The 55,952-nt window shown below is 69.7% G+C and carries 54 protein-coding genes (2 of these 54 running past the window's edge); 28 read left to right on the top strand and 26 right to left on the bottom strand.

Features of this window, described 5'->3' with window-relative positions; genetic code table 11:
- The 7 genes from EDM04_RS03720 to EDM04_RS03750 all read left to right on the top strand — a co-directional run.
- Positions 1 to 2,033: the 3' portion of a V-type ATP synthase subunit I gene (locus EDM04_RS03720; protein WP_123620170.1), read on the top strand. Its footprint begins 154 nt before the window's first position; the window shows 2,033 of its 2,187 coding nt (coding positions 155-2,187); the start codon falls outside the window, past its left edge; the stop codon is at positions 2,031 to 2,033.
- Between the two features lie 180 nt (positions 2,034 to 2,213).
- Positions 2,214 to 2,465, top strand: a complete 252-nt coding sequence (locus tag EDM04_RS03725; RefSeq protein WP_004049078.1) for a hypothetical protein — start codon at positions 2,214 to 2,216, stop codon at positions 2,463 to 2,465.
- A gap of 22 nt (positions 2,466 to 2,487) precedes the next feature.
- Positions 2,488 to 3,066, top strand: a complete 579-nt coding sequence (locus tag EDM04_RS03730; protein WP_123619815.1) for a V-type ATP synthase subunit E — start codon at positions 2,488 to 2,490, stop codon at positions 3,064 to 3,066.
- Positions 3,063 to 4,109, top strand: coding sequence for a V-type ATP synthase subunit C (locus tag EDM04_RS03735; protein ID WP_123619816.1), 1,047 nt, complete (start codon positions 3,063 to 3,065; stop codon positions 4,107 to 4,109). The genes EDM04_RS03730 and EDM04_RS03735 overlap by 4 nt, the downstream gene beginning before the upstream one ends.
- A complete protein-coding gene (locus tag EDM04_RS03740; protein WP_008848854.1) occupies positions 4,106 to 4,435 on the top strand; it encodes a V-type ATP synthase subunit F in 330 nt (109 codons plus the stop codon). Before EDM04_RS03735 ends, EDM04_RS03740 begins: the two co-directional genes overlap by 4 nt.
- A gap of 1 nt (position 4,436) precedes the next feature.
- On the top strand, positions 4,437 to 6,215 hold the full coding sequence (locus EDM04_RS03745; RefSeq protein WP_123619817.1) for an ATP synthase subunit A: 1,779 nt from the start codon (positions 4,437 to 4,439) through the stop codon (positions 6,213 to 6,215).
- Between the two features lies 1 nt (position 6,216).
- A complete protein-coding gene (locus EDM04_RS03750) occupies positions 6,217 to 7,638 on the top strand; it encodes a V-type ATP synthase subunit B (protein WP_123619818.1) in 1,422 nt (473 codons plus the stop codon).
- Positions 7,639 to 7,733: 95 nt separating this feature from the next.
- Here the strand turns inward: EDM04_RS03750 and EDM04_RS03755 are convergent, their stop codons facing one another.
- Positions 7,734 to 8,969 (bottom strand): hypothetical protein, encoded by a 1,236-nt coding sequence (locus EDM04_RS03755; RefSeq protein ID WP_123619819.1) that lies wholly within the window; start codon positions 8,967 to 8,969, stop codon positions 7,734 to 7,736.
- A 178-nt stretch (positions 8,970 to 9,147) separates the two neighbouring features.
- Between EDM04_RS03755 and EDM04_RS03760 the strand changes: the two genes are divergently transcribed.
- From EDM04_RS03760 to EDM04_RS03780, 5 genes are all read left to right on the top strand, one after another.
- Positions 9,148 to 11,178 (top strand): hypothetical protein, encoded by a 2,031-nt coding sequence (locus EDM04_RS03760; RefSeq protein WP_123619820.1) that lies wholly within the window; start codon positions 9,148 to 9,150, stop codon positions 11,176 to 11,178.
- Entirely contained in the window at positions 11,175 to 11,906 is a 732-nt protein-coding gene (locus EDM04_RS03765; protein WP_123619821.1) for a hypothetical protein, read from the top strand. The genes EDM04_RS03760 and EDM04_RS03765 overlap by 4 nt, the downstream gene beginning before the upstream one ends.
- A 221-nt stretch (positions 11,907 to 12,127) precedes the next feature.
- Positions 12,128 to 13,804, top strand: a complete 1,677-nt coding sequence (locus EDM04_RS03770) for a helix-turn-helix domain-containing protein (RefSeq protein WP_123619822.1) — start codon at positions 12,128 to 12,130, stop codon at positions 13,802 to 13,804.
- Between the two features lie 125 nt (positions 13,805 to 13,929).
- Complete coding sequence (locus EDM04_RS03775) at positions 13,930 to 14,619, top strand: V-type ATP synthase subunit D (RefSeq protein WP_123619823.1); 690 nt, start codon at positions 13,930 to 13,932, stop codon at positions 14,617 to 14,619.
- 49 nt (positions 14,620 to 14,668) lie between these two features.
- Positions 14,669 to 15,076, top strand: a complete 408-nt coding sequence (locus EDM04_RS03780) for a DUF6276 family protein (protein WP_123619824.1) — start codon at positions 14,669 to 14,671, stop codon at positions 15,074 to 15,076.
- Between the two features lie 595 nt (positions 15,077 to 15,671).
- On the opposite strand, the gene EDM04_RS03785 is transcribed toward EDM04_RS03780, so the two are convergent.
- A complete protein-coding gene (locus EDM04_RS03785) occupies positions 15,672 to 16,058 on the bottom strand; it encodes a PLD nuclease N-terminal domain-containing protein (protein WP_123619825.1) in 387 nt (128 codons plus the stop codon).
- 138 nt (positions 16,059 to 16,196) lie between these two features.
- Here EDM04_RS03785 and ilvA point away from each other — a divergent pair, with 138 nt between their 5' ends.
- From ilvA to cysS, 3 genes are all read left to right on the top strand, one after another.
- Positions 16,197 to 17,459: a threonine ammonia-lyase gene (gene ilvA / locus EDM04_RS03790; protein WP_123619826.1), complete on the top strand. Its 1,263-nt coding sequence runs from the start codon at positions 16,197 to 16,199 to the stop codon at positions 17,457 to 17,459.
- Between the two features lie 399 nt (positions 17,460 to 17,858).
- Entirely contained in the window at positions 17,859 to 18,239 is a 381-nt protein-coding gene (locus EDM04_RS03800; RefSeq protein ID WP_123619828.1) for a MarR family transcriptional regulator, read from the top strand.
- 86 nt (positions 18,240 to 18,325) lie between these two features.
- Positions 18,326 to 19,822 (top strand): cysteine--tRNA ligase, encoded by a 1,497-nt coding sequence (gene cysS / locus EDM04_RS03805; RefSeq protein ID WP_123619829.1) that lies wholly within the window; start codon positions 18,326 to 18,328, stop codon positions 19,820 to 19,822.
- A 31-nt stretch (positions 19,823 to 19,853) separates the two neighbouring features.
- Here the strand turns inward: cysS and EDM04_RS03810 are convergent, their stop codons facing one another.
- The 4 genes from EDM04_RS03810 to EDM04_RS03825 all read right to left on the bottom strand — a co-directional run bounded on the left by EDM04_RS03810 (position 19,854) and on the right by EDM04_RS03825 (position 21,901).
- A complete protein-coding gene (locus EDM04_RS03810; RefSeq protein ID WP_123619830.1) occupies positions 19,854 to 20,180 on the bottom strand; it encodes a DUF5615 family PIN-like protein in 327 nt (108 codons plus the stop codon).
- A complete protein-coding gene (locus EDM04_RS03815) occupies positions 20,177 to 20,407 on the bottom strand; it encodes a DUF433 domain-containing protein (RefSeq protein WP_123619831.1) in 231 nt (76 codons plus the stop codon). The genes EDM04_RS03810 and EDM04_RS03815 overlap by 4 nt, the downstream gene beginning before the upstream one ends.
- Positions 20,408 to 20,463: 56 nt before the next feature.
- Positions 20,464 to 21,270, bottom strand: coding sequence for a prephenate dehydratase (gene pheA, locus EDM04_RS03820; RefSeq protein ID WP_123619832.1), 807 nt, complete (start codon positions 21,268 to 21,270; stop codon positions 20,464 to 20,466).
- 91 nt (positions 21,271 to 21,361) lie between these two features.
- Entirely contained in the window at positions 21,362 to 21,901 is a 540-nt protein-coding gene (locus tag EDM04_RS03825; protein ID WP_123619833.1) for a hypothetical protein, read from the bottom strand.
- A gap of 150 nt (positions 21,902 to 22,051) precedes the next feature.
- On the opposite strand from EDM04_RS03825, the gene EDM04_RS03830 reads away from it, so the two are divergent.
- Together EDM04_RS03830 and EDM04_RS03835 are read left to right on the top strand one after the other, a co-directional pair.
- Positions 22,052 to 22,921 carry a CbiX/SirB N-terminal domain-containing protein gene (locus EDM04_RS03830; RefSeq protein WP_123619834.1) on the top strand — a complete coding sequence of 290 codons (870 nt, stop codon included), beginning with the start codon at positions 22,052 to 22,054 and terminating at the stop codon, positions 22,919 to 22,921.
- Positions 22,922 to 22,923: 2 nt separating this feature from the next.
- Positions 22,924 to 24,168 (top strand): DR2241 family protein, encoded by a 1,245-nt coding sequence (locus EDM04_RS03835; RefSeq protein WP_123619835.1) that lies wholly within the window; start codon positions 22,924 to 22,926, stop codon positions 24,166 to 24,168.
- A gap of 25 nt (positions 24,169 to 24,193) precedes the next feature.
- On the opposite strand, the gene EDM04_RS03840 is transcribed toward EDM04_RS03835, so the two are convergent.
- Positions 24,194 to 25,684 carry an aldehyde dehydrogenase family protein gene (locus tag EDM04_RS03840; RefSeq protein WP_123619836.1) on the bottom strand — a complete coding sequence of 497 codons (1,491 nt, stop codon included), beginning with the start codon at positions 25,682 to 25,684 and terminating at the stop codon, positions 24,194 to 24,196.
- Positions 25,685 to 25,858: 174 nt separating this feature from the next.
- On the opposite strand from EDM04_RS03840, the gene EDM04_RS03845 reads away from it, so the two are divergent.
- Positions 25,859 to 28,453: a DNA topoisomerase gene (locus EDM04_RS03845; protein ID WP_123619837.1), complete on the top strand. Its 2,595-nt coding sequence runs from the start codon at positions 25,859 to 25,861 to the stop codon at positions 28,451 to 28,453.
- Between the two features lie 83 nt (positions 28,454 to 28,536).
- Positions 28,537 to 29,955 carry a PAS domain-containing sensor histidine kinase gene (locus EDM04_RS03850; RefSeq protein WP_123619838.1) on the top strand — a complete coding sequence of 473 codons (1,419 nt, stop codon included), beginning with the start codon at positions 28,537 to 28,539 and terminating at the stop codon, positions 29,953 to 29,955.
- Between the two features lie 36 nt (positions 29,956 to 29,991).
- Here the strand turns inward: EDM04_RS03850 and EDM04_RS03855 are convergent, their stop codons facing one another.
- The 5 genes from EDM04_RS03855 to EDM04_RS03875 all read right to left on the bottom strand — a co-directional run bounded on the left by EDM04_RS03855 (position 29,992) and on the right by EDM04_RS03875 (position 33,682).
- Positions 29,992 to 30,360 carry a DUF192 domain-containing protein gene (locus EDM04_RS03855; RefSeq protein WP_123619839.1) on the bottom strand — a complete coding sequence of 123 codons (369 nt, stop codon included), beginning with the start codon at positions 30,358 to 30,360 and terminating at the stop codon, positions 29,992 to 29,994.
- A 68-nt stretch (positions 30,361 to 30,428) separates the two neighbouring features.
- Positions 30,429 to 30,683, bottom strand: a complete 255-nt coding sequence (locus EDM04_RS03860) for a glutathione S-transferase N-terminal domain-containing protein (RefSeq protein WP_123619840.1) — start codon at positions 30,681 to 30,683, stop codon at positions 30,429 to 30,431.
- Between the two features lie 143 nt (positions 30,684 to 30,826).
- Entirely contained in the window at positions 30,827 to 32,206 is a 1,380-nt protein-coding gene (locus EDM04_RS03865; protein ID WP_123619841.1) for an NCS2 family permease, read from the bottom strand.
- 189 nt (positions 32,207 to 32,395) lie between these two features.
- Entirely contained in the window at positions 32,396 to 33,109 is a 714-nt protein-coding gene (locus EDM04_RS03870) for a phosphoribosyltransferase family protein (RefSeq protein WP_123619842.1), read from the bottom strand.
- 117 nt (positions 33,110 to 33,226) lie between these two features.
- A complete protein-coding gene (locus EDM04_RS03875) occupies positions 33,227 to 33,682 on the bottom strand; it encodes a hypothetical protein (protein WP_123619843.1) in 456 nt (151 codons plus the stop codon).
- Positions 33,683 to 33,835: 153 nt separating this feature from the next.
- Here EDM04_RS03875 and EDM04_RS03880 point away from each other — a divergent pair, with 153 nt between their 5' ends.
- From EDM04_RS03880 to EDM04_RS03900, 5 genes are all read left to right on the top strand, one after another.
- On the top strand, positions 33,836 to 35,494 hold the full coding sequence (locus EDM04_RS03880) for an ABC transporter substrate-binding protein (RefSeq protein ID WP_123619844.1): 1,659 nt from the start codon (positions 33,836 to 33,838) through the stop codon (positions 35,492 to 35,494).
- 6 nt (positions 35,495 to 35,500) lie between these two features.
- On the top strand, positions 35,501 to 36,520 hold the full coding sequence (locus EDM04_RS03885) for an ABC transporter permease (RefSeq protein WP_123619845.1): 1,020 nt from the start codon (positions 35,501 to 35,503) through the stop codon (positions 36,518 to 36,520).
- 118 nt (positions 36,521 to 36,638) lie between these two features.
- Positions 36,639 to 37,658: an ABC transporter permease gene (locus EDM04_RS03890; RefSeq protein WP_123619846.1), complete on the top strand. Its 1,020-nt coding sequence runs from the start codon at positions 36,639 to 36,641 to the stop codon at positions 37,656 to 37,658.
- Complete coding sequence (locus EDM04_RS03895) at positions 37,655 to 38,899, top strand: ABC transporter ATP-binding protein (RefSeq protein WP_123619847.1); 1,245 nt, start codon at positions 37,655 to 37,657, stop codon at positions 38,897 to 38,899. Before EDM04_RS03890 ends, EDM04_RS03895 begins: the two co-directional genes overlap by 4 nt.
- Positions 38,892 to 40,223 carry an ABC transporter ATP-binding protein gene (locus tag EDM04_RS03900; RefSeq protein WP_123619848.1) on the top strand — a complete coding sequence of 444 codons (1,332 nt, stop codon included), beginning with the start codon at positions 38,892 to 38,894 and terminating at the stop codon, positions 40,221 to 40,223. Before EDM04_RS03895 ends, EDM04_RS03900 begins: the two co-directional genes overlap by 8 nt.
- A 64-nt stretch (positions 40,224 to 40,287) precedes the next feature.
- On the opposite strand, the gene EDM04_RS03905 is transcribed toward EDM04_RS03900, so the two are convergent.
- Both EDM04_RS03905 and npdG read right to left on the bottom strand, forming a co-directional pair.
- Positions 40,288 to 41,130, bottom strand: a complete 843-nt coding sequence (locus EDM04_RS03905; protein WP_123619849.1) for a polyprenyl synthetase family protein — start codon at positions 41,128 to 41,130, stop codon at positions 40,288 to 40,290.
- Between the two features lie 58 nt (positions 41,131 to 41,188).
- Positions 41,189 to 41,857, bottom strand: coding sequence for an NADPH-dependent F420 reductase (npdG, locus tag EDM04_RS03910; protein WP_123619850.1), 669 nt, complete (start codon positions 41,855 to 41,857; stop codon positions 41,189 to 41,191).
- Positions 41,858 to 41,978: 121 nt separating this feature from the next.
- Between npdG and EDM04_RS03915 the strand changes: the two genes are divergently transcribed.
- Complete coding sequence (locus EDM04_RS03915) at positions 41,979 to 42,284, top strand: MazG nucleotide pyrophosphohydrolase domain-containing protein (protein ID WP_123619851.1); 306 nt, start codon at positions 41,979 to 41,981, stop codon at positions 42,282 to 42,284.
- Between the two features lie 46 nt (positions 42,285 to 42,330).
- Here the strand turns inward: EDM04_RS03915 and EDM04_RS03920 are convergent, their stop codons facing one another.
- From EDM04_RS03920 to EDM04_RS03965, 10 genes are read right to left on the bottom strand one after another with little or no spacing between them, the layout of a single operon-like run.
- The gene (locus tag EDM04_RS03920; RefSeq protein ID WP_123619852.1) at positions 42,331 to 42,519 is read right to left on the bottom strand and encodes a hypothetical protein; all 189 of its coding nucleotides are present in this window, start codon (positions 42,517 to 42,519) and stop codon (positions 42,331 to 42,333) included.
- 51 nt (positions 42,520 to 42,570) lie between these two features.
- A complete protein-coding gene (locus tag EDM04_RS03925; protein ID WP_123620171.1) occupies positions 42,571 to 44,151 on the bottom strand; it encodes a cobyric acid synthase in 1,581 nt (526 codons plus the stop codon).
- Between the two features lie 16 nt (positions 44,152 to 44,167).
- Positions 44,168 to 44,923: a cob(I)yrinic acid a,c-diamide adenosyltransferase gene (locus EDM04_RS03930; RefSeq protein ID WP_123619853.1), complete on the bottom strand. Its 756-nt coding sequence runs from the start codon at positions 44,921 to 44,923 to the stop codon at positions 44,168 to 44,170.
- Positions 44,920 to 45,657: an adenosylcobinamide amidohydrolase gene (locus tag EDM04_RS03935; protein WP_123619854.1), complete on the bottom strand. Its 738-nt coding sequence runs from the start codon at positions 45,655 to 45,657 to the stop codon at positions 44,920 to 44,922. Before EDM04_RS03935 ends, EDM04_RS03930 begins: the two co-directional genes overlap by 4 nt.
- Entirely contained in the window at positions 45,650 to 46,723 is a 1,074-nt protein-coding gene (locus EDM04_RS03940; RefSeq protein ID WP_123619855.1) for an aminotransferase class I/II-fold pyridoxal phosphate-dependent enzyme, read from the bottom strand. Before EDM04_RS03940 ends, EDM04_RS03935 begins: the two co-directional genes overlap by 8 nt.
- Positions 46,720 to 47,418, bottom strand: a complete 699-nt coding sequence (locus tag EDM04_RS03945) for an NTP transferase domain-containing protein (RefSeq protein WP_123620172.1) — start codon at positions 47,416 to 47,418, stop codon at positions 46,720 to 46,722. The genes EDM04_RS03940 and EDM04_RS03945 overlap by 4 nt, the downstream gene beginning before the upstream one ends.
- Positions 47,418 to 48,212: an adenosylcobinamide-GDP ribazoletransferase gene (gene cobS / locus EDM04_RS03950; RefSeq protein WP_123619856.1), complete on the bottom strand. Its 795-nt coding sequence runs from the start codon at positions 48,210 to 48,212 to the stop codon at positions 47,418 to 47,420. Before cobS ends, EDM04_RS03945 begins: the two co-directional genes overlap by 1 nt.
- Positions 48,203 to 49,261, bottom strand: a complete 1,059-nt coding sequence (locus EDM04_RS03955) for a CobD/CbiB family cobalamin biosynthesis protein (RefSeq protein WP_123619857.1) — start codon at positions 49,259 to 49,261, stop codon at positions 48,203 to 48,205. Before EDM04_RS03955 ends, cobS begins: the two co-directional genes overlap by 10 nt.
- 5 nt (positions 49,262 to 49,266) lie before the next feature.
- Entirely contained in the window at positions 49,267 to 50,589 is a 1,323-nt protein-coding gene (locus EDM04_RS03960) for a cobyrinic acid a,c-diamide synthase (RefSeq protein ID WP_123619858.1), read from the bottom strand.
- Positions 50,586 to 51,650, bottom strand: coding sequence for a nicotinate-nucleotide--dimethylbenzimidazole phosphoribosyltransferase (locus EDM04_RS03965; RefSeq protein ID WP_123619859.1), 1,065 nt, complete (start codon positions 51,648 to 51,650; stop codon positions 50,586 to 50,588). Before EDM04_RS03965 ends, EDM04_RS03960 begins: the two co-directional genes overlap by 4 nt.
- A 388-nt stretch (positions 51,651 to 52,038) precedes the next feature.
- Here EDM04_RS03965 and EDM04_RS03970 point away from each other — a divergent pair, with 388 nt between their 5' ends.
- From EDM04_RS03970 to EDM04_RS03980, 3 genes are all read left to right on the top strand, one after another.
- The gene (locus tag EDM04_RS03970; RefSeq protein ID WP_123619860.1) at positions 52,039 to 52,830 is read left to right on the top strand and encodes an SDR family NAD(P)-dependent oxidoreductase; all 792 of its coding nucleotides are present in this window, start codon (positions 52,039 to 52,041) and stop codon (positions 52,828 to 52,830) included.
- A 366-nt stretch (positions 52,831 to 53,196) separates the two neighbouring features.
- A complete protein-coding gene (locus EDM04_RS19100; protein WP_394338975.1) occupies positions 53,197 to 53,523 on the top strand; it encodes an HNH endonuclease in 327 nt (108 codons plus the stop codon).
- Positions 53,524 to 53,629: 106 nt separating this feature from the next.
- Entirely contained in the window at positions 53,630 to 54,979 is a 1,350-nt protein-coding gene (locus EDM04_RS03980) for a PD-(D/E)XK nuclease family protein (protein WP_123619862.1), read from the top strand.
- A 158-nt stretch (positions 54,980 to 55,137) separates the two neighbouring features.
- On the opposite strand, the gene EDM04_RS03985 is transcribed toward EDM04_RS03980, so the two are convergent.
- On the bottom strand, positions 55,138 to 55,368 hold the full coding sequence (locus EDM04_RS03985) for a hypothetical protein (protein ID WP_123619863.1): 231 nt from the start codon (positions 55,366 to 55,368) through the stop codon (positions 55,138 to 55,140).
- Between the two features lie 71 nt (positions 55,369 to 55,439).
- A protein-coding gene (locus EDM04_RS03990; protein WP_123619864.1) for a type II secretion system F family protein crosses the window boundary here: on the bottom strand, positions 55,440 to 55,952 show its 3' end. Its footprint extends 1,449 nt past the window's final position; only the last 513 of its 1,962 coding nucleotides appear in the window; its start codon lies beyond the right edge, outside the window — the gene reads right to left on this strand; it ends in the stop codon at positions 55,440 to 55,442.

Consider the following 55,952-nt stretch of genomic DNA (forward strand, 5'->3'; position numbering starts at 1 on the left):
AGAAGCTCGTCACCGTGCGCTCGCTGGAGAGCATCCTCGACGTCGAGGGCGACGAGGTCGACGGGGCCCGCCCGCTCGGCGACGAGGAGCTCGAAGCGGAGCTCGCCGAGGTGCGCGAGCGCGTCAACGATCTCAACGACCGGCGCGACGACCTGCAGGCGAAGATCCGAGACCGGGAGGAGGAGATCGATCGGATGGAGCCGTTCGCGGACCTGGGCATCGAGCTCGACCTGCTCGGCGGCTACGACTCGCTCGAAGTCGTCGTCGGCGAGGCGAAGCCGGAGGCGGTCGAGGCGACGCTCGCCGACGCGGACGGAATCTCCGCGTACGAGGTGTTCGCCGGGAGCGACGTCGTGGCGATCTTCGCTCGCCCCGCCGACGGGGCCGACGAGGGCGTCCTGCAGGACTCGCTCGTGGGCGTCGACATCGCGCTGCTCGAGGTTCCGGACGCGGACGCCAGCCCGAGCGAGTACGTCGCGGACCTGGAGCGCGAGCGCGACGTGCTCCGGAGCGACCTCGACGAGGTCGAGGAGGAGCTCGCGGCGGTGAAGGAGGAGGCGGCCGGCTTCCTCTTGCGCGCCGAAGAGCAGCTCACCATCGAGGCCGAGAAGAAGCAGGCGCCGCTCTCCTTTGCGACCACCGAGAACGCCTTCATCGCCGAGGGCTGGGTCCCGACCGAGACGTTCCCCGACCTGCAGGCGGCCGTCGCCGACGCGGTCGGTGACCACGCCGAAGTCGAGGAGCTGGAGCGCGCGTCGTTCACCCCCGACGGCGACCACCACACGGAGCCGGTCGCGGGCGACGGCGCCGCGGGCGACGCCGAGCGCGAGGCGGCGACCGACGGCGGTCACGCGGCGCACGGCGGCGACGACCCGCCAGTCGTCCAGAACAACGGGGGCGCGGCCGGTCCCTTCGAGGTGCTCGTGCGGGGCTTCGGGCGGCCGAAGTACTCGGAGTTCGACCCGACCCTCCTCGTCTTCCTCACGTTCCCGCTCATGTTCGGCTTCATGATCGGCGACGTGGGGTACGGCGTGTTGTACGCCGCGATCGGCGCCTTCCTGTACCGCAACTACGAGGGGACGTTCCGCGAGCTCGGCGCCGTCGCGCTGTGGGCCGGCGGCTTCACGATCCTGTTCGGCATCTACTTCGGGATCGACGTGTTCGGCTACCACGCCTACCAGCTGCTGCCGGGCGATATCCACTGGCCCGTCTCCGGGAAGGGCCTCTCGCCCGCCGACATCGACTGGGCGCTGTCGTTCCTCGTCGCCAGTGTGCTGTTCGGACTCGTTCACCTGAACGCGGGGCACATCCTCTCGTTCGTGAGCAACTACCAGCAGCACGACCTGAAACACGCGCTGTACGAGGGCGGCTCGTGGCTGCTGATCCTCAACGGCGCGTGGATCTGGATCTTCAGCCAGCACCTCCCCGGTCCGAAGCCCGACTTCCTGTTCGAGTCGTTCTCGATCCTCACCTTCGGGGCGGTGTCGTTCGCCGGCTTCCCGGTCGCCGTCGGGTACGCGGCCATCGCGGCCATCGTGCTCGGGGTCGTCCTGCTCGCGATCGGCGAGCCGCCGGAGCTCGCCGAGGTGCTCGCACCGATCGTCAACGTCATCTCGTACGCCCGGATCATGGCGGTGCTGCTCGCGAAGGGCGGGATGGCGCTGGCGGTGAACCTGCTGGCGTTCGGGGCGTACATCGACGAGGGCGGCGAGGGGAGCTTCCACTTCATCTTCACCTCGGATTACCTCGAGTACGTCCAGAACCACCCCGGCGACTACGAGCTGGTCTTCGCCGGGATCACGACCGCGTTCGACCCGGCCTCGATCGGCCTCGTCGGGGTCGTCGCGCTCGTGGGCGGTATCGTCGTCGCGGTCGTCGGACACGTCGTCGTCCTCGCGCTCGGGGTCACCTCCGCCGGCATTCAGGCGGTGCGTCTCGAGTACGTGGAGTTCTTCGGGAACTTCTACGAGGGCGGCGGGAACGCGTACCTGCCGTTCGGGTACGACCGGCAGTACACCGCCGACGAGGAGTAACGGTCGCGGTCCGCTCCGCGACCCGCCTCGCGGACGCAGCACGGTATCCGGATTTCGCCGCCGTTAGTCGCACTTCTCTCCCGCGTCAGGGGCGCTCTATTCGGTCGTTTTGGGAAGCTTTATGACCACTGTGGCGGCAACTAGCAACTGTTCGGAGACGAGCAACCGCAACTACTACCAATGCTTGAAGCTACCAACGAACTCGGGAACGTCGCACTGCAGGCCGGTGGAACGCTGACTGACGCCAACGCCGCGGCAGCACTCGCCGTCGGACTGGCGGCGCTCGGCGCGGGGTACGCCGAGCGGGGAATCGGTTCCGCGGCCGTCGGCGCGATGGCCGAAGACGACGATCTGTTCGTCAACGGGCTCATTCTGACGGTCCTCCCCGAGACGATTGTCATTCTCGCACTCGTCGTCGTCTTCATCGTCTGAGCGGCATCCCCTTTCCACACCAATGAGTTTGGACACTGTCGTTGAGGACGTTCGAGACGAAGCCCGCGCGCGTGCAGAGGAAATCCGTGAGGCGGCGGAGTCCGAGGCGGACGAGATCGTCGCCGAGGCGGAGGCCGATGCCGAGCGCATCCGCGAGGAGCGGCTCGCAGCGGTCGATCGACAGATCGATCAGGAGCGCGAGCAGACGCTCTCCTCGGCCAAACTCGAGGCCAAACAGGAGCGGCTCGGCGCCCGTCGCGACGTCTTGGAAGACGTCTACGACGACGTCGAGGCCGCCATCGAAGGGCTCGACGGCGACCGGCGCCGCGAGCTGACCGAGACGCTGCTCGACGCGACGCTCGCGGAGTTCGACGACGACGAGGACGTCGCCGTCTACGCCCGTGCCGAGGACGTCGAGCTCGTCGAGGAGCTCGTCGACGGCCGCAACGCCGCGGTCGACGGCGAAGTCGACTGCCTCGGCGGCGTCGTCGCGGAGAGCGACACCTCTCGCGTTCGCGTGAACAACACGTTCGACTCGATCCTGGAGTCCGTCTGGGACGACGAGTTGAAGAACATCTCGGAGCGACTGTTCGACCAATGAGCGCCGTCGGGAGCTCGAACCCAGAGTACGTCGTCGCGCGGGTTCGTGCCCGCCGCGGCAGCCTCTACGGGGACGAGGAGTACCGAAAGCTGACCCGGATGGGGCCGGCGGAGATCGCCCGGTTCATGGAGGAGTCGAGCTACGGGGAGGAGATCAACGCGCTCGGGAGCCGCCACGGCGGCGTGGACCTGATCGAGTACGCGTTGAACCGAAATCTCGCCGAGCAGTTCGACGACATCCTCGACTGGAGCGAGGGCGAGCTGTACGACCTGATCGCCCGATACCTCCGGAAGTTCGACGCCTGGAACGTGAAGACGGTTATCCGCGGCGTCTACACGGGCGCGGACCAGTCGGCCATCGAGGTCGACCTGATCCGCGCCGGCGAGTTCGACGACCGGCGGATCCGGCGGCTGCTGGAGGCCGACTCGATCGACGCCGTGATCGAGGTCCTCGAAGACACCATCTACGGGGAGCCGCTGCGAGAGGCGTACGCCGAGTACGAGGAGACGGGCGTCCTGGTGCCCCTCGAGAACGCCGTCGACCGCGCGTTCTACGAGCGGCTCCTGTCGGGGCTCGGCAACGACGAGCCGACCCGCCAGTACGAGGCGTTCCTCAGGGCGGAGGTCGACTTCCGGAACGCGATCAACGCCCTCCGGCTCGCCCGGTCGGGCGCGGACATCGACCCCGCGGCGTACTTCATCGAGGGCGGCGAGCTGTTCACCCGCGGGTCGCTCGCGCGGCTGGCGCGGAACCTCGACGAGCTCGTGGAGTACATCGCCGACAGCCAGTACGGCGAGGAGCTCGGCCCCGCGCTGCGCGAGCTCGAGGAGGCGGACAGCCTCATCGCGTTCGAGCACGCGACCGACGCCGCCCTGCTGGCGTACGGCGACCGGCTCGGCACGATCCACCCGGTGTCGGTGACGCCGATCATCTCCTACATCCTCGCGAAGGAGCGGGAAGTGGAGAACATCCGGGCGATCGCCCGCGGGAAGGAGGCCGGGCTGTCGGCCGAGGAGATCGAATCGGAGCTGGTGATAACATGAGCCAGGAGATCGCCGTCGTCGGGAGCCCCGAGTTCACGACCGGATTCAGGCTCGCCGGCGTGCGGAAGTTCGAGAACGTACCGGACGACGAGAAGGACGAGCGGCTCGACGACGCCGTCGAACGGACCCTCGGCGACGAGGACACCGGCATCATCGTGATGCACGACGACGACCTCGACCACCTCTCGCGGGGGACCCGCGAGTCGGTGGAGGGGAGCATCGAGCCCGTGCTCGTGACGCTCGGCGGGTCCGGCGCCGGCAGCGGCGGGCTGCGCGACCAGATCAAACGAGCCATCGGGATCGACCTGATGGAGGAGGACGACTAATATGAGCAAAGCAGAATCCACGGAGACCACCCCGAGCGAAGACGGTGTTATCCAAAGCGTGAGCGGTCCGGTCGTGAGCGCCCGCGATCTCGACGCCCGCATGAACGACGTCGTCTACGTCGGCGACGAAGGCCTCATGGGGGAAGTGATCGAGATCGAAGGCGACATCACGACCATTCAGGTGTACGAGGAGACCTCCGGGGTCGCCCCCGGTGAACCCGTCGAGAACACGGGCGAGCCGCTGTCGGTCGACCTTGGTCCGGGCATGCTGGACGCCATCTACGACGGCGTACAGCGCCCCCTGGACGTGCTGGAGGGCAAGATGGGCAGTCCGTACCTCGACCGCGGGGTCGACGCGCCCGGTATCGACCTCGAGAAGGAGTGGGAGTTCGAGCCCGCCGTCGAGGTCGGCGACGAGGTCGGCCGCGGCGACGTGGTCGGCGTCGTCGAGGAGACGGTCACCATCGACCACAAGGTGATGGTGCCGCCGGACGCCCTCGAAGAGGACGAGACCACCGAGGTCACCGCGATCGAGGCGGGCTCGTTCGACGTCACCGAGACGGTGGCCGAGCTCGCCAACGGGACTGAGGTCTCGATGCACCAGGAGTGGCCCGTCCGCGAGGCGCGCCCCTCCGCGAACAAGAAGACGCCCCGGACGCCGCTGGTGTCCGGCCAGCGCATCCTCGACGGCCTGTTCCCCATCGCGAAGGGCGGGACGGCCGCGATTCCCGGGCCGTTCGGCTCCGGGAAGACGGTCACCCAGCACCAGCTCGCGAAGTACGCCGACGCGGACATCATCGTCTACGTCGGCTGCGGCGAGCGCGGCAACGAGATGACCGAGGTCATCGAGGACTTCCCCGAGCTGGAGGACCCGGCCAACGGCAACCCGCTGATGGCCCGGACCTCGCTCATCGCGAACACCTCGAACATGCCCGTCGCGGCGCGTGAGTCCTGCATTTACACGGGGATCACGATCGCCGAGTACTACCGCGACATGGGGTACGACGTGGCGCTGATGGCCGACTCCACCTCGCGGTGGGCGGAGGCCATGCGCGAGATCTCCTCCCGGCTGGAGGAGATGCCCGGCGAGGAGGGGTACCCCGCGTACCTCGCCGCCCGGCTCGCGCAGTTCTACGAGCGCGCCGGCTACTTCGAGAACGTCAACGGGACGGAGGGATCCGTCTCGGCGATCGGCGCGGTGTCGCCGCCCGGCGGCGACTTCTCCGAGCCGGTCACCCAGAACACGCTGCGAATCGTGAAGACGTTCTGGGCGCTCGACGCGGACCTGGCGGAGCGCCGCCACTTCCCGTCGATCAACTGGAACGAGTCGTACTCGCTGTACAAGGATCAGCTCGACCCGTGGTTCGAAGACGAGGTCGCCGACGACTGGTCCGAGAAGCGCCAGTGGGCGGTCGACGTGCTCGACGAGGAGACCGAGCTACAGGAGATCGTCCAGCTCGTCGGGAAGGACGCCCTCCCCGACGACCAGCAGCTCACCCTCGAGGTCGCCCGCTACCTGCGCGAGGCGTACCTCCAGCAGAACGCGTTCCACCCGGTGGACACGTACTGTCCGCCGGAGAAGACGTACCTCATGCTGACGACGATCGAGACGTTCAACGACGAGGCGTTCGACGCGCTCGAAGCGGGCGTGCCCGTCGAGGAGATCGTCGACACGGAGGCCGCCCCCCGGATCAACCGGATCGGCGTCCAGGAGGACTACGAGGAGTACGTCGAGGAGCTCAAAGCGGACATCGCCGAGGAACTCCGGAGCCTCTACTAACATGAAAGAGTATCAGACCATCACCGAGATCAGCGGTCCCCTCGTGTACGCCGAGGTCGACGAGGCCATCGGCTACGACGAGATCGTCGAGATCGAGACGGCACAGGGGGAGACGCTGCGCGGACAGGTGCTCGAATCCTCGGAGGGCGTCGTCGCCATCCAGGTGTTCGAGGGCACCTCCGGTATCGACCAGAACGCGTCCGTCCGCTTCCTGGGCGAGACGATGAAGATGCCCGTCACCGAGGACCTCCTCGGGCGGGTGCTCGACGGCTCCGGCCGCCCGATCGACGACGGCCCGGAGATCGTCCCCGAGGAGCGACAGGACATCGTCGGCGCGGCGATCAACCCGTACTCCCGGGAGTACCCCGAGGAGTTCATCGAGACGGGCGTCTCCGCCATCGACGGGATGAACACGCTCGTCCGCGGCCAGAAGCTGCCGATCTTCTCCAGCTCCGGCCAGCCGCACAGCGAACTGGCGATGCAGATCGCCCGGCAGGCCAGCGTGCCTGAGGAAGAGGAGGGCGACGACGAGGAGGGCTCCGAGTTCGCCGTCATCTTCGGCGCGATGGGGATCACCCAGGAGGAGGCAAACGAGTTCATGGAGGACTTCGAGCGCACCGGCGCGCTGGAGCGCTCCGTCGTCTTCATGAACCTCGCGGACGACCCCGCCGTCGAGCGGACGGTCACCCCGCGGATGGTGCTCACTACGGCCGAGTACCTCGCCTTCGAGAAGGACTACCACGTCCTCGTCATCCTGACGGACATGACCAACTACTGCGAGGCGCTCCGTGAGATCGGGGCGGCCCGCGAGGAGGTCCCGGGGCGACGCGGCTACCCCGGATACATGTACACCGACCTGGCGCAGCTGTACGAGCGCGCCGGGCGGATCCAGGGTCGTGAGGGGTCGGTCACCCAGATCCCGATCCTCACGATGCCGGGCGACGACGACACCCACCCGATCCCGGACCTGACCGGGTACATCACGGAGGGACAGATCTACGTCGACCCCGACCTGAACAGTCAGGGCCTGCAGCCGCCGATCAACGTCCTCCCCAGCCTGTCGCGGCTGATGGACGACGGGATCGGCGAGGGCCTCACCCGAGAGGACCACGCCGACGTGAAAGACCAGATGTTCGCGGCGTACGCGGAGGGCGAGGACCTGCGCGACCTCGTGAACATCGTCGGTCGCGAGGCGCTGTCGGAGCTCGACAACAAGTACCTCGACTTCGCGGACGCCTTCGAGTCGGAGTTCGTCGACCAGGGCTTCGACCAGAACCGCGACATCGAGGAGACGCTCGAGATCGGCTGGGACCTGCTCTCGATGCTCCCGAAGGACGCCCTCAACCGGATCGACGAGGAGTTCATCGAGGAGTACTACCGCGAGGACGACTCCGAGCGCGAAGTTGTCGAAGCGGCCGACTGATCCGGCTTCTCCCTCTACTACTCTTCGCACACCACCACCGCGAGCGGTCGCGCCGAGCGACTGCGTCGCTCACGGCTCGCTTCCCGCCTCGCCGCTCACACCTCGTCGACCGAGTCGTCGCCGTCGGCGAGATCGATCACGTTCTCGCGACCGATCCGGAGCTTCTCGACCTCGTCGGCGTCGGCCATCCGCGAGAGCACGCGCGAGGTCTTCGACTTCGACCAGCCGAGTTCGTCGACGATCGCAGACTGTTTCATCCGGCCGTCGCGTTCGCGGAGGGCGCGCCTGACTCGGTCTTCGTCGGTGAGGAGGCCGGGGTCGATCGCGTCGGGCTCGTCGGGAGAGCCGGGTTCGGCGGCGGCTTCGTGGCCGGCTCGGGTGACGGGAGCGGCTCGCGAGTCCTTCCCGTTCGCCGCCGCCACGCCGGCGTCCGACCCGGCTCCGCCGCCGTTCTCAGTGTCGCCGTTGCGGCCTGCGGCGTCGGGGCTCCTCCCGTGATCGGCCTCCGCGTCGTCGGCCCCGAGCCGACCGGTCCGCACGCCGTACGCGACGAGCGCGGCCGCCGTGACGAGGGCGAGCGCGAGAGCGGCGAGGAGGACCGCGTTTCCGGCGCCGCCCGAGTCAGAACCCGTGTCCGCGCCGTCGGTGCCGGCGTCGCTGCCACCTCCCGTCGCCGTCGGCGCGGCGCGGACGCTCGGCTGGTCCTCGGCGAAGTCCTCGCGACCGCGCCACTCGACCGTGCCGTCGCCGGCGTCGTCGGGTTCCGGAGCGACCGACTCGATCGCGTACCCGTCCGGCGCCGAGAGGGCCAGCGCGTCGTCGTCGTCGATGAAGAATCCGCCGGCGAAAACGTCGCCGGCGACCACCGCGTCGCCGTCGACCGCGGCGAAGCCGGTCCACGTGAACCGGAACGTGACGACGCCCCAGCGGCGGGGGACCTCTTGGATCCCGGTCTCCGCCTGGAAGTCGATCGCGCGCATCTCGCGGTCCGACGAGTCGTTCGCGGACGAAACGACGCCGGACATCCGCTCGGAGAAGGGGTCGAGGTAGCGACTGGTGTTCGATCGGAACCGATCTTGGAACCGCTCGTACTCCGCGACGTCGGAGTCGTTTTCGAGGCGGGTCCGGAGGGTGATCTCCCACGTCGCCGATCCGTCGGCAGCCAGATCGATCCGCGTGATCGTGTTGTCCGGGGCGGGCTGGTCGTCCGTCTGCGGGACCGCGGCGGACTGCGCGCCCGCGGGAGCGGCGAACCCGACGGCCGCCAGACAGCAGGCGACGGCGAGGAGGAGGGCGGCGATCGAGCCGGTCGTCCGACCGCGTCGTCTCATTGGTGTACGGTTCTCGGCCGTCCGCTTAAACCCACAGATCGTCTCGCAGCGGCGCCGAGAAACGCGATGCAAATCGGTGCAACGATCGGTCATCGAGGCGGAACACGGCGAAACCGCGCGCAACCGATCGCCACGGTCGGCCCGGTATATGGGGGTGGCGCTCGTCGGCGTATCCGTCATGTACGGCACACGAATCCTGACGGTCCTCCTGGCGCTGGGGCTCATCGCGGGCTCCGTGCCGGGCGGCGCGCTCGGCGCGACCGGCGCCGCCGACGCGGCGGATATCGGCTCGCCCGACGGTGCGGCCGAGCGCCTCGACGCGTCGACCGTCTCGGCACAGGCGGACGACGGAAACGCGAACGAGAGCGAAGACGACGGGAACACCTCACGAGCGACTGTCGGACAGCAGCTCGCGACGATCATCTCCGTCACCGACGACGAGGTGTCGAGCGACGTGGAGGCCTCGTCGCTCGACGCGGCGCTTGAGAACGCGAACGAGTCCGAGCGCGCGGAGGTCCTCGCGGAGCGGTCCGCGGCGCTCCGCGAGCGCGCCGACGAGGTCGTCACCGATCAGCGCGAGGCCCGCGTCGCCTACGAGGACGGCGAGATGGCCCGCGGCGAGTTCGCACAGCGGCTCGCCGTCCTCGCCGGGCAGGCCCGGACGGTCGATCGGGGCTTCGAGCGGGTCGCGGACGGCGCCGACGACACCTCCGGGATCGAGCTCCGGGCGGCCGGCTACGATCGGAGCGCGAACGCGGACGCCAGAGAGCGACTCACTCGCGTGACGGGAACCGGCGCGAGCGCACTGCTCGCGCAGTACACCGGCGAGCGCGCCGGCGAGTTCTCGCTGGACGTCGACGGGGGCGTCTCCATCGAGGTCGAGAGCGACGACGGCGAACGATCTCGCGAGATCGAGCGCGAACAGCCCGGAAACGGCACCTTCGAGGTGAGCCAGAGCGAGGCGCTCACGGCCGCCACGGAGCAGCTGTCGGCCGACGGCGACGGCGAGTGGACGCTTCGGTCCGCCGACCGCGACGGGGACGACGGCTACTACGAGTTCGAGTTCGCCTTCTTCGGCCCGGAGACGACCGGCGAGGCAGAGGTGAGCGTCGACGGCCAGACCGGCGAGGTGTTCGAGTTCGAGGAGGAGCTCGAACCGCGTGAGCGGGACGACGAGGGCGACGACGGCGACGAGACTCCCCTCTCGATCTCGATCGTCGACGGCACGGCCGAGCCGGGTGCGACGGTGACGCTCCGCGTGACCGCCGCCGGCGAGCCCGTCGAGAATGCGACGGTCGAACTGGACGACCAGGACGCCGGGACGACCGACGCGGACGGGCAGATCGCGGTGACGCTGCCCGACGACGACGAGGTCGACATCGAGGTCGAAGACGGCGACCGCGAGGGCGAACTGGAGATCGCGCTCGGCGCGGACGACGACCGTGACGAGGACGACGATCTCGACGAGCGGCTCTCCGCGGACGGCTCGATCGACAACGGGACCGTCACGGTCTCGGTGACCTACGACGGCGAGGGCGTCTCCGACGCGACCGTCTACGCCGAAGGCGAGCGCGTGGGGACGACCGACGCGGACGGTTCGATGTCCTTCGCCGCGCCCGACATCGACGACGAGCTGGAGGTCACCGTGGTGAAGGGGGCGTTCGAGGTCGAACTCGAGTTCGAGGTCGGATCGGACGGAGCCCTCACGCTCACCGACGCGGACGCCGACGAGCGTGATGCGGACGACCGCGACGCCGAGGACGACGCTGACGATGTCGACGACGGGGAACTCTCCGTCGCCGTCGTCTCCGGCGACCCCGCTCCCGGTGCGACGGTGACGGTCGAAGTGACCGACGCCGACGCTGAGCCCGTCGAGGGCGCGAGCGTCGAGGTCGAAGGCGAGTCCGTCGGAACGACCGACGCGGACGGGCGGATCGCGGTGACGCTGCCCGGCGACAACGACGAGGCCGAGATCGAGGTCGAAGACGGCGACCGCGACGGCGAACTCGAGATCGAGTTCGATGCGGGCGACGACGCCGACGACGCCGATGACGCTGACGATGCCGACGACGCTGACGACGCTGACGACGATGTTGACGATGACGGCGATGATGACGATGACGCCGACGACGCCGACGACGACGATGCTGACGATGACGACGACGATGACGACGACGATGACGACGATGACGAGGAGGACGACGAGTGATCCGTTCCCGCGGTCGGATAGTCACCGTCGCCGCCGCTGTCGCGTCGGTCGCAGTGATCGGTGCGTTCCTCGCACCGGGGGTCGCGGCGCTCGACGGTCCGGAGACGGAGCCGGCGGTCGAGGAGGGGTCGTCGTTCGTCGTCGCGCTCGACGCGGACGGCGACGCGACGGTCGCGCTCGTGTTAACGTACGACCTCGCTGACGCCGACGACGAGGCGGCGTTCGAGGAGTTGCGGGAGCGCCCCGAGAACGTCACGGCCCGGTTCGACGACCGCATGACGCGGATCGCCGAGCGGACCGCGACCCAGACGGGACGAGAGATGAGCGTCTCCGACGTGCGGACCGAGGTCGAGTCGACGGACGGGACCGGCGTCGTTCGCCTCTCGGCCTCGTGGTCGAACCTCGCCGCGGTCGACGGCGACCGGCTGGTCGTGAGCGAGCCGTTCGAGAGCGCGTTCCGGCCGGACCGCCCGTTCGTACTCGTCGCACCCGACGGGTACGCGCTGGCCGACGCGACGGTCGAGGCGGACGCAACGGCCTCGCCGGACGAGACTGGCGCCGCGAGCGCCGAGTGGAGTCCCGGCACGGATCTGTCCGGGTTCTCTGCCACGCTCGCGCCCGCGGAGTCCGGAGGCGTCACCGACGGCTCGCTGCCGACTCCGCTGGCTCCAACGCTGGCCCTCCTAGCGGTCGGCCTCCTCGGATATGCCGGCTGGCGACGGACGTAGCTGGAGTCGGCTGTACGAATCGCGCGGATCTGTCCCCACGGATCGCAACGGGTCCCACCGGGTCACGACCCCGCCGCCCCCACCGGACCCGAACGGGGGACCGCCATCTCGACGCCGACCGTCGGGAGCGATCGCCCGCCGCTGTCAGAGGCACTCGATCCCTCGCCTTTTTTCGTTCGTTCGACCCCGCACGTTTTGGTCGTCCGACACTGTGTGTGACTATGACACGGCCGGAGTTCCCGACAGCCACGGGGTCCGAGGGGTCGGCGCGCGCGTCCGGAGCGGTGACGTCGGCGAGCACCGAGGCCGTCGACGAGGCGCTGAAGACCCGCACGATGGACGAGGCGCCCGTCGGGATCACGGTCGCGGACGCGACGCAGCCGGACATGCCGCTGGTGTACGTCAACGCCGCGTTCGAGCGGGTAACCGGGTACTCGACCTCGTACGCGGTCGGTCGCAACTGTCGGTTCCTGCAGGGCGAGGCGACCCGGGAGAAGCCGGTGACCCGAATGCGCGCCGCCATCGAGGCCGGTGAGTCAACGACAGTCGAGCTGCGTAACTACCGGCGGAGCGGCGAGCTGTTCTGGAACGAGGTGACCCTCGCGCCGCTTCGGAACGACGCGGGCGAGGTCACGTACTACGTCGGCTTTCAACAGGACGTCACGCGTCGCAAGCGGGCCGAACAGGCCGTCGCGGACCGGGCGGCGCGGATCGAACGCGAGCGGATCGCGCAGGAGCGTCTGCTGGAGCGGCTGGACGGCGTCGTCGCCGACGTCACCGAGGCCGTGGCGCTGGCGTCGTCGCGGGAGGAGCTCCGACGGGAAGTCGTGCGGAGCGTCGCTGACACGTACACCGGCGCGTGGATCGGGACGTACGACCCGGCGACCGAAACGGTCGACCCGAAGGCGACGGCGGGTGAGGTCGGACCGGACATCGAAGCGGTCACCGTGGAAACCGCGGACGACACAGGTCGGTCGGCGGCCCCTGTCGTCGCGGCGGCGGTCGACGACCGGCGCGTGCGGCTCGAACCGATCGTGCCGGACGAGCCGACCGAAGCGGCGGCGGTCGCCGGCGTGCCGCTCTACTTCGGCGAGGCGACCTACGGCGTTATCGCCGTCTACGCGCAGACCGAGGAGTTCCGGCGACACGAACGCGACGTGTTGACGGCGCTCGGACGGACCGTCGCGATCGGCATCAACGCGCTCGAGAGCCAGCGGACACTCCGCGGCGAGGGCCTCGTCGAGTTCGAGCTGACGCTCGGTGGTCACCCGCTCGGCTCGTTCGCGGAAGCGCTGTCCTGCTCGCTCCGGCACGTGGGTACCGTTGGCGACCGCGGCGAGCGATCGCTGCTGTTCGAGCTCGACGGGGCGACGGACGTCGGTGCCGAGCGCGTCCGCGCGGCCGCAGAGGCGGCCGGCGTCACCGTCCACGCGGTCCTCGCCGCGGAGACCGAGGTCCCTGTGGTCGAGCTGTCCGTGGACGAGACGGAGTTAGAGGAACTGTGCAGGGAGTACAGCGGCGAGGTGTGCGGCTGGGCGGTCGAGGCGGGCGTCGCGGTCGCGACGGTCGAAGTCGGCCGCGAGGCCCTGGCGCGTTCGCTCGCGGCCGACGCGATGGAACGGCTGCCGAACGCGGACCTCCGCAGCTACCGCCGGCGGGAGGAGACGCGCCGGACCCCCGGCGGGTTCGTCGCCGAGATCGAGTCGCGGCTGACGGAGCGGCAGCGGGCCGCGCTGATCCGCGCGCACACGAGCGGGTACTTCGAGTGGCCACACGAGACGAACGGAGAGGAGATCGCCGACTCGATGGGCGTCAGCCGGTCGACGTTCCACCAGCACCTGCGGGCGGCACAGCGTAAGATCGCGGCGGCGATCGTCGAGCGCCGAGACGGACTGTGAACTCGACGCCCGACGGTCGCACGGCAGGCGGCCCGCGCCTGACGGACGAGAGACGGACGAGCGGCGGAGTCCGTCGACAAACAATAAAAGGTTAACAGGCTCGGTTCGTTACCTCCTTCCAATAGATGGCCAAGGACGTCAAACCGACTCGCAAGAACCTGATGGCGATCGAGGACCGCATCGAGCTCTCCGAGCGCGGTCACGACACGCTCGAACAGAAGCGTGACGGCCTCATCATGGAGTTCATGGACATCCTCGATCAGGCGCAGGACGTCCGCTCGGACGTCTCCGAGAACTACGAGACGGCCCAGCGCAAGATCGACATGGCCCGGGCGATGGAGGGCGACGTCGCCGTCCGCGGCGCGGCCGCGGCGCTGAAAGAGCACCCCGAGATCACGACCCAGTCGAAGAACATCATGGGCGTCGTGGTCCCGCAGATCGAGTCCTCGAAGGTCCGGAAGAGCCTCGACGAGCGAGGGTACGGCCTGCTCGGTTCCTCGGCGCGCATCGACGAGGCCGCGGACGCCTACGAGGAGCTACTAGAGAAGATCATCCTCGCCGCAGAGGTCGAGACGGCGATGAAGAAGATGCTCACGGAGATCGAGACGACCAAGCGCCGCGTGAACGCGCTGGAGTTCACGCTCCTCCCGACCCTGTACGAGAACCAGGAGTACATCGAGCAGAAGCTCGAAGAGCAGGAGCGCGAGGAGATCTTCCGCATGAAGAAGATCAAGGCGAAAAAGGAGGAAGAAGAGGCGGAGGAGGAAGCCGCCGCCGAGGCCGCCGCAACCGAGGAGCCGGAGCCCGCGGACTGACGTCCCAGAACGCCCGTTTTCACGCCCCTCGATCGCCGCTCTTTCGTCTATGTCCTGTCCCCACTGTAACGCCGCCGTCGTCGCGTTCGCCGTTCCGCCCGCGCTCCGCGAGCACGCGCCGGACTCCCTGACCGCTATCTGTACTCGCTGTCTGCGGACGGTTCCGGCGGCCGAGGCCGGCGCCGACGCCGAGACCGGCGAGCAGTTCGACGACGACGCGGATCCGGACCTCTCCGCCGTCGACCCCGCGTTCCCCGGCGGCGAGGCGGGCGTCGCGCTCGCGCTCGCCTGCGGCCAGTTGGAGTCGCTCGCGCTCAATCGGGCGTCGATCGAGGCGCTCGTCGAGCACGCGGAGCGGTCGGGGGCCGACGCCTTCGCCTTCTTCGAGCGGCTCGACGCCGCCGACGCCGCGTTCGACCTCGAACGGCGGCGGTCGGCGCTGCTCGATATGGTGTAGCGAACGAGATAATCGGATCCGGTAGCGATCGGTACGGGCAGAGTAGTGAGAGACTGCGAGAGTAAGTATGTCAGTGTAGCTGATCGGTCGTTTATAAGTGATCGAGTGATGTTGCTGTCGGCTGTTTATACGTGATCGATGGCACTGGGGTGAACACCCCCAAAGCCCCAGCCGCTCGGCTGTACGTGATCCGTCTCTCGGTGGCAAACACGTCCAAAGCCCCAGCCGCGAGGGCTCGCGCGACTCGCTTCGCGCTTCAGTCGCTCGCGGTGCTCGCTCCTTCCAGTGCTTGCGTCGTCGTGCTTCGCCCTCGCGACTGCCCCTTTGAGTCCCACCCGCACCGCAACCGCACAGCACCTCTCACCTCCCCAGCCTCGTCGGTGGTCCTCCGCGTTGCTCCGGACCACCGACTCCCTCGCGCGGCGCTCCTCACGGCCGCCGGTGGCGGCCGCTCGGAGGCGCGCGCCACCGCATTCGTCTTTTATAAGCGATCGTCACCGTCGCTCACGGCTATTTAAATACTAAATCGCCACCGCCGATCTGCAACACTTCCTCCCGCTATCGAGCGAGCGGGACCGCTTGGTGGCCGGTCGTTTCAATCGGCTTCGTCCCGATCCCGATCGTCGTCGATATCGATCCCGTCGGGGTCGTTCCACTCGTCTTCCGTTTCGTCTCCGTCGTCGTCCGCCTCGGTCCCGGCCGGCCCGAGGGACTTCTCCCCGCGCCGCCGCTCATGGACGGCGAGTCCGGCCTTGCGCGCGTCGCTCTCCGGTGCGTACGGGTCCTCGGAGGGGTCGTAGTCGCGTTCGCCGCGCTCGAACAGGTACGCGAAGAAGCCGAACAGCGGAACGAAAAAGCAGATGAGCGCCCACTTCCGGCGGTCCATCCCGTGGTTCGGCGCGTCGAGGTACGCGTAGGCGGCGAAGCCGACGAGCCACGCGAGCGGGACGCCGGCGAGGATGACGGCGACGATCGGGTCCATACCCCCGCTTCGGGCTCGTCGGCTTAAGCCTCAGGGGCGGAACGACGCCGCGGAGGCCGGCGCGGTCGCGGCACGGCGCGACCGATCGGACCCCGTTTCGACCGAGTCCTTTTGTGAGTCGCCGAGAACACCGCGCTCATGTCCTCCGTCACGATCGCGAACGTCGAGGCCGCCGCCGACCGGCTCGAACCGGCGGCGATCGTCCAGCGCACCCCCGTCGAGCGTAGTCGGTCGCTGAGCGAGCGGTGCGGCGCCGACGTGCGCCTCAAGATGGAACACCTCCAGCGCACGGGCTCGTTCAAGACGCGCGGCGCGTACAACGCGATATCGCGGGCCGTCGAGCGGGCCGCGGACGGAACCGACGGACCCGATATCGAGCGCGTCGTGGCCGCGAGCGCGGGCAACCACGCGCAGGGGGTCGCGCTGGCGGCGTCGGGCGCCGAGATCGACGCGACGATCGTGATGCCGGAGTCGGCGCCGGCGGCGAAGATCGAGGCGACCCGCGGGTACGGCGCCGAGGTCGTGCTCCGCGGGAGCGCGTTCCCGGAGGCGATGGCCCACGCGCAGACGCTGATCGACGAGCCGGGGGTCCACTTCGTCCACGCGTTCGACGACCCGGACGTGGTCGCCGGACAGGGGACCCTCGGGCTGGAGGTGCTCGATCAGGTACCGGACGTCGACACCGTCTTGGTCCCCGTGGGGGGCGGCGGACTCGCCGGCGGAGTCGCGGCCGCGGTCAAGGCGCGGTCGCCGGAGACGCGGGTCGTGGGGGTACAGACCGAGGGCGCCTCCACGCTCTCGGAGAGCCTCGCGGCCGGCGAGCTCGTGACGCGCGAGGAGCCGGACACCATCGCGGACGGGATCGCGACGGGCGGGCTGAGCGAGCTCACCTTCGGCCTCCTGAACGAACACCTCGACGACGCCGTCGTCGTGAGCGACGACGACGTGGCGGCCGCGATCCTCCTCCTCTTAGAGCGCGCGAAGCAGATGATCGAGGGCGCGGGCGCGACCGCCGCGGCCGCCCTTTTGAACGACGACGCCGTGGACGACCTCGACGTGGCCGGCGAGACCGTCGTCCCCCTGCTCTGTGGCGGCAACATCGACGTCACGACGCTGAAGGAGGTGGTGACGCACGCCCTCGTGGACCGCGACCAGCTGATCGAGCTGTCGGTCCGGATCGACGACACGCCCGGCACGATGGGGGAGATCAGCACCCTGATCGGCGGGGAGCGCGCGAACATCCGGACGGTGCGCCACGAGCGCAGCCGACCGGACCTGCCGGTGGGCGACGCCGACCTCGTGTTCGAGGTGGAGACCAACGGTCCGGCCCACGTCGATCGCGTTCTGAAGGCAGTGCGCGAGGCGGGCTACGAGGTCGAGTGGACGGCACAGGAGGGGTGAGGACGGCACCATCTACTTATAAATCGAACTGCGGTGGCGCGCGCCTCCGAGCGGCCGCCACCGGCGGCCGCGAGGAGCTCGTGCGAGGGACGCCGCGAGCGACCGGAGGGAGCGAGCGGCGAGGCTGGGGAGGTACGAGGCGCGGTTGCGGTGCGGTCGGGTGGGACTCAAAGGGGCAGCCGGCGAGGCGGGCGCAGGTGACGTAAGCACCGCAGGAACGAGCGCAACGAGTGACGAGGAGCGCAACGAGCGTGCGCCCGCCTCGCCGGCTGGGGCTTTGGAAGTGTTCGCCGTCTCGCCATTGGAGATTTATAAGCGGATCAGCCGATCCTCAAACTACTATTCTCATATTTCTGTTCTGTAGAAAATACTATCAATGAAAAGTGAATTATCAGAGACATGGGTAACAGTTCCAAGACGGACCTACAGCGAGACATCCTCCTCACGTGGTGGGAAAATCCGAACGCGACGAACAAGGAGATCGCGGACGCGTGTGACTGTTCGGCGTCGTACGTCAGCCAGATCAAGAACCGGTTCGACGACTACAACGAATTCGAAGCGATGATGGACAGACAGGACGCGGAGTTAGAGCAGATGTTCGGAGAGGGTATCTTCGGAAACAGTGAGACGGCACCGGCGGCAGTCGACCGGGGAGGACCGGGAGTCGCTGAACAGTGGAACGAGATCCCGAACAACATTCCGGGACTGTTGATCAAGCTCATTATCGTGGTGGTACTCGGATACGCGGCGGTCCAAGTCGGGATGACGCTCTTTCTCTGACCTTTTAAGACCCCAAAGTCGGATAACGGATTGTCAGTCTGCTCGATCCGACGATTTAAAACTCTCACCCGAGCTACCACGTCGTAATGAGTCTCGTCGTTACCGACACCCTGGAAGACGAGCGCGTCGAGTTCACGGCTGACGGCGACGTCACGCTGTACGTCTGCGGCCTGACGGTGTCGGACGACCCCCACCTCGGACACGCCCGCCTGTGGTTCCACGCCGACGTCCTCCACCGGTGGCTCGAACACGTCGGCTACGACGTGCGCCACGTCGAGAACGTCACCGACGTCAACGAGAAGATCACGGCCCGCGTCGGCGAGCGCGACGGGTGGACCGAAGAGCGCGACGTGGCCGAGGCGTTCACCGCGACCACCTTCGACGCGATGCGCGGGCTGAATCTGTTGCGCGCCGAGGTGTACCCCCGCGTCACCGAGCACGTCCCCGAGATCGTCGATCTCGTCGAGACGCTGGTCGAGAAGGGGTACGCCTACGAGTCGAACGGCTCCGTCTACTTCGACGTGACCGCGTTCGAGGAGTACGGGAAGCTCTCGAACCAGGACGTGGAGGAACTCGAAGCGCAGGGCGAGCCCGACGAGCGGTCCGAGAAGCGCAACCCGGCGGACTTCGCGCTGTGGAAGGCCGACGGCGTGAGCGAGACCGCCGCGCGCGAGCACGCCAAACACGACCACGGCGAGTCGACGCCGTCGGGCGAGACGTGGGCGTCGCCGTGGAGCGAGGGGCGCCCGGGCTGGCACGTCGAGTGCTCGGCGATGTCGACGACGCATCTCGGCGACACCCTCGACATCCACATGGGCGGCCGGGATCTGGTCTTCCCTCACCACGAGAACGAGATCGCGCAGTCGGAGGCCGCCACCGGCGAGACGTTCGCCCGTCACTGGCTCCACGTCGGCCTGCTGGCGATGGACGGCGAGAAGATGTCCTCCTCGATCGGCAACTTCTGGACCGTCCCGGACGCCTTAGAGGAGCTCGGCGTCAACGTCGTCCGCACCTTCTACGCCGGGGCCGCCTACCGCTCCGAGCAGGCGCTCACCGAGGAGACGATCAGCGAGGCCGAGGAGCGGTGGGAGCGCCTCTCGCGCACCTACGACCGCGCGGTCGCGGCGCTCGACTCCGTGGACGCTCAGGCGAAGGCCGAGGACGGCGAGTTCCGAGAGGCCGTCGAGACCGCCCGTGACGACTTCGCGAGCGCGATGAACGACGACCTGAACCTCCGGGAGGCGACCGCGGCGCTTCTGGACCTCACCGACGCGGTGAACCGGCACGTGGACGGCGCGGGCGACGACACGGGTGCGGGAGACGCGTACGACTACCGCGCCCTCCGCGAGGCGGTCGAGGCGTTCGACGACCTCGCGGGCGACGTGCTCGGGCTCCAGTTCGAGTCGACGACCGACGGCGACGTGGACCTGGCCGGCGAGCTGGTCGACCTGATTCTTGACGTGCGCGAGGCCGAGCGCGAGGCCGGCAACTACGAGCGCGCCGACGAGCTCCGGGACGCGCTTCGCGAGGTCGGCGTCGAGATCGAGGACGGTGCCGACGGGGCGTCGTACCGGTTCGAGTGACGACCGATCGGGAGCGCCGTCTCCTCGTCGGTCAGAGATAGTGGATCGACGTGTCGGTATCGGATCGATCCTGCAGATGCGAGTCGACGGCCTTCACCACGTCCCCGATCTTCCGCCCCGACTGACGGACGTAGATCAGCCCGCAATGAGTCAGTCCGTGGCCTTTGACGAGGGAGAGAAAATCGTCGTCGAACGTCAATAGGACCCAATCGTTGTCCGCCGCGAAACGCAATTGTTCGCGGTCGGGATCGCCGAGCGTGCCTTCGTCGCGTGCCGTGTGGACCGTCCGGCCGCGGCGACGGAGGCCGTCGGCGACCGGGATCCAGATACTCTCGTCGCAGTACAGCTCAGTCGTCATACCGCGGCCGACTCGGAGGAAGACGACCTGAAATCATCGATGTGATCGTAGTAGTACGCCAGCGCCCGGTGGACATCGGCGAGGCTGAGGTCGGGATACAGCTGCGTGATCTCGTCGGGTTCGTAGCCACTGTGTTCGTACGCTGCGGCGACATCCTTCACTCGAATCCCTGTCCCCTCGATCGTGGGCGCACCGTCGCTGTGTTCGGGATCTCGGACGATCACCATACGACCGATCGATCCCCCGACGACTTGAACTATCGGGTGGACGGATCGGGAGCGTCCTACTCCAACACGTGCTCCGTGTCGTACGATCCGAGCACTTTGACCCACCCGTTGTCGGCGATCGCCTCCACGTCCTCGACCGCCGTCGCCATGTGCTCCTCGTAGAGCCCGGCGTCGACGTCGAAGTGGAACAGGTAGTCGCCGAGGCGCTCGCCGCTCGGCCGCGACTCGATCCGCGAGAGGTTGAGGTTGCGGTCGGCGAACGCCTCCAGCAGTTCGAGCAGGAGGCCGGGGTAGTTCGCGTTCGGGTAGACGATCAGGGTCGTCTTCCCCCCGGCGTCGGAGCGCGCGGACTCGGGCGCGACGACGAGGAAGCGCGTCGCGTTGGAGGTGCGGTCCTGGATGTCCTCGGCGAGGATCTCGAGGTCGTCGCCGGCGTTGTCCGGGTGACCGATCCCGGCGACGCGGGCGTCCTCGCGGGCGCGCTCGACCCCGCGGGCGGTGGAGGCGACCGCCTCGAGCCCCGCGTTCGGGTAGTTGGCCTCCAGCCAGTTGCGACACTGCGCGAGCGCCTGCGAGTGGCTGGCGACGACGTCGAACTCCGGCCCCTGCGCGAGGAGGGCGTGGCGGATCGGGGTGACGACCTCGCGGGTGACCGCGACGTCGTGGTTCGCGAGGGCGTCGAGGCTCTCCGTGACGGAGCCCTCGATGCTGTTCTCGATGGGGACGACTCCGCGCTCGAACTCGCCGGCCGCGACGGCGTCGACGATGGCGGTGACCGACTCGCGGAACGACACCTCGGCGGCGACGGCCCGCGCCGCACGGTGCGAGTACGTGCCGGCCGGGCCGAGCGTGACGGCGTTCATCGCCCCTACCTATCAGACCGCGTTAGAAAAGCGTGCGGGGTCGCACGGATATTGGCAGGCGGGGCGGGGAACGGAGCGATCGGTCGGCGGTTCACTCCTCGTCGGTCGGCACCGCCGCCAGCGCGTCCTCGACGATCCGGACCGCGGTCGCGCCGTCGCGCCGCCCCACGACGACGACGAGCGTCTCCCCGGCGACGCCGGCGGCCGCGACCGCGACCTCGGCGGCCGCGAGCCGGTTGAGGACCGCCGCGAGCGCCGCGGCGTCGACCGCGCCGGTCGCGAGGATCGCGGTGTCGCGTCCCTCCGGCACGACCGCCGCGCCGCCGACGCGGAGGAGGGGGTCGGCGGCGGAACCGTCCTCCGCGTCCGCCGCGTCTACCGCCACCCCCACCCCGCTCCGCATCGACACGCTGGCCGCGCGGCCGGCGGTCGCGTACTCGGACAGCTCCTCGCGGAAGCGGCGGAGCGCGGTGGCGATCGCGTCGGTGTCGGCGTCACCGTCGTCGCCGAGGCCGGCCTCGGCGGCGAGCCACGCGGCGGCGGCGCTGTGGTTGAGGACGTCGGCGCGGAGCGCGTCGAGGACGAAGGGGCGCGCACGGGCGGCCTCGCGGGTCTCGGCTGCGAGCGACATGGCCGGACCTGCGGCGCGGGGCGGCATGGCGGTTTCGGTCGGGGGCTCGGAGGCGAGAGCGGTCGAGGGTCGGAGGCGAGAGACGAGTCCGGGTTCCCACGGCCTCGCACGTGCCGAAGTCCCTAAGAGCGGCGCGTCCCCAGTACACGTATGCAGTCGCTCGTCATCGTCGCACACGGCTCACACCTCAACCCGGGGTCGAGCGCGCCGACGTACGACCACGCGGACACCGTCCGCGCGACCGGCGCCTTCGACGAGGTGCGCACCGGCTTCTGGAAGGAGGAACCGCACTTCCGCGAGGTGCTCCGCACCGTCGAAGGCGACGAGATCTACGTCGTCCCGCTGTTCGTCTCCGAGGGCTACTTCACCGAGCAGGTGATCCCCCGCGAGCTCCGGCTCGACGGCTGGGACGTCTCCGAGTGGGACTCCGACGGCCTCTCGGCCGATCAGGCCGCCCTCGTCGCCGAGGACGTCGACCGCGAGGTCCACTACTGCGGCCCCGTGGGGACCCACCGCGCGATGACCGACGTGATCGTCCGGCGCGCGGAGTCGGTCACCGGCGACCCCGACGTGGGCGAGGGGTTCGGGCTCGCCGTCGTCGGTCACGGCACCGAGCGCAACGAGAACTCGGCGAAGGCGATCGAGTACCACGCCGACCGGATCGCCGAGCGCGACCGCTTCGACGAGGTGAAGGCGCTGTACATGGACGAAGAGCCCGAAGTCGACGACCTCCCGGAGTTCTTCGAGAGCGACGACGTCGTCTTAGTCCCCCTCTTCATCGCCGACGGCTACCACACCCAGGAGGATATCCCGGAGGACGTGGGGCTCTGTGAGGACCACACCGAGGGGTACGACGTGCCGACCGAGGTGGACGGCACCCGGATCTGGTACGCGGGCGCGGTCGGCACCGAGCCCCTGATGGCCGACGTAATCTTAGAGCGCGCCGCCGACGCCGGCGCCGACCTCGGGACCGCGCTCGACGACGTGCGCGAGACGACCCGCGTCGCCACGGGGGACTGACCGTGGCGGAACCCGCCTCCGACCCGGCCGACGCGGCGCGGGACGGCGCCCCCGAAGTCCCGGAGATCGATCTCCCGAGCGACACCTTCGACGCGGTCCTCGACGCGCTCGCCGAGCGCGACCCCGGCGACCCCCTCCGGTTCGAGGGGTTCAGCGTCGCGCGGGCCGACGAGGGCGACGGCGAGAGCGCCCCGGACGAGTACGTCCTCGCCGACGGCGACCGCCCGAGTAGACTGAGCGAGCGGGAACTCCACGAGGCGCTCGACGAGCGCGCCCCCGCGGTCACCGACTGGTACGCCTTCGAGCGCGTCGTCGGCGAGTTCGGCCCGCGCCGCGCGTTCCTGCGCTGGCTGGAGGACGCCGACGGCGCGACGGTGGCGACCCGGTACGCCGCGCTCGCCGAGGGGGTCGAGCGCGCGTGGGGCGAGCTACGGATCACGGCCACCGTCACCGACCGCGGCGAGCGCCGGTACGACGTGCGCCACGCCGACGACGCCGGCGTTTCGGTCGACGAGCTCGATAGCTACGACGACCCCCTCGACGCCCGCGAGCTGGTGACGTTCGACGAGAAGGGGCGGTACCGGCCGCTCAAAACCGCGCCGACGCTCGCGGGCGGCTGGGTCTTCCCCGACCTCGGCCCGCGGGACGCGTACGAGACGGTCGAGACGATCTACCCCGCGACGGTCGCCAACTGGCACCGCGAGCGCGAGGGCGAGCTCGACGTGACCCACTGGCGCGAGACGATGGAGCGGCAGTCCGGGATTTACGGAGTCATCAAAACGTGGGACCGCGGCGAGGGCCACGAGCACGTGAACTGGGTCGCGGAGGCGTGCTGCGACGACTCGCAGTGTCTGAAGCGCCGGGAGTGGCAGTACGACGACGAGACCGACCTCGACGTCGACGGCGGCGACGGCGTCTTCCCCTGCCGGGAGCCCTGCTCGGTCGTCGTCTCGGCCGCGCGCAAGTGGACCCGGCTGGAGAGCGAGCAGCCCCGGACCTACGAGTTCGAGCTGACGCCGAGCGAGAAGGAGCAGGTCGAGGAGATAATCGACGCGGTCGCCGACGGGAGGATCGACGAGATCCGCGAGGCCGACACGAAGGAGGGGGCGAACCGCTACCGGACCCGATTCCTCCGCGCCAAGCTGTTCGACGACGAGGGGAACCTCGGCGGCGTGCCGACCGATCCGGACGAGGAAGACGGAGACGACGCGGACGAAGACGACGCGGACGAAGACGACGAGGAGTAGCGGAGAGAGGCGACCCGAACCGCCCTCAGATCGGGTACTCGCGCGGCTCGTGCTGGATCGAGATCCACTTCGTCTCCGTGACCTCCCGGAGGAACGCGTCGCTGTTGTACTCGCCCACGCCCGAGGCGCCGACCCCGCTGAACGGGACGTGCGCCTCGTCGTTGATGGGCTGGTCGTTGATGTGGACGTTCCCGGTCTCCATGCGGCCGGCGATCTCCTTGGCGACCGAGAGGTCGCCCGCGTGGACGGCGCCGGAGAGCCCGTACTCCGTGCCGTTGGCGATCTCGACCGCCTCGTCCACGTCCGAGAACGGGATCACGGGCGCGATGGGGCCGAAGTGCTCGTTGCACGCCGCGGCCATGTCGTTCGTGACGCCCGAGAGGACGGTCGGCTTCACGACCAGGGAGTCGTCGACGCCGTCGATGTCGGCGGTCTCGCCGCCGGTCTCGAGGGTCGCGCCGGCGTCGACGGTCTCCTCGACGTACCCCAGCATCTCGTCGCGCTGGGACTCGTCGATGATGGGCCCGACGACCGTGTCGGGCTCGTGCGCGCTCCCGACCGCCAGCTCCTCGGCGCGCGCGGTCAGCTTCTCGACGTACTCGTCGTAAATGTCCTCGTGGACGACGTGGCGGTTGACGGAGATACACACCTGTCCCTGGTGGACGAAGGAGCCGAACGTCGCCGCGTCGACGGCGCGGTCGACGTCGGCGTCACTCGCGACGACGTGCGCGTTGTTGCCGCCGAGCTCCATCGCGGCCACGGCGAGGTTCTCGCCGGCGAGCCCGGCGACGTGCCTGCCGACCGACGTGGAGCCGGTGAAGGAGACCACGTCGCTCTCGGGGTGACTGGCGACGCGGTCGCCGATCTCGGAGCCGCGACCGGTGACGACGTTGAGCACGCCCTCGGGGAGGTCCGTCTCCTCGAAGAGCCGCGCGAACAGCAGCCCGCCCGTGATCGGGGAGTTCGTCGAGGGCTTGAGGACGACGCCGTTCCCGGCGGCGATGGCGGGGAGGACGGCCCGCGCGCTCAGGTTCAGCGGGAAGTTCCACGGCGAGATCACCGTCACCACGCCCTTCGGCCCGCGCTCGACGACGTTCTCCTTGCCGGGGATGTTCGACTCGGCGTGCTCGCCCTTCATCCGGCGGGGCAGCGTCGCGGCCTCGCCCGCGTGATCGGCGGCGATCTGTATCGAGGTCTCGCCCATGATCGCCGAGCCGCCGACCTCGTGGGCCAGCAGGTCGGCGACGGCCTCGTCGTGCTCCTGTAGCGCCTGCAGGAACTGCTGGATCACCGCCGAGCGCCGCGCCGGCGGCGCCTCGGCCCACTCCTCCTGTGCGGCGGCCGCGGCCTCGTAGGCGTCGTCGACGTCGCCCTCGGTCGCGGCGGGCACCTCGGCGACGACCTCGCGCGTCGAGGGGTCCTCCACGGCGATGGTCTCGCCGTCGCCGGCGGCGACCCACTCGCCGTCGATGTACTGCGCGCTCCAGTCGGCGTCGATGGACAGGTCGGTCGACATCTGTGGTTTACCAAACGGTAGAATCAGGGAAAAGGCGGCCGATAGGAGCGATATCACCCGGATCAAAGATCGAAGACAGGTCCTCGAAATCGGGTGTTTCTCGCCGATCGGGTCGCGCGCGTGCGATCAGGCGGCGCGAAAGCTTTAGACGGGAGAGCGGCCTACCCCGGGGCAATGAGTCGGGGCCCCGAGCTGATCATCACGGAGAAGGACAACGCGGCGCGTCGCATCGCCGACATCTTGAGCGGCGAGTCCGCGACGGCGGAGCGGGAGAACGACGTGAACGTGTACAAGTGGGGCGGCAAGCGCTGTATCGGCCTCTCGGGCCACGTCGTCGGCGTCGACTTCCCCGCCGAGTACAACGACTGGCGCGACGTGGAGCCGGTCGAGCTGATCGACGCGCCGGTCACGAAGGAGCCCACGCAGGAGGGGATCGTCGCCGCGCTCCGGAAGCTCGCGCGCAACGCCTCCCGGGTCGTCATCGCGACCGACTACGACCGCGAGGGAGAGCTGATCGGCAAGGAGGCGTACGAGCTGGTGCGCGAGGTGAACGAGGACGCGCCGATCGACCGGGTCCGGTTCTCCTCGATCACCGAAAACGAGGTAAACGAGGCGTTCGCGAACCCCGACGAGCTCGACTTCGATCTCGCCGCCGCGGGCGAGGCCCGACAGGTGATCGACCTGACGTGGGGCGCGGCGCTCACCCGCTTCCTCTCGCTTTCCGCCCGCCAGCTCGGCGACGACTTCATCTCGGTCGGCCGGGTGCAGGGGCCGACCCTCAAGCTGATCGTCGACCGCGAGCGCGAGATCCAGGCGTTCGACCCCGAGGCTTACTGGGAGCTGTACGGGAACCTGACCAAGTCCGGCGGCGATCCCTTCGAGGCGCGCTACTTCTACTTAAACGACGAGGGCAACGAGGCCGAGCGCGTCTGGGACGGCGACGTCGCCGAGGTGCTCACGGAGGCGCTCGACGCGGCCGACGAGGCGGTCGTCGACGACGTGCGCCGCCGCACCCGTACCGACGACCCGCCGACCCCCTTCAACACCACGGCGTTCATCCGCGCCGCGGGCTCGCTCGGCTACTCCGCGCAGCGCGCGATGTCGCTCGCGGAGGACCTGTACACCGCCGGCTACGTCACCTATCCGCGGACGGACAACACGGTGTACCCGGACGACCTCGACCCCGAAGAGCTGATCGAGGAGCTCTCGGCGGCCTCGACGTTCGGGACGGACGCGAAGGGCCTGCTGGAGCAAGACGAAATCGAACCCACCGAGGGCGACGAGGAGACGACCGACCACCCGCCGATCCACCCGACCGGGGAGCTCCCGTCCGCCTCCGACCTCTCGGAGGACGAGTGGGAGGTGTACGAGCTGATCGTCCGCCGCTTCCTCGCGACCTGCGCCGAGCCCGCGACGTGGGAGCGGCTCCGCGTCGTCGCGCTCGCGAACGGCGAGGCGACCGCGATCGCCGAGGGTGCGGACGGGCTCGCCGCCCTCCGGAACCCCGAGGAGGCGGCCGGTCCCGGCGAGCTCGTCGCCGACGGCGGGCTCCGCCTGAAGGCGAACGGGAAGCGCCTGCTGGAGGCCGGCTACCACGACGTGTACCCGTACCGCTCCAGCGACGAGCGGATCGTCCCGGACGTGGAAGTCGGCGAGACGCTCTCGCTCACCGATCGGCGGACCGACGCGAAGGAGACCCAGCCGCCCCGTCGCTACGGCCAGTCCCGGCTCATCGAGGAGATGGAGAAGCGCGGCGTCGGCACGAAGGCGACCCGCCACCGCACCTTAGAGAAGCTGTACGACCGCAACTACATCGAGAGCGACCCGCCGCGACCCACCCGACTCGCGGAGGCGGTCGTCGAGGCCGCCGAGGAGTTCGCGGAGCACGTCGTCAGCGAGGAGATGACCGCCCAGCTCGAGCGCGACATGCAGGCGATCGCCGCCGGCGAGAAGGAGTACGACGAGGTGACGGAGGCGTCCCGCGAGCTCCTCGACCGCGTGTTTGACGACCTCACCGAGTCGCGCGAGGCGGTCGGCGACCACCTCCAGAAGTCGCTGAAGGCGGACAAGACGCTCGGCCCCTGTCCCGAGTGCGGCGAGGACCTCCTCGTTCGGAAGTCGCGGCAGGGGTCGTACTTCGTCGGCTGCGACGGCTACCCCGACTGCGAGTACACCCTGCCGCTCCCCTCCACCGGGAAGCCGCTCATCCTCGACGAGACCTGCGAGGACCACGAGCTCCGACACGTGAAGATGCTCGCGGGCCGGAAGACGTTCGTCCACGGCTGCCCGCAGTGCAAGGCCGACGAGGCCGACGAGCAGGAGGACGAGGTGATCGGGGTCTGCCCCGAATGTGGTGAAGAACACGGGGGGGAACTGGCCATCAAACGCCTCCGCTCCGGCTCCCGGCTCGTCGGCTGCACGCGCTACCCCGACTGCGACTACTCGCTGCCCCTCCCCCGGCGCGGCGAGATCGAGGTCACCGACGAGACCTGCGAGGAGCACGGCCTCCCGCACCTCCGGGTCCACTCCGGCGACGAGCCGTGGGAGCTCGGCTGTCCCATCTGCAACTACCGGGAGTTCACCGCCAGACAGGAGGGCTCGGAGCTCCAGACCGTCGAGGGGATCGGCGAGAAGACCGCAGAGAAGCTCCAAGACGCCGGCGTCGACGGCGTCGACGACCTCAAGTCGGTCGACCCGGACGAGCTGGCGGCCGACGTCGACGGCGTGGGCGCGGACACGGTCCGCGACTGGCAGGCGAAGGCGGACTGACTCCCGACCGTCGGGGACCTCGTCGCCGTCGGGGGCACCGCCCTCTCCGTTTATAAGCTCCGAGCACATGGGGCGGGATATGGATGGATCGTGACGGCGAGTCGACACCGCGCGTGGTGCGGTCGTTCGTCGAGGCGGTTCCGACCCCGACGGTAGCCTGCGATCCCGAGTCCCTCGCGATCCGGGCGGCGAACGCGCCGGCCGCCGCGCTGCTCGGCCGGGACCGCGGGACCCTGACGCTGATGGGGATCACGGACCTCGGCGAGACCGACGAGACGGTCGACGGCGAGCCGGTGGCCGCGGCGGTCGAGGAGGCGGTCGACCTGGAGGGGGTTACCGAGTTCGAGTGGGAGACCGGCGGGGAGCGGGGGCGTCGCCGACTCTCGCTGTCGCTGCACGCGACGACGATCGCCGACGAGCGGTGGCTGATCGTCGGGGTGACCGACGTGACCGACCGCGTCACCGCGGCGGAGGCGCTCCGTTCGCAGCTCCGCGTCGTCGATGCCCTCGCCGCGACGGTACCGACCGCGCTGTTCCAGTGTACCGCGGAGGGGACGCTCGCGCGCTGGAACGACCGGCTCGCGGCCGACGTCGAACGCGACGGGGAGGAGCTGTCCGGGACCGACCTGACGGCGCTGTTCGACGACGCGACCCGCGACGCCGTCGCCGATGCGCTCCGGCGCGTGTACCGCGAGCGCGAGCCGGCCGACTGCGAGGCGACGCTTTTGACGCGGTCCGGCGAGCGCGTCCCCTACCGACTCGCGCTGGGGCCGATCGTCGACGGCGACGAGGTCGTCGGCGCGGTCGGCGTCGGCGAGGACCGCACGGAGGCGTCGATCCGCGAGGAGCGGCTCGCCGTCCTGACGCGGGTGCTCCGGCACAACTTCCGGAACGACCTCAACGTGGTGACCGGGTTCACGGAGCGGGCGATCGAGGCCGTCGAGGACCCGGAGCTGGCGACGGAGCTCGAACGGGTCGTCGACACCGCCGATCGCCTGCTCCGGGTGGGCGAGACCTCTCGGCGCGTCGAGCGCCTGCTCGCGGACCGGCCCACACCCCAGCCGATCGACCTCGCGGACGCGGTCGAGGAGGCGCTGATCTCGCTCCCCGAGGAGCTCCGCGAGGGCGCCGATGTCGAGGTCGACGTGCCCGACGGGATCACGGTGTCGGCGATCGGCTACCTCGCCGAGGCGATCGCTGAGCTCGTCGACAACGCGATCCGCCACAGCGACGCCGACCGCCCGCGCGTCGAGATCGCGGCCGCCGAGCTCCCGAGCGAGTCGTGGGCGTCGCTGGTCGTCGCCGACGACGGGCCGGGGATCCCGCCCGCCGAGCGCGCGGTGCTCACCGGCGAGGAGACGCCGCTGGAGCACGCCAGCGGGCTCGGGCTCTGGTACGTCAACTGGATCGTCGGCGCCGGCGGCGGGAGCTTCGACATCGGCGCCGCGTCGACCGGCGGGACGCGGATCGAGATGGAGCTTCGGACGCCGAACGACGAGTGAGGCGGCGGCGCGAGCGGTGATCCGAGGCCGACCGACTCACTCGACGAGGCGGACCTCGTCGCCGACCGCGATCTCGTCGGCCGCGCCGGCCGGGAGCTCGATCACGGTGTCCGCGCGGCCGCGACCCAGCCCGACGAACGGGGCGAGCCGCTTCGTCTTCCGCACCTCGCCGTCGACTACCCACAGCGCGTCGATCGCGAAGGGGACGAACAGCATGTGGAGCCACTGCGTGTCCGGGGCGTCGAAGGGGAACACCAGGGCGTAGCCGTCGGGGATAGACCGCCGGAACATCAGCCCGCGGCCCTGTTCGAGCGTCGAGCGCGCCACGTCGACGTCGCCGGCGAGGAGGGTCTCCTCCGAGTTGCCGGACCGGTCGCTGCGGTGGACGAGTCGCACGCCCGGCACGTGACGGGCGCCGGATAAATAGCCTCGCGATCGGTCGGCGGCGGTGCCGGCGGTTCCGGCGGCGGCGCCTAGCTCGCGTCGCCGTACGTCTCTTCGAGGTACTCGACGATGTCGTCGCTCTCGGGCATCGCGTCGATCCCGTGTTCCTCGTCCACGAGGACCGGCACGCCGGTCTGCCCGGAGATCTCCTCCACCTCGGTGCGCTCGCCGTGCGAGCGCGGCACCATCACCGACTCGTACTCTAAGTCGAGGTCGGCGAGCTTGGTCTTCACTTTCGCGCAGTACGGGCACCCTTCCAGTTCGTAGAGTTTCAGGTTCGTCATCACCGGTGAGTAGGAGACAGACGCGTAAAGAAGTACGGTGGACGGTGCACGCGGCGCGCACGGGCGGCGTCCGTACTTAAAAAAATCGCGTCACGAATTAAAAAGGAACCGCGCCGACGCCGCCGCTCAGAGGGTGACGCCGCCTAGAGGATGACGCCGCGCGTCTGCAGCACGTAGTAGAGCGCCAGCAGCGCCGCGATGACGTACTGGCCGAGCGCGACGTCGTCGTACTCGCCGACCGCGACCTTGATCAGCGGGTAGGCGACGATCCCGGCCGCGAGCCCGTCGGCGATCGAGTAGGCGAACGGCATCACGGTGACGGTGAGTCCGGCGGAGACGGCCCACGCGGGGTCCTCCCAGTCGACCTCGACGAGCCCCTGCAGCATCATCACGCCGACGACGATCAGCGCGATGAAGGAGGCGTACGCCGGGATGGCGGCGACGACGGGGATCACCGCGAGCGACGCGAGGAACAGCAGCGCGACGACCAGCGCCGTCAGGCCGGTGCGGCCGCCCTCCTCGACGCCCGTCGACGACTCGATGTACGTCGTCACCGTGGAGGTGCCGAGCACCGCGCCGGCGGTCGTCCCCACCGCGTCGGCCATCAGCGGCTTATCCATGTCGGGGAGGTCGCCGTCCTCGTCGAGGAAGTCGCCGAACTGCGAGACGCCGATGAGCGTCCCGGCGGTGTCGAAGAAGTCGACGAAGAAGAACGTGAACACGACCAGGACGAACGTGAGCGGGTCGATCTGTCCCAGCCCGTCGACGAACGCGCCCGCGAGCGGCGTGATGTCGTACTGCGCGCTCGGGAGCGTCTCGGGCGTGATCGTCCCGCGTCCGAAGACGCCGGCGAGGGTGAGCCCCCAGCCGGCGGCGGCGGTCGTCAGGATGCCGATCACGATCGAGCCCGTGATCCCGCGGGCCCAGAGGCCGAAGGTGAACGCGAGCCCGAGTATCCCTAAGACCGCCCACGGGTTTCCGAAGACCCCGCCGAGCGTGACCAGCGTCGCGTCGTCGGGGACGACGATCTGGAGCTCCTGGAAGCCGATGAAAAGCAGGAAGAGACCGATACCGGCGCCGACCGAGCGCTTCACCGGCTCTGGAAACAGCCGGATGACGTACTCGCGCGCGCCGACCGCGGTGAGCAGCATGAACAGGATCCCTTCGACGAAGACGGCGGCCAGCGCCGTCTGCCACGGGACGCCGAGCCCGAGCACGACCGTGTACGCGAAGAAGGCGTTGAGCCCGAGCCCCGGTGCGAGCCCGAACGGCCGGTTCGCGTACAGCGCCATGACGACCGTCGCGATCGCCGCCGAGAGGATCGTCGCGATGGCGATCATCTGGAACACTTCGCCCTGCCCGTACTCCTCGATCTGGATCGCCTCCGAGAGGATCGCGGGGTTCACCACGATGATGTACGACATCGCGAGGAAGGTTGTGAGCCCGGCAACCAGCTCCGTCCGGACGTCGGAGTCGTGCTCCTCTAGGTCGAACCGCGCAGCGAGCGTGTCTGTAAGCCCCATTGAACGGGTGAGTGTACCCCCGGATCGAGTGATAAGCTTTGCTGAACGCCACCGAGAACTATGCAAATATATGGATACAATATCGGATTGAAACGTTTAATTGCCGAGAGAAATGCGCGAACGTGCCTACTCGAAATGCGAATATGCCCACACGGGGTGCGAATACGCCTACACGAAGCGCGACCGCGCCTATTCGAACGTCGTCAGCGCGCCCACGGGGGCGTCCGTGATCTCTCGCGCGCGGTCCATCCCCTCGTCGCCGACGGCGATGAGGGTGAACACGCCGGTGACGTCGGCGTCGGCCTGTAAGGCGATGTCCAAGAGGAGCTCCTGCGTCTCGCCCGACCGGATCAGGTCGTCGACGACGAGGACCGTGTCGCCCGCGTCGATTGCGCTCGCGGGGAGGTAGTAGGTGAGCTCGATCCCGGAGGCGAGCCGCTGGCGCGATTCGATGAACTCCTCGACGGCGGTCTCCTTCGACTTCTTGGCGTACGCTAAGCGGGCGTCGAAGAAGGAGGCCATCGCCGCGCCGAGGGTGATCCCGTCGGTGGCGGCGGTGAGCACCACGTCCGGCGACTCGAACTCGAACGTCTCCGCGGCGACGGGCGCGACCAGATCGAGGAACGACTGGTCGAAGACGACCCCGGAGTTGTCGACGTACCCCTCGTCGTCGAACTCGACGCGAGCGAGGAGTTCGTCGGCGAGCGCGTCGCGGCCGACCGCCTCGACGACCTCGCTCGCGCGGTCGGTCCCGGGGAGCACGTGGCCGTTGACGTACCGGTTTAAGTCGCCCGCGGGCAACCCCGTCACCTCGGACAGCTCCTCGTAGGTTCGCGTCTCCTTCAGCATCCGCAACACGGCGACCGCCTGCAGCTGGAGGGCGGCCTTCTCTGCTCGGTTCATGCAGATGATCGTGATCGCACAAGTATGAATACGTCGAAGTCCTCGGAGGGACGGATCGCCACGAACGTGGCACCCGGGAGGTCCCCGGAAGGGGCGAACGGCGCGGTCGCGGCGTCGTTACTCCCCCGGCGCGCGGAAGTAGAGGTCCGGCTCGTCGAGGACGAACTCCACGCGGTCGCGGTCGTCGAGCGGGCGGAGTCGGACCGTCAGTCGGCCCGCGTCGGCCGCGGCCGCCTCGAGCGCTTCCCGGTCCGAGTCGAGGACGAACGTCGGGACGCAGACGGCGACCTCCTCCGTCGCGCTCTCGGCGACCACCAGCCGGTAGCTGGCCGTCTCGCCCGCCGCCGCGTACACCCGGACGGACTCGATCTCGACCCCGGACAGCAGGTCGTTGACCTCGTCGAACTCCGAGCCGGGCAACAGGACGTGGAGCCGCGCCTCGTCGGCGATCGGGTTCACGTCGCCGGGGTGGAGCGCGAGCGCCTCCCACCCGCGGTCGCGGTACTCAGCCGCCGTCGCCTCGGTGTCGTCGAACACGCGCTGCCACCGCTCGCCGAGGTCGGCTCTGCTCATAGGGAGGGAGCGACGCCGCGGGAAGGTAAACCTTCCCGCCTCGTCGTCGCGGGACAGGTAACGCGAAAACGACCGCATGCGCGGCTCTGACGCCGGCGATCCCCGTGCTACGTGACCACAGATCTTATATCCCCCGATAGTATTGAACCGCCTATGTCACGCGATGACTCGGACGTGAACCGCCGGACGTACCTCAAGTACGTCGGAGGCACTGCGGCCACCGTCGGGCTGGCCGGCTGTTCGGACGACGGCGGCGACGGCTCGGACGGCAGCGACGGCACGGACGGTAGCGACGGTTCCGACGGAACCGACGGTTCGGACGGCTCCGACGGCGAGGACGGAGAGGAGCTCCCAGAGCCGGAGACCCGCGAAGAGCACCTCCAGCGCGCGAACCTCCGTCTCAACGAGCGCGCCCCGTGGGTCTACCTCAACCGCCAGTACAGCGTGTACGGGATCGCGAACCGGCTCGACTGGACCGCCCGCCGCGACGAGCTGATCGAGGCGCAGGCCATCTCGGTGACCGAGGGCGAGCCGTCGGTCACGATCACCCAGTCGTCGATGGACTCGGGGCTCGACCCCCACGACCACCGCGAGACGCCGACGGACAACATCGTCGTGCAGGCCCACGACGGAGTGCTCGGCCGCGACGCCGACGGCGACATCATCGACTCGCTCGCGACCGACTACGAGCGGCTCGAAGAGGGCCGCGTCCGGTTCGAGATCCGCGACGGCGTCACCTTCCACAACGGCGACGAGCTCCAGCCCTCGGACATCGCCTACAGCGTCAATCGGGTCGTCGACGAGGAGGTCGGGATCGCGAGCCCGCAGAACGACCAGCTCGCCGGCGTCACGGGCGCCGAGGTCGTCGACGGCGGCGTCGAGGTGACCTCCGACGGGATCAACCCGATCGTGTTCTCGCTTTTCGCCTCGTACTGTAAGGTCGTTCAGCAGGACTGGATCGAGTCGCGGGAGTCCTCGGAGATCAACTCCGACATGAACGGGACCGGCCCGTTCCAGGTCGTCGAGTACGAGCAGGACGTGGAGATCGTCTACGAGCCCCACGAGGACTACTGGGGCGACGCGCCGGAGATCGAGGAGCTGACGATCCGCGCGGCCAGCGAGGCGAGCACGCGCGTCTCGGAGCTGCTCGCGGGCGAGACGGATCTCGTCGTCAACGTGCCGCCGCAGGAGGTGAGCCGCGTCCGCGACGAGGACACCACGGAGGTCACGGCGGTGCCGAGCACCCGCGTCATCTTCAACGCCATGCGGTACGACGTGGAGCCGTTCTCCAGCGTGGAGTTCCGCCGGGCGATGAACTACGCCATCGACTTAGACAGCATCATCGAGAACGTCCTGCAGGGGTTCGCCGACCCGACCGGCCAGCCCACCCTCGAGGGGTTCGTCGGCTACAACGAGGAGGTCGGTCCGTACCCGCAGGACGTCGAGCAGGCCGAACAGCTCGTCGAGGAGTCCGGTCACGCCGGCGCCGAGATCACCCTCGAAACGCCCGTGGGTCGGTACCTCCGCGACGTGGAGATCGCGCAGGCGGTCGCCAGCCAGATCGACGAGCTCTCGAACGTCTCCTGTGACGTCGAGCAGCGCGACTTCGCCTCCCTCGCGGGCGAGGTGACGAGCGGCGACATCGAGAACACGCCGCACTTCTACCTCCTCGGCTGGGGGAACACCACGTTCGACGCCAGCCAGACGATCATCCCGCTTCTCACCTCCGACGGGGCGCTCTCGAGCTACCGGGAAGACGAGGAGGTCGACGAGCTCATGGCCGACTCCCAGAACCTGCCGGGCGAAAACTAAGGCCCGATGGCGCTGGGACGGTTCCTCCTGAAACGCGGGATACAAGGCGTGCTGGTCGTGTGGGGCGTCGTGACGGCGGTGTTCCTGCTGCGGTTCATCACCCCCGGCGACCCGGTGACGTTCGTCGCGCCGCTGGACGCGAGCGCCGAGCTTCGCGCGCAGATAGCCGCGGAACTGGGCCTCGATCAGCCGCTGTACGTCCAGTACGCCGACTACGTGGTCGGACTCCTGCAGGGAGACATGGGCTACTCGTACCTCCGCGGGACGGAGGCGAGTACGATCGTCTTCGCCCGCGTGCCGGCCACCGTCGAGCTCGCGGTCGCGGCGACCGTCGTCGCGGTCGTCATCGCGATTCCGCTCGGCGTCATCAGCGCGACGCGCCGGCGCGAGCCCGCCGACTACGGGGCGACCCTGTTCTCGCTGGTCGGCATCTCGACGCCGAACTTCTGGCTCGGGATCATGCTCATCCTGGTGTTGTCGGTGAACTTCGGGCTGTTCCCGACGAGCCGACGACCGATCGGCTTCTTCGAGACGTTCGCGTTCCTCGTCACGGTCGAGAACGGGCTCGCCGTCCCGATGGACGTGGGCGCGTTCCTCGACGGGATGCGGACGTGGCTGTGGCACATCGCGCTGCCGGCGGTGACGCTCGGCACCTACTTCACCGCGCTCATCACCCGGCTCACCCGCAGCGGGATGATCGAGGAGCTCGGGCAGCCGTACGTCCGCGCCGCGCGCGCGAAGGGACTCCCCGAGTCGCTGATCCAGTACAAACACGCGCTCCAGAACACCCTCATCCCTATCGTCACCGTGTTGGGGCTCCAGTTGGGGACCCTGATCGGCGGCGCGGTGATCACCGAGGCCGTGTTCTCGTGGCCGGGGCTCGGCACGCTCGTGATCGACTCGATCAACGTCCGCGACTGGCCGCTGATCCAGGGGTCGCTGATCGTGATCGGGACCGGGTTCGTGCTGATAAACATCTTCGTCGACGCGCTGTACGCGTACCTCAATCCGCGGGTGGTCCACTGATGACGAACCGATATCTCTCCCCCCTCTCAGGCGGTGTAGCGTGTCGCACGGGCGACTCTCGAACGACCGGGGCGGCTTGCGGGGCATCGTCCGAGGCGGGTCGGGGGGTGAGTCTCCGGTGATCTCCCCCCGAACGCTTCGGAACCTCCGGAGCGAGCTGTCTCGGAGCCTCCTCGCGAAGTTCGGTATCGCGATCCTCGCCGTGATCCTCTTCACGGCGGTGTTCGCCCCGCTCTTGGCACCGCACGACCCGACGGACCAGAACCTCGACAACGCGAACGTCCCGCCGCTCGGGTTCACGGCGACGGAGAACCAGACGACCTCGGAGACCGTCGACGGCGAGGTGCAGATCGTCGAGGAGGAGGTCGTCGTCAACACCACGGCCGAGCACCCGCTCGGCACCGACTCGCTCGGCCGCGACGTGCTCTCCCGGACCATGTTCGGCGCGCGCACGTCGCTTCTGGTCGGCCTGTTCGGGACGGCGATCGCCGTCGTGCTCGGCGTCACCGTCGGGATCACCGCCGGCTACTACGGCGGTCGGGTCGACGACGCGCTGATGCGATTCGCCGACGTCATGCTGGCGTTCCCCTCGCTCGTGCTTGCGATCGCGCTCATCGGGCTGTGGGGGCAGGCGTCGCTGCGCATCCCCGACCCGCTGGTCGCGTTCGGGATCGCGTCCGCGGAGATGCCCGAGGACATCGTGTTACCGGGGACCGTGATCGTCGTCGTCGCGCTCGTGAACTGGGTGTGGTTCGCCCGCGTCGCGCGCGGCGAAGCGCTCTCCGTCCGCGATCAGGAGTACGTGAAGGCGGCGCGATCGATGGGCGGAAGCGACCTGCACGTGATACTCAGACACGTGCTTCCGAACAGCCTGACGCCGATCTTAGTGCTCGCGACGATCCAGATCGCCGCGATCATCCTGCTGGAGTCCTCGCTGTCGTTCCTCGGCTTCTCGGGGGCGCAGCTCTCGTGGGGCTTCGACATCGCGCAGGGGCGGCAGTACCTCTCGTCGTCGTGGTGGATCGCCACCGTCCCCGGGCTGGCCATCGTCGCCGCCGTCGTCGGGATCAACCTGATCGGCGACTGGCTGCGCGACGCCCTCGACCCGGGCATCGAGGGACAGGGGGGTGCGCCGTGACCGACCTGCTTCGCGTCCGGGACCTCTCGACGCGCTTTTTCACCGAAGAGGGGCAGATCAACGCGGTCGAGAACGTCTCGTTCACCGTCGAGGCCGGCTCCGTCCTCGGCGTCGTCGGCGAGTCCGGCAGCGGGAAGTCCGTCACCGGGCTCTCGCTCATCGACCTCGTCGAGTCGCCGGGGAAGATCACGAGCGGGGAGGTCTGGTACAACAACGCCGACCTCGCGGAGCGGGTCGAAGGCGACCGGCCCGAGGCGGTCGACGGCGACTTCGTCGACCTCCGCCGGCTCTCCGAGGCGGAGCGCCGGTCGCTCCGCGGCTCCGCGTTCAGCATGATCTTCCAAGACCCGATGAGCAGCTTCAACCCCTCGATCACCGTCGGCGAGCAGATCGCCGAGGCCGCCGAGGTGCAGCGCCGGGCCAGCGCGAACCCGCGCTCGACCCGGTCGCGGACGCAGGGGTACGGGCTGGGCCGGATGCTCCTCGACGGCGCCCTCCCCGACCGCTCGTACACCTCCGAGGAGAGCTGGGACCGCGCGGTCGAGTTGCTCGAGCGCGTCGGCATCCCCGACCCGGCCGAGCGCGCCGAGGAGTACCCCCACCAGTTCTCCGGCGGCATGCTCCAGCGCGCGATGATCGCGCAGGCGCTCGCCGGCGACCCGGACCTCCTCGTCGCCGACGAGCCGACGACCGCGCTCGACGTGACCATCCAGGCGCAGATCCTCGACCTGCTCGCCGACCTCCAGGAGACCATGGAGATGAGCGTCGTGCTCATCACCCACAACCTCGGGGTCATCGCTCGGGTCGCCGACCGGGTGAGCGTCATGTACGCCGGCGAGGTGGTCGAGCGCGGCACCCTGACGGACGTGTTCGACCGCCCGGTCCACCCCTACACGAAGGGGCTGTTGGGCTCGGTGCCGGACATCGACCGCCCGGGCGAGCGGCTCGAACCGATCGCGGGCAACGTTCCGGACCTCGTCGACGCGAACATGCCCGACCGCTGTTACTTCGCCGATCGCTGCCCGAAAGCCATGACCGACTGCCTCACGCGACTGCCGGAGTACGAAGTGAGCGATAGCCACCGCGCCCGCTGCGTCCTCGCCGAGCGCGAGTACAGCGAGGCCGACGCGGTCCCCGCCGAGCGGCTCGCGAGACCGACCGACGGCGGAGCGACCGGGGACGACGGGTCGACCGCGTCCGACGAGTCGGCCGCCCCCGACGCGGAGGTGAGCGATGACTGATCCCCTCGTCACCGTCGACGGCCTCGAGAAGTACTACTACGAGAACGACACGCTGCTCGACCGGCTGACCGGCGCGGAGCCGGAGGCGGTGCGGGCGGTCGACGGAGTCTCCTTCGACGTCCGCGAGGGCGAGACGCTCGGCGTCGTCGGCGAGTCCGGCTGCGGGAAGTCGACGCTCGCGGAGACGCTGATGCGGCTCCGCGAGCCGACCGGCGGCTCCGTGACGTTCGACGGCGACCCCGTCTTCGAGCTCTCCGGCGGCGACATGGACGCGTTCAGGCGGCGGGCGCAGGTGATGTTCCAGGACCCGTTCTCCAGTCTGGACCCGCGGATGACCGCCGGCGAGATCATCACGGAGCCGCTCGCGATCCACGACGTGGGGACCGCCGCGGAGCGGCGCGAGCGCGCCGAGACCCTCCTCGAGGAGGTCGGCCTCTCCGCCGACCAGATCGACCGGTACCCCCACGAGTTCTCCGGCGGGCAGCGCCAGCGCATCGGGTTCGCCCGCGCGCTCGCCATCGATCCGGAGTTCGTCGTGCTCGACGAGCCGGTGTCCGCGCTCGACGTGAGCGTGCAGGCGCAGGTGTTGAACCTGCTCGCCGACATGCAGGCGGAGCGCGACCTGACGTACCTGTTCATCGCGCACGACCTCTCCGTGGTGCGGCATATCTCCGATCGGGTCGCCGTGATGTATCTCGGCGAGATCGTCGAGATCGGCCCCACCGAGGAGATCTTCGAGGACCCGCAACACCCGTACACGAAGGCGCTGCTGGAGTCGGTCCCGCGGGCGGACACCGACGAGCGGGACCGCGTCGTCGAGACGATCCGCGGCGACGTGCCGTCGCCGCGGGACCCGCCCTCGGGCTGCTCGTTCCGGACGCGGTGCCCGGAGCTGATCCAGCCGCCGTGGCTGGACGCGCCGCAGGCGGCGTTCCGCGAGATCAGCGAGTTCAGGACCCGGATCGAGAACGGCGACATCGACGTGGACACGCGGTGGGAGCGGGTCGGCGATCCGGACAGAGAGGACCGGGCGGCGTTCGTCGACGCGCTCCGCGAGGAGGCGTTCGACGAGGACCTGCCTGACAACGACGAGGAGACGGTCCGCGAGGCGATCCGCGCGCTCGCCGACGGCGATCGCGAGGCAGCCGCGGCGACGCTGCGGGAGCGCTACCGGTCGCCCTGCGAGGCTATCGATCCCGCGCTGCCGGCGGGAAACCATCCCGACGCGTGCCTGCGGAACGAACAGCCGGCCGACGTGGAGGCGGCCCGCGAAGAGTGGGAGGCGGATCACGACGCTCCGGAGGTCGGAGCGTCGTCGCGGTAGCTCCTCGGGGAATTCTGGCGACGCGTGGCGAAACGATCGGAGCGGCGGCGGTCGCTCTCCCTCCCTACCGCTCCCGCACGACGACGAACTCCGCGAGGTCGCGGAGGTACTCGATCGCCTCCGTCTCCGGCGGGTCGGCGTCGTCGAGCGCGGCCAGGGCGAGGTCGGACTGCTCGCGGGCGCGCTCGTCTATCTCCGCGGGCGACAGCGACGTGACCTGCAGGACCGAGGGGCGGTCCATCTCCGCGTCCTGCCCGGTCGGCTTCCCGAGGTCGTCGGCGTCCGCGGTCGCGTCGAGCACGTCGTCACGCATCTGGAAGGCGACGCCGACGCGCTCGGCGTACTCGCCGAACGAGGCGACCGCGTCGGGCTCGGCGCCGCCGGCTATCGCGCCGAGCTCGGCGGCGGCCCGGAACAACGCGCCGGTCTTCCGGCGGGCGAGCTCCATGTACTCCTCCTCGGTGGTCGGCCGGGCGGCCAGCTCGGTGGCCTCTCCCTCCCCGAGTTCGACGAGCGCCTCGGCGACGGTCCGCATCGCGCGGGGCTCTGCGGAGAAGAGCGCGAACGCCTCGCCCAGCAGTCCGTCACTGGCGATGATCGCCGGGCCGTAGCCGTACTCGGCCCACGCCGACGGCGTGCCGCGGCGCACCTCGGAGCGGTCGATGATGTCGTCGATCACGAGCGACGCGTTGTGGACGAACTCGATCCCGGCCGCGAAGTCGACGGCGGCGTCGGGGTCGCCGTCGAACGCCTCGCAGGCGAGGATCGTCACGGCGGGGCGGACCCGCTTGCCGCCGGCGAGGACGACGTGGCCGACCTCCGCGGACAGCTCGTCGGGCTCGACCTCGTCGATGACGGCCTCCAGCCGCTCCTCGACCAGCGCGACCCGGCGCTCCAGGTACTCCATCTATCGCCCGGAGGGACCGGTCGCGCAAAGGCCTAACGGAACGGTCGCCGGCCTCGCCTCACTCGAAGCGGATCCCGAGGTCGTGGAGCCCGTCGTTGTTCTCGGCGACGTTGATCAGGAGCGGCGTGAGCGCCTCGATCTCCGGGGCGTTGGCGACGCCGCCGGCGTCGAGCGCGCGCAGCCCCTCGATCCCCTCCGCGAGGTCGGTCACGGTCGCCTTCGCGTCCTCGTCGTCGCCGATCACGAGCGTGTCGATCCCGAGGTCGGCGTCGAGGTTCGCGAGGCGGGCGGCCGCGAGGTTGTGGAACGCGCCCACGACGTCGACTCCCCCGGGCGCGGCGTCCGCGGCGATCCGCGTCACCGAGCCCGCGCCGGGCTTGTGGTAGTGAAAGCCCTCGTCGTCGCGCTTCATCCCGGTCGCGGGAGAGACGAGCACGTCGCCCGGATCGAGCGCGTCGGCGATCCCCTCGACGGTGTCGCCGACGTGGTACGGCGGGACCGCGAGCACGACGACCTTGGCCGCGGCGGCGGCGACCTCGTTCTCGGCGCCCGCCACCGCGGCGTCGATACCGCGGCTGTCGAGCTCGGTGGTGTACTCCTCGGCCTTGGTCTCCGCCTTCTCCGCGTCGCGCGAGCCGACCGTGACCTCGTGACGGGTGTCGGCGGCGAGCCGGAGCGCGAGCCCCTGTCCGATATCGCCCGTTCCGCCGAGTATCGCGATTTTCATACGATCAGTCGCGGCGCTCGCGTCTTAGTGGTTGCGTGACCGGCCGTCCTCGCCACCGTTCGGACCGGGCGCCCCCGCCCGGATCGGGGGCTTCTTTTCCGAGCGTGGCGAGCCGACGCCCATGGACGAGCAGGACCGCGTCAGCGCGTTCGTCGACGAGCACGGACTCGAAGCCGACCTCCCGTACCGCGTCCTCGACCTGGAGAGCGAGGTCGGCGAGATCGCCAAGGAGGTGACGACGTCGACCGAGTACGGAAGCGACCCCGACGCCGCCGCGATCGCGACCGACGAGATCGGCGACGCGCTGTTCGCGCTGCTCGCGCTCGCCGACGCGGCCGAGGTCGACGCGGGGGACGCGCTCGACGAGTCGCTGGCGAAGTACGAATCCCGGATCGACGAGTCGGGAGACGCGAGCTCCGGGCGCTGACGGACCGACTCGGCGATGGCCGACCGAACCGCGGAGCGCGGTACCGCTACTCCGCCGCCCTCTCACGCCGGTCGAGCGTCTCGTTGATCGCCAGCGGCACGACGACCCCGCCGCCGATGAACAGCGCGAGGGGGACCCATTCCGGATACGACAGGTTCAGCGACTCGATCGCCAAGGCGACGGTGACCGTGAGGGCGATACACGTCCCGATGACTGCGTTCTCGCGGGAGACCATACGCGATCCGTCGTTCGTATTCGTGAAATCGGTTGCGCCGCCCCGGCGCGGTCACCCCAACTCACCGAGCCCCGCGGCCGCGAGATCGACGTGCTCGGCGACGAGGTCGGCGGCGCGGTCGTAGGGAGACCCGGATCGCGCCGCGTTCGGTTCCTCGACCGCCGGTCGCGACGTCCCGGCCGCCTCGAACACGCGATCGACGAACGCCTCTCGCACGCCCTCGTTCTCGAAGAGCCCGTGGAGGTAGGTCCCGAGCACGCGGTCGGTCGCCGCGCTCTCCGGGCCGAGCGGTCGGGCGGTCTCGTCGGTCGGCGACGACCGACCCATGTGGATCTCGTAGCCGGCCGCGGTCCCGGTCGCCCCCGCGATCGGACCGACCCCGTCGACGGGCCGAGTCACGCGCTCCACGCGCTTGTCGGGCGAAAAGCGGGTTTCGACCGGGAGCACGCCGACGCCCTCGACCTCGCTGGCCGGTCCCGTCCCCTCGACGTGGGCGCCCGTGATCCGCTCGCCGAGGATCTGGTATCCGCCGCAGATCCCGACGATCGGCCCCTCGAAGCCGCGGATCGCCTCGTCGAGGCCCGCCTCGCGCAGCGCGAGCAGGTCGTCGACCGTGTTCTTCGAGCCGGGGAGCACGACCGCGTCGGCGTCAGAGAGGGGTCGGTCGGCCCCACTGCCGGACGCGTCGATCGGGACGTACGCCACCCGGACCCCGGGTTCGCGCGCGAGGGGTTCCAGGTCGGTGAAGTTCGAGATTCGGTGGAACCGCGGGACCGCGACCCGGACCGCCTCGTCGTCGGGGACGCCGTCGTCCGCGCCGAGGACGCCGGCGACCTCGCCCCGGCCGGCGCCGCGATCGTCGCCCGCGTCCGGCAGCGAGAGGCTGTCCTCCGCCGGGAGGCCGGGATCGTCGTGGGGGACGACGCCCACGATCGGGACGCCCGTCCGGTCCTCGATCTCCTCGATGCCGGGTTCGAGGAGGGACGGGTCGCCGCGGAACTTCGTGATGACCGCGCCGGCGACGCGCTCGCGCACGTCGTCGGGGAGGAGTTCGAGGGTGCCGTAGAGGCTCGCGAAGGCGCCGCCGCGCTCGATGTCGACCGCGATCAGGATCGCGGCGTCGGAAAAGCGGGCGCACTCGACGTTCGCGAGATCGCGGTCGTGGAGGTTGATCTCGGCGATGCTCCCGGCCCCCTCCGCGACGATCACGTCGTGGTCGGCGGCCAGTCGTCGGTGCGCCGCGACCGCGGCGTCCCGCGCGCGGTCCCAGTGGGACTCGTAGTACTCGCCGGCCGCGACGTGGCCGACCGCCTCGCCGTCGAACACCAGCTGGCTCTCGCCGTCGCCGCGGGGCTTGAGCAGGACGGGGTTCATGTCGGTCGTCGCCGGAACCTCGGCTGCCCGCGCCTGCACGTGCTGGGAGACGCCGATCTCGCCCCACTCTCCGTCTGGCGCGAGCGCGACGCGGGCGTTGTTGCTCATGTTCTGGGCCTTGAACGGGGCGACCGAGACGCCCCGGCGCGCGAGGAGCCGGCAGAGCCCGGCCGCGAGCGTGCTCTTGCCGGCGTGGCTGGCGGTGCCGGCGATCAGGACGGTGTCGGCGTCGGCGCCGGCGCCGGCGTCGGTACCCATCCTCTCGCTCACGGTCTCAGTACTCCGTCCCCCGCCGGGCGCGGTGGCCCGCATCGAACGGGTGAGCCTCCTTCCGGACGTTCGTGATCAGGTCCGCCACGCCGTCGAGGTAGTCGGGCTCGTCGTGGCTCCCGGTGAGGACGAGTTCGAGGTTCTCGGACTTCGACTCCGCGAGCGCGACGACATCCTCGGGGTCGACGAGCCCGCGGTCGGCGGCGTACAACACCTCGTCGAGTATCAGCATGTGGACGCCCTCGTCGGGGTCGTCGTCGAGCGGGAGGGGGTCGGTCAGGTCCGCGTCGGCGGCGCCCGCGACGAGCGCCTCCGCGCGTTCGAAGGCGGCCTCCGCCTTCGCCGCGTGCTCGTCGTCGCCGGAGCCGTCGAGGAGCCCGTGCCAACCGTAGTGGCCCGCGTTCTCGTAGGAGAAACCGGGCATCGCGGCGATCGCGTTGTACTCTCCCCTGACGCCCTCGACGCTGTCGGCGCCGCCCTTCATGAACTGGAGCATGTGGACGCGGTAGCCGTGGCCCGCGGCTCGAAAGCCCATCCCCATCGCCGCCGTGGTCTTCCCCTTGCCGTCGCCCCACCACGCCTGCACGAGCCCGAACTCCTCGGGCGCGGCCGGCTCGATCGGCTCCGGTTCGGGGGCGACGCCGCCGCCGGGGGTGCGCGCCCGGTTCGCCGCCCGGTCGTCGCTCTCGGTCGGTTCCGCCGTGGTCTCGTCGCTCGGTGCCGCCGCGTCGTCGATGGCGTCAGTGTTATCAGTTGTCATGGTTCGAAGACCTCCGCCCGGTCGTCGGAGACGACGCCGTGCTCGGCGTCGGCCGGCGGACCGGGGTACTCGCCGTCCGGGTACCGCGACCGCAGGCTCGCGCGGACCGCGTCCCGGACGCAGACGCGGGCCGCCGCGCCGACCGGGGTGGCGCTGCCCGAGAACGCCGCCGGCTCCCCGGTCGGGTCGTCGCCGACGACCACCGCGTCGCTCGTCGTCCCCGGCACGTCCGCCGTCGCCAGCAGCGTCGCGGCCTTCGCCTCGGCCGCGACCGCGACGAGGTTCGCCGCCGCGCCGTCCGCGAGCCGGCGGGTCGTGCCGACGGTCAGGTTGACCGTGCCGGGCCGCGGCGGGTCGTCCGTCGCCGCCTCGGCGTTGCAGTTGAGGTCGCCCGCGTCGTCGTTCGTCGCGCCCGCCGGCTCCATCGGCAGCGTCGCCGGGTTCGACAGCCCGACGGTCGCGTACGCGACGACCGGCCCGAAGCGCGCGCCGCGGACGTGAGCCATCGACACGCCGGTGAACAGGGTCGGCGGGGCGCCCTCGCTTTTAAATTCGGCGTGGGCCAGCCGCTCGTCGCGGTACGCGCCGAGGTCGGTCCGATCGAACCCCTCCGGCACCGAGACGTTGTAGGCGGCGTCGGCCCGCGATCGGCCGCCGCCCCAGCCGGTCGAGAGCCAGCGCGTCTCGGGGCGGCGCAGGCGGAGCACCCCCTCGCGGACGGTCGCGTCAAACATCGTCGCCCTCCGGGTCGGTCGCTTCCGCGCCGGTCGGATCGCCCTCGCCCACGTCCAGCGCCGCGAGCAGCCGGTCGTTCTCGGCGGGTCGGCGTACCGCGACGCGGACGTGCGAGTCGAGCCCGCGGAAGGTGGTCGCGTCCCGGACCGCGACGCCGCGGTCGCGGGCGTCCGCGATAATCCGCTCGAAGGACCGGCCGCCCTCTGCCTCCCCCACGTCGAGCAGCAGGAACGGCGCCTCCGAGGGGGTCACGTCGTACCGTTCCGCGAGCGCCGCGGCCATCCGCGACCGCTCCGTGCGGACGCGCTCGCGGGTTTCGCTTATAAATTCCTCTTGCCGCATGCAGTGCGCACCCGTCGCGAGCGCCGGGACGCTCACGTTCCACGGGCGCCGGGCGCACTCCAACGCCGCGCCGAACTCGCCCGTCGCGACCGCGAAGCCCGTCCGGATCCCGGGGAGCCCGAACAGCTTCGTCAGCGATCGGGCGACGACGACGCCCTCAGCTCCCGCGAGCGAGGGGCGATCGGTGAATCCGCGGAACGCCTCGTCGACGAGCAGGGGCGTGTCGGCCGCGCGGCACCGCGCCGCGAACCGCTCCAGCTCCCCGTGCTCGTAGTCGGTTCCCGTGGGGTTGTTCGGGGCGCAGACGACCGCGAGCGCGTGGTCGGCCGGGTCGGCGTCGAGGACCGCGTCGGCCGCGACGAAGGCGGGCTCGCCGCCCTGCAGTCGAACCTCGCGGGCGTATTCGCCGAAGCTCGGCGCGGGGAGCAGGGCGGTGTCGCCCGGGTCGACCGCGAGCGCGACCGCGGCCCGGATGGCGGCGAGCCCGCCCGGCGTCGGCACGACCGCCACCGGATCGCAGTCGACGTAGTCGGCGGCGGCCTCGCGGAACGCTTCGGGCGGCTCCGCGGGATACGAGCGCGCCGCCACGAACGCCTCGCGGTACGCCTCCTCGACGCCCGGCGGGACCTCGGGGTTGGTGTTCGCCGAGAAGTCCAGCAGGTCTGGGTCGTCGCTGCTGCCGTGCGGTTCGCGGTCGACGCCGAGCGCGGTGTCGAGGTTCATGGGTCGGTGTGGTGTCGGTCCGAGTCGTCGGCCGGCGGCTCCTCCGGATCGCCCGCCAGCAGCCGCTCTGCGATCCGCACGTCCGACGGGTAGTTGACGTTGACGGCGAGCCGGGCGTCGTCGGTGAGATGGACCGCGCCGGCGTCGCCGTCGCTGTCGTCGTCCGCGGAGCCGTCGTCCTCCGCGTCCCTCCCGTTTCCGTCGCCCGCCCCGCCGCCCACCACGTTGATCCCGGCCGGAACGATCTCGCGGCCGTCGATCTCGGTCGTCGCGTCCGCGCTGACGCCCAGCTCGTGCTTCCGTGACGCCGGCACGCAGACGGTGAGCGAGTCGCCGTCGGCGGCGCGGGCCGCGTCGAGGACCGCGTTCACCGCCGCTCCGTCGAGGAGCGGGAGGTCGGCGGCGACGGTCAACAGGGGATCTCCGCCCGCGTCGGCCGTTTCCATCGCGTGCTGTAAGTCGGCGACGTAGCCGTTCCCGGGGGCGTCGACGACCGACAGCGACGGGAGCTCGCTCGCCCGGTCGGCGAGGTGTTCCCGCGTCCGCGTCGCGTGCGGGGAGACGACCGCGTGTCCCTCGTCGATCCGGCTCTCGGCGAGCGCGTCGAGGACGCGGTCGACCATCGGCCGCCCCGCGACCTCGCGGAGCGGCTTCTCCGTCTCGCCGCCGAGGCGGGTACCGCGGCCGCCGCACATCAGAAGCGCGTCCACGCGATCACCCCCGCGTGCAGCGCGGCGACCCGCGCGAGTTCGGTGGTCGTGCCGAGCACGTCGCCCGAGACGCCGCCGAGTCGCCGGCGGGACCACCGGAGGACCAGCGCCGCGGTCGCCAGCGCGGCGAGGAGCGCGGCGAGCCCCGGCAGGACCCGCGGCCACGCGAGCAGCGCGGCGGGCGCCGCCAGCGCCAGGACCGGGAGCGCCGCCCGACTCGACGACTCGCCGGTCAGCGCCGAGCCGAGCCCCTCGTGGGGCGCGTCGCCGACGCAGACGAGCGTCGCGGTCGCGGCCTTCGCGCCGACCTCGGCGGCGACGACGACCCCGAGCGCGGCGAGGGGGACGCCTCCGCCCTCCGCGGTCGACGCGGCCCCGACCTCGATCAGTCCGAGCGCGGCTGTCGCCAGCCCGAGCACGACGAGCACGAGCGCGACGGTCCCGCCGACGCCGAGCTCGGAGTCCTTCAGCACCTGCCGGCGCTCCTCGCGGTCCCCGTGGACCGCCGCGGCGTCGCCGAGGTCGGCCGCGCCGTCGAGGTGGCCGATCCCGGTGACCGCGTAGACGGCGAGGACGAACGCGAACGCGACCGTGGGGGCGGGGACCGACGCGGGCGGCGCGGCGAGCAGCAACGGGGCGGCGACGAGCGCGCCGACGAGGTAGCCGACGACCGGGAACGTCCACGGCGATCGCGCGAACGCCCCCCACGCCGTCTCGTCGCGGCCGACCGGGATCCGGGTGAGGAAGCCGATCGCCCCGCGGAGCGCGGTCAGAACCATCCGATCACCCCCGCGGGAGTCGAGATCCACCCCGCCGTCAGCCACCCGACCGCCGCCAGCCACCCCGCCGCGAGGGCGACCGCGACCCCGCCGGCGACGCCGACGAGCCGGACCGCCCGCTCCGCGTCGGTGACGCTCGGCGGGCTCGCGCCCGGGTTGAGGACGTAGTGCCCGGGCTTCTCCAGTCGCACGTCGAGCGCGGCCGCGCCGGTCGCCATCGGCCACCCGGAGTTGGGTGACTCCGGTTCCCGCGCCCACGAGGCCGCCCGGCGGAGGGTCCCGACCGATCCGCCCGGTCCGGCCGCGAGCGCCAGACACCCCGCGGTCGCGCGGGCCGGGAGGAACATGACGGCGTCGTCGAGCCGCGCGCTCGCCCAGCCGACCGGCTTCGAGCGGTAGCCGAGCATCGAGTCGAGCGTGTTGACGGCCTTCACCCAGACCGCGCCGGCGACCCCCGCGGCGAGCGGGAGGCCGACTCCGGAACCGCCGACCGCGACCCCGGCCGTCGGGCCGACCGCGATCCCGACCGCCGCCCCGAGCGCGAACCCGCCGAGAGGCGCGACGAAGCCGTCGGCGAGGTTCTCGGCCGCGCTCTCGACGGCCGCGCTCCGGAGGTCGGCCGGCGAGAGGTCGGTCGCGTCCCGGCCCGCGAGCGCCCGCACCGACTCTCGGGCCGCGTCCGGGTCGGTCTCGGTCAGGTCGACGACCTCCGCGGTCGTCGCCAGCAGCATCCGGAGGCTGACGGTCGTAAAGAGGATCGCGCCGGCGACGGCGACAGGGAGGACGGAGGGGGCGGGACGAACGGACGCGGCCGCCGCGACGACCCCGCCCCCGACCGCCGCGGCGGCGAGGGGGAGCCCGACCGCGACCGCGACGCCGACGAGCCGAGGGTGCGACCACGACCGGTCGAACCGGCCGACGACCGACCCGAACAGCGCGACGGGGTGGACCCGGGCCGGCGGCTCCGCGAGCGCGAGGTCGATCGCGACCGCGATCCCCAGCGCGGCGAGGGGAGCGAACGGGGGGATGAGAGGGAGCGCGGTCGTCATCGCGGTTACAATCCGTCGAGGAACGCGTCGAACGCCCCGCTCTCCGGGTGGACGTGGCAGTACGTTCCGAGCGTTCGGTGTTCGATCAGGCCGTCGTGCTCCCCGTCGATCCCGCTCCCGCGCTCGACCTCAAACGCGAACCGGGCGTCGCTCGCGGCGTCGGCCTCCGAGTAGTGGAACTCGTGACCCCGAAGGGTCGCGCCCGCGGCGGCGGTCGGCGCGTCCCGCGTCGCCCGCAGCTCGACGTGGTCGAGCGCCTGATACCGGTCGCGCATGCGCACGTCCGCCGGGAGGACGCCCGCCATCGCGTGCGTCTCACCCTCGACGGTCGTCAGCGACTCCGCGAGCGCCATCAGCCCGCCGCACTCGCCGAGCACGGGTGTCCCCTCGGCGGCCGCGCTCGCGATATCGTCGAGCGCGGGGCTCGCCGCCAGTTCCGCGGCGTGAAGCTCCGGGTAGCCGCCGGGGAGGTAAACGGCGTCGCAGGGCGGGAGCGCGTCGCCCGCGACCGGAGCGAACGTCTCGATCGTCGCCCGCTCGCGGAGGCGCTCGACCGTCGCCGGGTACGCGAACCGGAAGGCGTCGTCGCGGGCGACCGCGACGCGGGGGCGGTCGGCGGGAGCGACTTCGTCCGTGGGTTCCGCCGCGTTCACCACGCCCGCCCCGCCCGCCGGTTCCCGAGCGAGATCGACGAGCCGGTCGACCCGGAGCCCATCCGCGGCCTCGTCGAGCGCGTCGTCGGGCAGGGGCGACTCGTCGCCCATGTGGAGCCCGAGGTGGCGGTCCGGCACTTCGAGGTCGTCGTTCGGCGGGATCCGGCCGAGATACGCGATCTCGTCCGGCAGCGCCTCGCGGATCCCGTCGGCGTGACGCCCGCCGTGCGCGCGCTGGGCGATCACGCCGGCCACGTCGATGTCGCGGCCGATCCGGTCGGCGTAGGTCCGGAAGCCGAGCGCGGTCGCCGCGACGCTCTCCATCCCCGCGCTCGCGTCGACCACGAGGACGACCGAGAGGTCGAGCGCCTCGGCGACCGCGGCGGTGCTCGACCCGTCGCCGTCGTACAGCCCCATGGCGCCCTCGACGACGCAGACGTCGCCCTCGCCGCGGGCGTAGTTCCGGCGGAGGCCGTCCTCGCCCTGCAGCCACAGGTCGAGCGTGCGCGAGGGGCGCCCGGCCGCGCGCTCGTGGTGGCTCGGGTCGATGAAGTCGGGGCCGGCCTTCGCCGGCTGCACCGCATGTCCCGCGTTCTCCAGCGCGCGGATCGCGGCGAGCGTCGCGACCGTCTTCCCGACGCCGGAGGCGGTGCCGCCGAGGACGAATCCCCTCATGGCGAGGGCTCCTTCTCGGCCAGCAGGCGGTCGGTGATCTCGGCCACGCGGTCGCGTACGTCGCCCGCGGGGACGCCGGCGCGTTCGGAGAGCGCCAGCGCCCCGCCCATCCCGACGCCCTCCTTCGCCTCGCCGCGGGCGTACGCCGCCATCGCCGGGTGGTCGCTCTCGCCGAACGCCGGGTCGGTCGCGGCCAGTCGCAGGTCGAGGTCGTCAGCGAGCGCGCCCACGTCGGCGGAGGGATCGCCGGCCACGAACGAGGTGGTCGCGAGCGGGAGTCGGCGATCGACGCCCGCGTGCCGCGCGAGCGCGGCGACCGTCGCCATCTGGGTCCCGCCGGCGAGGGTCACGTCGATCCCGCGCTCGACCGCGCCGACGACGAGGCCGGCGGCCGCGGCGAGCACGGGGTCGCCCATCAGCCGGAGCGCGTCGATCGGAGAGCCCGCGGCGTCGCCGGCGGCGATCCCGCTTTCGGCCAGGCCCTCCTCGACGACCGCGCGCTTGGTCCGGAGGGGGTTCGCCGGCAGCGACGAGGAGACCGCCGGGCGCTCGCCGAGCGCGGTGAGGACGCCGAGCGCGGTCGTCGTGCCGCCGGGGATCGTCTCGGCGACGAGGAGCTCGGGGTCGGATCCGTCACTGCCTCCGGACGCGTTCGCTTCCCCGCCCCTCGCCGCTTCCGCCGCCAGTCCCCGCGCCGCCTCGAAGATCCCCGCCGCGTCAGGGACCGGCTCCGGGTCACGCACGTCGCCGCCCGGCGCGGCGCCCGCGTCGAGGACCGGCGCCTTCGAGGGCGCCGTCGGAACCGCGAGCCCCGCGTCGACCCCGACGAAGTCGAACCCGACGAGCTCGCGCGCGGCGCGGGTGACGACGGCCGGGGTCGGACAGCCGGAGGGGCTGACGGGGACGGCCGAGCCGGGCGCGGGCCGCCCGTCGGCGACGATCTCGAGGTCGGCGCTCGGGGTGTGTCTCCGCAGCTCCGGGTCCGCGCCCGCGGCGCTGATCCCGTCGACCGCGGCGGTCTCGGTCGTCCCCGCGACGACCGCGAGGATCACCTCGGTCACGCCGCACCTCCGGCTCGCCGCTCCGATCCGTCGGTCTTCCGGGACGGTCGATCGCGTCCGTCTCCCGCCCGATCGTTGACAACCACTAGCAGTTGGTTAGCACAAGCGGACTTTAATCGATCGGGACCGGAGCCCGGCGGACGGCATCCCCCGCCGATGCGACCGTGAGGCGAGCGCCGGCCTGCTGACAGTCGAGGACGGAGAAATATGCGAACGACTCCCACACATATAAATCTGACATTCGCTAACGGGTAGTGATAATGGAAACCGACGGTCCGAGTGTGAAAATCAAGCAGTATGGAACCGGAGACGTCGAGACCGGTTCGGAAAGCCGCCCGGCGATCGAGCGACGGCGACTGCCGGACGAATCCGGAGAAGGGGGCGGAGCATGACCGGCGACGCCCGCCCGACGCCGGAGGACGCCCTCCCGGACCTCTCCGGGAACGTCGCCGTCGTCACCGGCGGCGGCCGGGGGATCGGGCGGGCGATAACCCTCGGGATGGCCGCCGCGGGGGCGACGGTCGTCCCCTCGGCGCGGACCGCCGCCGAGGTCGAGACCGTCGCCGACGAGGCCCGCGATCTCGGCGTCGAGGCGCGGGGGATCACCGCCGATGTGACCGACGACGGCGACGTGGCCGCGCTGGTCGACGAGACCGTCGACGAGTTCGGTTCCCTCGACGTCCTCGTCAACAACGCCGGGTTCAACCTGGGGGACGCGCTCGGCGATCCAAGCGAGATCGAGTCGGACGCGGTCGATTCGGTCCTCGACGTGAACCTGCGGGGGGCGTTCCGGACCCTCCGGGCCGCCGGTCCGCACCTGAAGGAGGCCGAGGGGAGCGTCGTCAACGTCGCCAGCGTGGCGGGCGAGGTCGGCCTGCCGAGACAGCACCCGTACGTCGCCTCGAAACACGGGCTGGTCGGGCTCACGAAGAGCGCGGCGATGGACTGGGCGCCGGAGGTGCGGGTGAACGCGGTCGCTCCGGGTTACGTCGCCACCGACCTCACGGAGACGTTACAGGAGAACGAGCGACTTCGGCAGTCGATCCTCGACCGGACGCCGCTCGACCGGTTCGCCGACCCGACGGAGATCGCGGGCCCGGTCGCCTTCCTCGCGAGCGACGTGGCGAGCTTCGTCACCGGCGAGACGCTCGCCGCCGACGGCGGGTGGACGGCTCGGTGAGACCGGAAGGCGGGCGCTCCGGTACGCGTCACGGTGATCAGTATTCGGCTCGACGATCGGCGCAATCGGACGGACTTCCGGATCGTGCTCCGTAGACTCTCGCGAGAGAACGGATTCGGTCAATACAGGAGATAAACTGATCAATATGTGGTAACGTCTCTATACTTATACAGCCGTGAGATGTCTTTGGAACCACAGAGTCGGATAATGACGAAGCATACATGTCCAACGTGCGGGCGAGATGATTTCGCGCGTAATATCGATATGAAGGCTCACCACACGATTGCGCACGGTGAGAGTCTCGTTGATCAGGACAACCCATGCGAATGTCCGATGTGCGGTGAGGTGTTTGCAAGCGAACCAGGGATGAAAGCTCACCACGCCCTCATTCACGCAGAAAGTATCGCAGAGTCACGAAGTCTTGGCAAATCGACCCGTCAAACTGTTCTGGATCGAGATGACAATCGATGCCAGAGATGTAATATCAAAGTCGCAGCAGGCAGCGAGAACGGAGCTGGGTTTCAGCTCCACCATATCGTTCCGTTTTCAGCGGGTGGCCCAAACCATCCGGATAATCTTGTCACTCTTTGTAACGATTGCCACACACTGGCACATCAGCAAATGAAGAATCTTGTCGAGGAACATACTGAATTGCTCGATGAACTCCGAACCATCGTGTGCGACACCAAGTAAAAATTCAATAAATCCTATCCAGTATGTGGGTAGGGATACAGCAATTCATCGGGGTTGGGAGGTCAATTGGCGGTAGTTTGATTTTGATTGTCCATGATTGTGATGTATGAGCCAAAGTATTGGGCGTGAATTAGCGGCTCTGCGACAGAAGCTGGATAGGTTACCAGAGACAGAGGAGCCACCGCCAACAACGTTACAAGTGCTCAATCGGAGTACCCAGGAACGCGCTTGGCAGCAGTTCTTCGTACACTTCCTGACTCCTGAGGCACCACATGGTCTTGATCACGCGGTATTAGAACATGTCTTGTCCGGTTTAGCTGAGAGAATGGATATGGAGTTCTCGTTTTCACGGTTCGAAATTGAGGACATTCGGATCGCACAAGAGGTGACGACGGACGCCGGAATTCCGGACGTCATTATGTGGGTACCTGAGGAGTGGTACATCTGTTGGGAACTGAAGGTACACGCTTCAGAGGGTCATGACCAGACTGATCGGTACGTGAGCGTGGATTCGTTTAATGGCATTGGGCTTGCGAAAGATGACATGCCGGCGGAGGGCCATCATTACGTCTTTTTAGCGCCGGAAGCGGCGTCGCCGCCGACCGCGAATGAGTTCGCTCATGTTTCATGGGAGTGGTTTGTCGATGAGTTGCAGGCTTTTCTGGCGGCGAGTTACGATGCATACCCTGCACGAACTACGGCACAGCTGAAAGATTTCGCGGATACAGTTCGGAGCGAACTCACCATGACAGAATACCAAGAAAACCAGCGAGAAATGGTAGAACAGTACGTTGAACACCATGATGTGATCACGGAAATTGAAGCAGCATTCGATGACGCATGGACTGAGTTTCAACAGACATGGGGGACGCGATTAGCAAATACCATAGAGACGGCAACGCTTGATAATGACTCAGACGTGTCCGACAAGTATGCTGCCGTAGAGTTGAAGATGGGTTCAGGGAAACAACGGCAATGGACATTCCGACAGGGGAGCCCAGATTGGTCATGGATATTCCCTCGTGAGTGGTGGCAGCGATTGGATACTGGACAGCCGATAACGAAAACACCGAAACCGAATGCAAGAGTGGGATTTCTGCATCGTCTTGAATGGGATCGGGAAACAGCGGTCGGCGATCGGACACTTGTCGTGTACGTTCGGAACGCGCCATCTGGGCACGAAGACTTCTACAATGGGTTCGCAAAGCGTATTACAGAAGCAACGACTGAAATTGAATCGGCACTTTCGGCAACAAACTTCACCATGACTGGAAACAAGTCAAACATCATACGCGGAGAATACGAAATTGAAGTGGAGCGTCACGACGGATTCTTTGACGCGTACTTGCATGCGTTAGCTCGTGCACTCAATGAAGGCGCACTGTCGAACCCAGCATTGGTCGAGATGATCGACCGTCTATACGAAGACACGATTCAGAATGATGTATTCCTCTAAGAGAAATCGTGCAATTGGCACGTACCATTAACCAGCCGTTTCAGGTTGTCTATGTCTGAAGAGTAGGATTTCCACGGAGCCGTATTGGTCGCTCCCCGTCCGGGTTCGACCGGACGTGCGACGCGGAATCCGATCCGGGGTCGCGAACCTCCCCGCGCCTACTCGGTGAGCGGGAGGAAGATCCCGAAGACGAACGGGGTGACGAGCGCGATCGCGGTCCCGAGGAACTCCATATTGAGGAGGAGCCGCTCCTCCCAACCGGGCACCTGCGCGCCCGTCACGTGGATGTACGCCTCGCCGACGACCCCGATCAGGAACAGCCCGAGCCCGAACAGGACGCCGCGTTTGGTGATCTTCGGATAGTCCAGGTTTCCGTACCGGCCAGCCATGAGCGACGGTTTTTCGGAGAATTTGATAAGGATTGCCGTTCCGGGGTTCCGGATCGACGTCGGTGACACCCCTACGCCAGCCCGCCCGCGGTGAACACCGCGTAGCAGATCGCCACGAGCAGCCCGGAGTGGAACAGCGCGGCGTAGCGCCCGCGGGAGGCGGTACCCGCGAACCAGCCCGACGCGAGCATCGTCGCCTGCGTGACGACGTACAGGCGGAAGCGTTCGAGGTCGGGGAGCACGGTCTCCGGCTGAGTCACGAGATCGGTGGCGCCCGCGAGGTCGGCGAGCCGCGCGGCGTCGATCACCTGCGTGTTGACGACGGCGACGACCGCCGCGACCAGCGCGGCCGCCGCCCAGCCGACCGCGACGTACGGGTGCATCGAGGAGCGGAGCGCGCGCTGCTCGCTGTAGAGCCGCCCGACCTCGATCCGGAGCGTCTCGAAGACGGCGTCGGCGTCGCTCCCGGCGTTCACGGCGTCGGTGACGAGCCCGAGCGTCCCCTCGGCCAGCGGGGTCCCGACGCGGTCGACGAACCGGTCGATCGCGGCCGCGCGGACGTCCGCGGCACCCTCTGACTCCCC

The sequence above is a fragment of the Halorubrum sp. CSM-61 genome, from assembly GCF_003781945.1.
Taxonomy (GTDB): Archaea; Halobacteriota; Halobacteria; order Halobacteriales; family Haloferacaceae; genus Halorubrum.

What these genes read in the sequence shown, in the direction of transcription:
- EDM04_RS03800 (WP_123619828.1), top strand. Translation starts at nt 17,859, where the DNA reads ATGGGTAACAGTTCCAAGACGGACCTACAGCGAGACATCCTCCTCACG.
- EDM04_RS03780 (WP_123619824.1), top strand. Translation starts at nt 14,669, where the DNA reads ATGTCCTGTCCCCACTGTAACGCCGCCGTCGTCGCGTTCGCCGTTCCG.
- EDM04_RS03825 (WP_123619833.1), bottom strand. Translation starts at nt 21,901, where the DNA reads ATGTCGCTCGCAGCCGAGACCCGCGAGGCCGCCCGTGCGCGCCCCTTC.
- EDM04_RS03840 (WP_123619836.1), bottom strand. Translation starts at nt 25,684, where the DNA reads ATGTCGACCGACCTGTCCATCGACGCCGACTGGAGCGCGCAGTACATC.
- EDM04_RS03730 (WP_123619815.1), top strand. Translation starts at nt 2,488, where the DNA reads ATGAGTTTGGACACTGTCGTTGAGGACGTTCGAGACGAAGCCCGCGCG.
- EDM04_RS03915 (WP_123619851.1), top strand. Translation starts at nt 41,979, where the DNA reads ATGGACGAGCAGGACCGCGTCAGCGCGTTCGTCGACGAGCACGGACTC.
- EDM04_RS03830 (WP_123619834.1), top strand. Translation starts at nt 22,052, where the DNA reads ATGCAGTCGCTCGTCATCGTCGCACACGGCTCACACCTCAACCCGGGG.
- EDM04_RS03815 (WP_123619831.1), bottom strand. Translation starts at nt 20,407, where the DNA reads ATGGTGATCGTCCGAGATCCCGAACACAGCGACGGTGCGCCCACGATC.
- EDM04_RS03745 (WP_123619817.1), top strand. Translation starts at nt 4,437, where the DNA reads ATGAGCAAAGCAGAATCCACGGAGACCACCCCGAGCGAAGACGGTGTT.
- EDM04_RS03920 (WP_123619852.1), bottom strand. Translation starts at nt 42,519, where the DNA reads ATGGTCTCCCGCGAGAACGCAGTCATCGGGACGTGTATCGCCCTCACG.
- EDM04_RS03740 (WP_008848854.1), top strand. Translation starts at nt 4,106, where the DNA reads ATGAGCCAGGAGATCGCCGTCGTCGGGAGCCCCGAGTTCACGACCGGA.
- EDM04_RS03955 (WP_123619857.1), bottom strand. Translation starts at nt 49,261, where the DNA reads ATGACGACCGCGCTCCCTCTCATCCCCCCGTTCGCTCCCCTCGCCGCG.
- EDM04_RS03925 (WP_123620171.1), bottom strand. Translation starts at nt 44,151, where the DNA reads ATGGGTACCGACGCCGGCGCCGGCGCCGACGCCGACACCGTCCTGATC.
- EDM04_RS03940 (WP_123619855.1), bottom strand. Translation starts at nt 46,723, where the DNA reads ATGAACCTCGACACCGCGCTCGGCGTCGACCGCGAACCGCACGGCAGC.
- cysS (WP_123619829.1), top strand. Translation starts at nt 18,326, where the DNA reads ATGAGTCTCGTCGTTACCGACACCCTGGAAGACGAGCGCGTCGAGTTC.
- EDM04_RS03960 (WP_123619858.1), bottom strand. Translation starts at nt 50,589, where the DNA reads ATGAGGGGATTCGTCCTCGGCGGCACCGCCTCCGGCGTCGGGAAGACG.
- EDM04_RS03785 (WP_123619825.1), bottom strand. Translation starts at nt 16,058, where the DNA reads ATGGACCCGATCGTCGCCGTCATCCTCGCCGGCGTCCCGCTCGCGTGG.
- EDM04_RS03725 (WP_004049078.1), top strand. Translation starts at nt 2,214, where the DNA reads ATGCTTGAAGCTACCAACGAACTCGGGAACGTCGCACTGCAGGCCGGT.
- EDM04_RS03945 (WP_123620172.1), bottom strand. Translation starts at nt 47,418, where the DNA reads ATGTGCGGCGGCCGCGGTACCCGCCTCGGCGGCGAGACGGAGAAGCCG.
- EDM04_RS03985 (WP_123619863.1), bottom strand. Translation starts at nt 55,368, where the DNA reads ATGGCTGGCCGGTACGGAAACCTGGACTATCCGAAGATCACCAAACGC.
- EDM04_RS03930 (WP_123619853.1), bottom strand. Translation starts at nt 44,923, where the DNA reads ATGACAACTGATAACACTGACGCCATCGACGACGCGGCGGCACCGAGC.
- pheA (WP_123619832.1), bottom strand. Translation starts at nt 21,270, where the DNA reads ATGAACGCCGTCACGCTCGGCCCGGCCGGCACGTACTCGCACCGTGCG.
- EDM04_RS03845 (WP_123619837.1), top strand. Translation starts at nt 25,859, where the DNA reads ATGAGTCGGGGCCCCGAGCTGATCATCACGGAGAAGGACAACGCGGCG.
- ilvA (WP_123619826.1), top strand. Translation starts at nt 16,197, where the DNA reads ATGTCCTCCGTCACGATCGCGAACGTCGAGGCCGCCGCCGACCGGCTC.
- EDM04_RS03980 (WP_123619862.1), top strand. Translation starts at nt 53,630, where the DNA reads ATGAGCCAAAGTATTGGGCGTGAATTAGCGGCTCTGCGACAGAAGCTG.
- EDM04_RS19100 (WP_394338975.1), top strand. Translation starts at nt 53,197, where the DNA reads ATGAAAGCTCACCACGCCCTCATTCACGCAGAAAGTATCGCAGAGTCA.
- EDM04_RS03865 (WP_123619841.1), bottom strand. Translation starts at nt 32,206, where the DNA reads ATGGGGCTTACAGACACGCTCGCTGCGCGGTTCGACCTAGAGGAGCAC.
- EDM04_RS03770 (WP_123619822.1), top strand. Translation starts at nt 12,128, where the DNA reads ATGACACGGCCGGAGTTCCCGACAGCCACGGGGTCCGAGGGGTCGGCG.
- EDM04_RS03935 (WP_123619854.1), bottom strand. Translation starts at nt 45,657, where the DNA reads ATGTTTGACGCGACCGTCCGCGAGGGGGTGCTCCGCCTGCGCCGCCCC.
- EDM04_RS03900 (WP_123619848.1), top strand. Translation starts at nt 38,892, where the DNA reads ATGACTGATCCCCTCGTCACCGTCGACGGCCTCGAGAAGTACTACTAC.
- EDM04_RS03760 (WP_123619820.1), top strand. Translation starts at nt 9,148, where the DNA reads ATGTACGGCACACGAATCCTGACGGTCCTCCTGGCGCTGGGGCTCATC.
- EDM04_RS03970 (WP_123619860.1), top strand. Translation starts at nt 52,039, where the DNA reads ATGACCGGCGACGCCCGCCCGACGCCGGAGGACGCCCTCCCGGACCTC.
- EDM04_RS03875 (WP_123619843.1), bottom strand. Translation starts at nt 33,682, where the DNA reads ATGAGCAGAGCCGACCTCGGCGAGCGGTGGCAGCGCGTGTTCGACGAC.
- EDM04_RS03880 (WP_123619844.1), top strand. Translation starts at nt 33,836, where the DNA reads ATGTCACGCGATGACTCGGACGTGAACCGCCGGACGTACCTCAAGTAC.
- EDM04_RS03850 (WP_123619838.1), top strand. Translation starts at nt 28,537, where the DNA reads ATGGATCGTGACGGCGAGTCGACACCGCGCGTGGTGCGGTCGTTCGTC.
- EDM04_RS03735 (WP_123619816.1), top strand. Translation starts at nt 3,063, where the DNA reads ATGAGCGCCGTCGGGAGCTCGAACCCAGAGTACGTCGTCGCGCGGGTT.
- EDM04_RS03810 (WP_123619830.1), bottom strand. Translation starts at nt 20,180, where the DNA reads ATGACGACTGAGCTGTACTGCGACGAGAGTATCTGGATCCCGGTCGCC.
- EDM04_RS03905 (WP_123619849.1), bottom strand. Translation starts at nt 41,130, where the DNA reads ATGGAGTACCTGGAGCGCCGGGTCGCGCTGGTCGAGGAGCGGCTGGAG.
- EDM04_RS03775 (WP_123619823.1), top strand. Translation starts at nt 13,930, where the DNA reads ATGGCCAAGGACGTCAAACCGACTCGCAAGAACCTGATGGCGATCGAG.
- EDM04_RS03870 (WP_123619842.1), bottom strand. Translation starts at nt 33,109, where the DNA reads ATGAACCGAGCAGAGAAGGCCGCCCTCCAGCTGCAGGCGGTCGCCGTG.
- cobS (WP_123619856.1), bottom strand. Translation starts at nt 48,212, where the DNA reads ATGGTTCTGACCGCGCTCCGCGGGGCGATCGGCTTCCTCACCCGGATC.
- EDM04_RS03755 (WP_123619819.1), bottom strand. Translation starts at nt 8,969, where the DNA reads ATGAGACGACGCGGTCGGACGACCGGCTCGATCGCCGCCCTCCTCCTC.
- EDM04_RS03750 (WP_123619818.1), top strand. Translation starts at nt 6,217, where the DNA reads ATGAAAGAGTATCAGACCATCACCGAGATCAGCGGTCCCCTCGTGTAC.
- EDM04_RS03860 (WP_123619840.1), bottom strand. Translation starts at nt 30,683, where the DNA reads ATGACGAACCTGAAACTCTACGAACTGGAAGGGTGCCCGTACTGCGCG.
- EDM04_RS03885 (WP_123619845.1), top strand. Translation starts at nt 35,501, where the DNA reads ATGGCGCTGGGACGGTTCCTCCTGAAACGCGGGATACAAGGCGTGCTG.
- npdG (WP_123619850.1), bottom strand. Translation starts at nt 41,857, where the DNA reads ATGAAAATCGCGATACTCGGCGGAACGGGCGATATCGGACAGGGGCTC.